37 protein-coding genes and 3 pseudogenes are annotated in these 49,271 nt (G+C 69.3%); 26 read left to right on the top strand and 14 right to left on the bottom strand.

Annotated elements, in window-relative coordinates; all coding sequences use genetic code 11:
* The 5 genes from ABT063_RS44645 to ABT063_RS44625 form a co-directional block, all read left to right on the top strand.
* On the top strand, positions 1-570 hold a 570-nt coding region (locus tag ABT063_RS44645; protein WP_351066777.1), incomplete at its 5' end, for an SGNH/GDSL hydrolase family protein.
* Between the two features lie 16 nt (positions 571-586).
* Positions 587-1,840: an acyltransferase family protein gene (locus tag ABT063_RS44640; protein WP_351066776.1), complete on the top strand. Its 1,254-nt coding sequence runs from the start codon at positions 587-589 to the stop codon at positions 1,838-1,840.
* 113 nt (positions 1,841-1,953) lie between these two features.
* A complete protein-coding gene (locus ABT063_RS44635) occupies positions 1,954-2,652 on the top strand; it encodes a response regulator (RefSeq protein WP_351066774.1) in 699 nt (232 codons plus the stop codon).
* A complete protein-coding gene (locus ABT063_RS44630; RefSeq protein WP_351066773.1) occupies positions 2,649-4,100 on the top strand; it encodes a sensor histidine kinase in 1,452 nt (483 codons plus the stop codon). The genes ABT063_RS44635 and ABT063_RS44630 overlap by 4 nt, the downstream gene beginning before the upstream one ends.
* Positions 4,097-4,648, top strand: coding sequence for a hypothetical protein (locus ABT063_RS44625; RefSeq protein ID WP_351066772.1), 552 nt, complete (start codon positions 4,097-4,099; stop codon positions 4,646-4,648). Before ABT063_RS44630 ends, ABT063_RS44625 begins: the two co-directional genes overlap by 4 nt.
* 728 nt (positions 4,649-5,376) lie before the next feature.
* Here the strand turns inward: ABT063_RS44625 and ABT063_RS44620 are convergent.
* Positions 5,377-6,432: an acyl-CoA dehydrogenase family protein gene (locus ABT063_RS44620; protein WP_351066771.1), complete on the bottom strand. Its 1,056-nt coding sequence runs from the start codon at positions 6,430-6,432 to the stop codon at positions 5,377-5,379.
* A gap of 429 nt (positions 6,433-6,861) precedes the next feature.
* Between ABT063_RS44620 and ABT063_RS44615 the strand changes: the two genes are divergently transcribed.
* Positions 6,862-7,278: a hypothetical protein gene (locus tag ABT063_RS44615; protein WP_351066769.1), complete on the top strand. Its 417-nt coding sequence runs from the start codon at positions 6,862-6,864 to the stop codon at positions 7,276-7,278.
* A gap of 46 nt (positions 7,279-7,324) precedes the next feature.
* On the opposite strand, the gene ABT063_RS44610 is transcribed toward ABT063_RS44615, so the two are convergent.
* Positions 7,325-8,083, bottom strand: a complete 759-nt coding sequence (locus tag ABT063_RS44610; RefSeq protein ID WP_351066768.1) for a hypothetical protein — start codon at positions 8,081-8,083, stop codon at positions 7,325-7,327.
* 677 nt (positions 8,084-8,760) lie between these two features.
* Here ABT063_RS44610 and ABT063_RS44605 point away from each other — a divergent pair.
* Complete coding sequence (locus ABT063_RS44605; protein WP_351066767.1) at positions 8,761-9,000, top strand: hypothetical protein; 240 nt, start codon at positions 8,761-8,763, stop codon at positions 8,998-9,000.
* A 962-nt stretch (positions 9,001-9,962) separates the two neighbouring features.
* Here the strand turns inward: ABT063_RS44605 and ABT063_RS44600 are convergent.
* From ABT063_RS44600 to ABT063_RS44580, 5 genes and pseudogenes are all read right to left on the bottom strand, one after another.
* Positions 9,963-10,604 (bottom strand): sarcosine oxidase subunit gamma, encoded by a 642-nt coding sequence (locus ABT063_RS44600; RefSeq protein ID WP_351066766.1) that lies wholly within the window; start codon positions 10,602-10,604, stop codon positions 9,963-9,965.
* A complete protein-coding gene (locus ABT063_RS44595) occupies positions 10,597-13,461 on the bottom strand; it encodes a sarcosine oxidase subunit alpha family protein (protein WP_351066764.1) in 2,865 nt (954 codons plus the stop codon). Before ABT063_RS44595 ends, ABT063_RS44600 begins: the two co-directional genes overlap by 8 nt.
* Positions 13,458-13,754 (bottom strand): sarcosine oxidase subunit delta, encoded by a 297-nt coding sequence (locus ABT063_RS44590; protein WP_351066763.1) that lies wholly within the window; start codon positions 13,752-13,754, stop codon positions 13,458-13,460. Before ABT063_RS44590 ends, ABT063_RS44595 begins: the two co-directional genes overlap by 4 nt.
* Before the next feature lie 34 nt (positions 13,755-13,788).
* Positions 13,789-15,008 (bottom strand): annotated as a pseudogene (locus ABT063_RS44585) (sarcosine oxidase subunit beta family protein).
* Positions 15,005-15,301: pseudogene (locus tag ABT063_RS44580) on the bottom strand (serine hydroxymethyltransferase); the annotation flags it as partial. The pseudogenes ABT063_RS44585 and ABT063_RS44580, both read right to left, overlap by 4 nt.
* 1 nt (position 15,302) lies before the next feature.
* Here ABT063_RS44580 and ABT063_RS44575 point away from each other — a divergent pair.
* Positions 15,303-15,845, top strand: a pseudogene (locus ABT063_RS44575) (GntR family transcriptional regulator); the annotation flags it as partial.
* A 424-nt stretch (positions 15,846-16,269) separates the two neighbouring features.
* Here the strand turns inward: ABT063_RS44575 and ABT063_RS44570 are convergent.
* The 4 genes from ABT063_RS44570 to ABT063_RS44555 all read right to left on the bottom strand — a co-directional run bounded on the left by ABT063_RS44570 (position 16,270) and on the right by ABT063_RS44555 (position 20,296).
* A complete protein-coding gene (locus ABT063_RS44570) occupies positions 16,270-17,076 on the bottom strand; it encodes an amino acid ABC transporter ATP-binding protein (protein ID WP_351066761.1) in 807 nt (268 codons plus the stop codon).
* 22 nt (positions 17,077-17,098) lie between these two features.
* Positions 17,099-18,070 carry an amino acid ABC transporter permease gene (locus tag ABT063_RS44565; protein WP_351066759.1) on the bottom strand — a complete coding sequence of 324 codons (972 nt, stop codon included), beginning with the start codon at positions 18,068-18,070 and terminating at the stop codon, positions 17,099-17,101.
* Positions 18,070-19,002: a transporter substrate-binding domain-containing protein gene (locus ABT063_RS44560; protein WP_351066757.1), complete on the bottom strand. Its 933-nt coding sequence runs from the start codon at positions 19,000-19,002 to the stop codon at positions 18,070-18,072. Before ABT063_RS44560 ends, ABT063_RS44565 begins: the two co-directional genes overlap by 1 nt.
* A 625-nt stretch (positions 19,003-19,627) precedes the next feature.
* On the bottom strand, positions 19,628-20,296 hold the full coding sequence (locus ABT063_RS44555) for a GntR family transcriptional regulator (RefSeq protein WP_351066778.1): 669 nt from the start codon (positions 20,294-20,296) through the stop codon (positions 19,628-19,630).
* Between the two features lie 350 nt (positions 20,297-20,646).
* Here ABT063_RS44555 and ABT063_RS44550 point away from each other — a divergent pair, with 350 nt between their 5' ends.
* From ABT063_RS44550 to ABT063_RS44515, 8 genes are all read left to right on the top strand, one after another.
* The gene (locus ABT063_RS44550) at positions 20,647-20,967 is read left to right on the top strand and encodes a hypothetical protein (protein ID WP_351066755.1); all 321 of its coding nucleotides are present in this window, start codon (positions 20,647-20,649) and stop codon (positions 20,965-20,967) included.
* A 151-nt stretch (positions 20,968-21,118) separates the two neighbouring features.
* Complete coding sequence (locus ABT063_RS44545) at positions 21,119-22,507, top strand: NAD(P)/FAD-dependent oxidoreductase (protein ID WP_351066753.1); 1,389 nt, start codon at positions 21,119-21,121, stop codon at positions 22,505-22,507.
* Between the two features lie 110 nt (positions 22,508-22,617).
* Positions 22,618-23,517 (top strand): 4-hydroxy-tetrahydrodipicolinate synthase, encoded by a 900-nt coding sequence (gene dapA, locus ABT063_RS44540; protein ID WP_351066752.1) that lies wholly within the window; start codon positions 22,618-22,620, stop codon positions 23,515-23,517.
* A 17-nt stretch (positions 23,518-23,534) separates the two neighbouring features.
* Entirely contained in the window at positions 23,535-24,581 is a 1,047-nt protein-coding gene (locus ABT063_RS44535) for an ornithine cyclodeaminase family protein (protein ID WP_351066751.1), read from the top strand.
* 2 nt (positions 24,582-24,583) lie between these two features.
* The gene (locus ABT063_RS44530) at positions 24,584-26,095 is read left to right on the top strand and encodes an aminobutyraldehyde dehydrogenase (protein WP_351066749.1); all 1,512 of its coding nucleotides are present in this window, start codon (positions 24,584-24,586) and stop codon (positions 26,093-26,095) included.
* Positions 26,096-26,129: 34 nt separating this feature from the next.
* The gene (locus ABT063_RS44525; RefSeq protein ID WP_351066748.1) at positions 26,130-28,163 is read left to right on the top strand and encodes an oxidoreductase; all 2,034 of its coding nucleotides are present in this window, start codon (positions 26,130-26,132) and stop codon (positions 28,161-28,163) included.
* 285 nt (positions 28,164-28,448) lie between these two features.
* Positions 28,449-29,501: a proline racemase family protein gene (locus ABT063_RS44520; RefSeq protein ID WP_351066747.1), complete on the top strand. Its 1,053-nt coding sequence runs from the start codon at positions 28,449-28,451 to the stop codon at positions 29,499-29,501.
* A gap of 162 nt (positions 29,502-29,663) precedes the next feature.
* The gene (locus ABT063_RS44515) at positions 29,664-30,047 is read left to right on the top strand and encodes a transposase (protein ID WP_351066746.1); all 384 of its coding nucleotides are present in this window, start codon (positions 29,664-29,666) and stop codon (positions 30,045-30,047) included.
* Positions 30,048-30,115: 68 nt separating this feature from the next.
* Here ABT063_RS44515 and ABT063_RS44510 read toward each other — a convergent pair whose 3' ends face one another.
* The 3 genes from ABT063_RS44510 to ABT063_RS44500 all read right to left on the bottom strand — a co-directional run bounded on the left by ABT063_RS44510 (position 30,116) and on the right by ABT063_RS44500 (position 35,430).
* A complete protein-coding gene (locus ABT063_RS44510) occupies positions 30,116-32,065 on the bottom strand; it encodes an oxidoreductase (protein WP_351066744.1) in 1,950 nt (649 codons plus the stop codon).
* Positions 32,066-32,936: 871 nt separating this feature from the next.
* Positions 32,937-33,905, bottom strand: coding sequence for a formylglycine-generating enzyme family protein (locus ABT063_RS44505; RefSeq protein ID WP_351066743.1), 969 nt, complete (start codon positions 33,903-33,905; stop codon positions 32,937-32,939).
* Positions 33,906-33,939: 34 nt separating this feature from the next.
* Entirely contained in the window at positions 33,940-35,430 is a 1,491-nt protein-coding gene (locus ABT063_RS44500; protein ID WP_351066742.1) for a sulfatase family protein, read from the bottom strand.
* A gap of 133 nt (positions 35,431-35,563) precedes the next feature.
* Between ABT063_RS44500 and ABT063_RS44495 the strand changes: the two genes are divergently transcribed.
* The 10 genes from ABT063_RS44495 (at position 35,564) to ABT063_RS44450 (ending at position 49,196) form a co-directional block, all read left to right on the top strand.
* Positions 35,564-36,169 (top strand): TetR/AcrR family transcriptional regulator, encoded by a 606-nt coding sequence (locus ABT063_RS44495; RefSeq protein WP_351066740.1) that lies wholly within the window; start codon positions 35,564-35,566, stop codon positions 36,167-36,169.
* Positions 36,166-38,643 carry a beta-glucosidase family protein gene (locus ABT063_RS44490; protein WP_351066739.1) on the top strand — a complete coding sequence of 826 codons (2,478 nt, stop codon included), beginning with the start codon at positions 36,166-36,168 and terminating at the stop codon, positions 38,641-38,643. The genes ABT063_RS44495 and ABT063_RS44490 overlap by 4 nt, the downstream gene beginning before the upstream one ends.
* A gap of 76 nt (positions 38,644-38,719) precedes the next feature.
* Complete coding sequence (locus tag ABT063_RS44485; protein ID WP_351066738.1) at positions 38,720-40,291, top strand: ABC transporter substrate-binding protein; 1,572 nt, start codon at positions 38,720-38,722, stop codon at positions 40,289-40,291.
* A 7-nt stretch (positions 40,292-40,298) separates the two neighbouring features.
* Complete coding sequence (locus ABT063_RS44480; protein WP_351066737.1) at positions 40,299-41,246, top strand: ABC transporter permease; 948 nt, start codon at positions 40,299-40,301, stop codon at positions 41,244-41,246.
* A 3-nt stretch (positions 41,247-41,249) separates the two neighbouring features.
* Entirely contained in the window at positions 41,250-42,131 is an 882-nt protein-coding gene (locus ABT063_RS44475; protein WP_351066735.1) for an ABC transporter permease, read from the top strand.
* A complete protein-coding gene (locus ABT063_RS44470; RefSeq protein ID WP_351066731.1) occupies positions 42,128-44,233 on the top strand; it encodes an ABC transporter ATP-binding protein in 2,106 nt (701 codons plus the stop codon). Before ABT063_RS44475 ends, ABT063_RS44470 begins: the two co-directional genes overlap by 4 nt.
* Positions 44,234-44,243: 10 nt before the next feature.
* Positions 44,244-44,939 carry an alpha/beta fold hydrolase gene (locus ABT063_RS44465; protein ID WP_351066730.1) on the top strand — a complete coding sequence of 232 codons (696 nt, stop codon included), beginning with the start codon at positions 44,244-44,246 and terminating at the stop codon, positions 44,937-44,939.
* Positions 44,939-46,501, top strand: coding sequence for a sulfatase family protein (locus ABT063_RS44460; protein ID WP_351066729.1), 1,563 nt, complete (start codon positions 44,939-44,941; stop codon positions 46,499-46,501). Before ABT063_RS44465 ends, ABT063_RS44460 begins: the two co-directional genes overlap by 1 nt.
* Entirely contained in the window at positions 46,498-48,297 is a 1,800-nt protein-coding gene (locus tag ABT063_RS44455; protein ID WP_351066727.1) for a sulfatase, read from the top strand. Before ABT063_RS44460 ends, ABT063_RS44455 begins: the two co-directional genes overlap by 4 nt.
* Positions 48,298-48,365: 68 nt before the next feature.
* Entirely contained in the window at positions 48,366-49,196 is an 831-nt protein-coding gene (locus ABT063_RS44450) for an ATP-grasp domain-containing protein (RefSeq protein WP_351066725.1), read from the top strand.
* The last annotated feature ends 75 nt before the right edge of the window (positions 49,197-49,271 follow it).

Below are 49,271 nucleotides of genomic sequence, written 5' to 3'. Positions count from 1 at the left end.
AAGGACTCCTCTTCGGACGGTGGGGGCACGGTCGTCAACAGCGGTGAGAAGATCACGCAGATGATCTCCGGCGACACGTGGAAGCAACTGGCCAAGGACATCGAGTCGTTCCGTCCCACCGTGGTCGCCTACCAAGTCACGACGTACGACTGGGGAAGCCAGGACCAGCAGCGGGCCGCCTACCAGAAGGTCGTCGACACGGCCAAGGACGCCGGGGCCAAGGTGGTGTTCGTCTCGTCCCCGCCCATCAAGATCGACGGGTTCTACAAGCAGCACGAGGCGCAGATGCGGACCGCTCCCGAGGTGGCCGCGGAAGTCGCCGGGAAGAGCGGTGGCACGGCGGTGTTCTTCGACGCTTCGCAGGTGTGGGGCACCGACGCCTCGGCGGAGCAGGCGCAGCGCGCCCCGGACGGGATCCACAACTGCCAGCAGGGGGCGGCCACCTTCGCCAAGTGGTTCACCGGGAAGCTCGGCAAGCAGGAGAACTTCAGGCCGGCGTCGGTGGACTCCTGGGCCCAGAACTCCTGGACCGGCGACGAGCGGTACAGCAAGCTTCGCTGTGCCGGCTGACGGAACGGCCGACTTCATGCCTTCGCATCTTCCGTTGCCCGCGCCCGCCCGCGGCCGCACGGTGCCGGGCGGGCATCGTGGGGCGCGCTCCAGCGGGGTGGGCCGTGCGCACATAGCCGCCCTCGATGGGCTGCGCGGGTTCGCGGTCGCGGCCGTGCTGCTCTTCCACGCGGGGCATCTACGCGGCGGGTTTCTCGGCGTCGACCTGTTCTTCGTGCTGTCCGGGTTCCTGATCACCGGGCTGCTGCTCGGCGAGATGACGGGGCGCGGCCGGATCGCCCTGGCCGCGTTCTGGGGCCGCCGTGCCCGTCGCCTGCTGCCCGCTCTCGTCTGTGTGGTGGTCGTGACCGTATTGGCCACGTGGGCGTGGGGGAGCACGCAGCAACTGCGCTTCGCGCTCGACGACATGCCCTGGGTCGGGGCCCAGGCGGTCAACTGGCATTACATCAGGGAGCAGATCGGCTACTGGAACGCCTCCGACACCCGTGTCTTCGCCCATCTGTGGAGCATCGGCGTGGAGTGGCAGTTCTACTTGGCCTGGCCGGTGGTGGTAGCGGTGGCCGCCCGGGGACGGCGCGGTGAGCCGATCGTGGCCTGGCTCGCCGGGATTGGTGCCCTGGTCTCCCTCGCTCTGACCGTCTCACTCAGTGCCGCGATGGACACAACCCGTGCCTACGAGGGCACCGACACCCGCGGCGCCGCCCTGCTGCTCGGGGCGCTCGCGGCCACCGCGCCGGTGCGGAACCTCGTGCGCCGGGTGCCGCGCCGCTCGGCCGACCTTGTGTGCCTGATCCTGGGATGCGGGCTGGCGGTGGCGTGGGCGGTGACCGAGGGCGAGAGGGCGCCCCTGCTCTTTCAGGGCGGGCTCTTCGTTCACTCTCTGACCGCGGCCGTGCTGATCGTCCTGATGGCCCAGGTGCCGGGCACCTGGGCGGCACGGATCGCTGGCAGCCGCCTGCCGCGTGGCCTGGGAAAGGTGTCGTACAGCCTGTATCTGTGGCACTGGCCGGTGTACCTGCTGCTGTTGCCGGGGCTGTCGGCGCTCGGGGACTGGGGCGGGACCGTCGTCGCGATCGGGATCTCACTGGTGGCCGCTGCGGTGACGAAGCGGTTCGTCGAGGATCCGGTGCGGTTCCGGGTGGGCTGGGCGCGCGGCAGCCGCGGTTTGATCGCGGTGGTAGCGGTGGCCCTGGCGGGAGCCGTCGTTTGGGCGGGGGTGCCCGAACCGGTGCCGGGGGCGGGCACGGTCGACGTCGACCAGTTGAGGTGACGCCCAGGAAAAGCAGCGCACACCCACGCCTCCTGATTGCCCGTACAGTGGACGGTCAACCCGATGGCTCATGTAATGCGGAATGACATGCTCGCTGCGGAAAGGATCCGTAGATGCCCCGCGTCCTGCTGATCGAGGACGATCCGGCCGTACGCCGCGGTGTCGTCCTGGGCCTGTCCCGCAACGGGCACGAGACCGAGGCGGTCGGCACCGGCGAGGACGGCATCGAGGCCCTGGTTGCCATCAAGCCCGACCTCGTGCTCCTTGATCTGATGCTCCCTGGCATGAGCGGCCTGGAAGTATGCCGCCGCATCCGCGAGACCAGCCGGGTTCCCATCGTGATCCTGTCCGCGCGCGGCGACGACATCGACGTCGTGATCGGCCTCGAGGCGGGCGCCGACGACTACGTCGTCAAACCCGCCAGCGGCGCGGTCATCGAGGCCCGGATGCGCGCGGTGCTGCGCCGCGTCGCCCCCGCCCAGGCCGACACCGACACAGGCGCCGGGCCGACCCAGATGGGCGATCTTGAGATCGACCGCGACGCGCTGATCGTCGGCAAGCACGGCGAAGAACTGCCACTGGCTCCTTCCGAGTTGAAGCTGCTGCTCTTTCTCAGTGCCGCCCCAGGGCGGACCTTCAGCCGCCAGCAGCTGCTCGAGGACATCTGGGAGCACAGCTACTACGGGGACGCCCGCCTGGTCGACGCCTGCGTGATGCGGCTGCGCGCCAAGATCGAAGAGGACCCGCGCCGCCCGGTGTACGTCCAGACGGTGCGCGGCTTCGGTTACCGCTTCGGCCCGCTGCCGGCATGAAGCTCGCATTGCCCCGCGGCCTGCGCCCGCGCCTGGTCGTCGCCTTTGTCCTCGTCGCCGCGCTCAGCTCGCTGGTCACGGCCACGCTCACCTTCCGGCAGGCCCGCAGCGCGATCCTGGACCGCATCCAGAACAGCGCCGTCCACGATCTGCGCCTCCAGATCGACTCGCTCGCCCCCAACCTTCCGGATGATCCCACCGACTCGGACCTGCGCATCTTCGCGCGCCAGCTGGACCGCGCCTCGGGCGCGCGCGACTGGCACACGGCCGTCTCCCGCGATGGCGGGCCACGCATCGGCACCGCGGGCGACGTCAGCAGCGCCCTGCGCGACGCGACAAAGAGCGGCGACACCACCTTCTACGAGCGCGTGGAGCATGCCGACGGGCCCCGACTGCTCATCGGCATGCCGGTCAGCTACACCGACCGGGGCAAGGGAGCGGGGAAACCCTCGGGGCTGGTCGTATTCGCCGTTCTGTCGCTGGACGGTGAACGGGCCGACATCTCCGCTCTGATCACCGCGGCCTGGGCGGGCGCCGTCCCGGCGCTCGCCTTCGCTGTCGTGCCCGCCTTGTTCGCGGCCCGCCGGGTGCTGCGTCCCGTACGGCAACTGCGTACAGCCGCCGAGAAGATCACCTCGGGCGTCCTGGACACGCGCCTGGACGTCGTCGGCAAGGACGAACTCGCCGCGCTGACCGGCACGTTCAACACCATGGCGGCTGCGCTGGAGCGGGACGGCGCCGAACTGCGGCGCATGGAGGCCACCGCCCGTCGGTTCGCCGCAGACGTCTCGCACGAACTGCGGACCCCGCTCGCCGCGATGGCCGCCGTCACCGACGCCCTCGACGAGGACGCCCGCTCCGGCACGCTGCCTGCGGACACCGCCGAGGCAGTCCTCCTCATCAGCGACGAGACCCGCAAGCTGGCCGGCATGGTCGAGGATCTGATGGAAATCTCCCGCTTCGACGCGGGTGCGGCGGTGTTGCACCTGGACAACGTGAGTCTGCGGACCGTCGTCCACAAGACGCTTCACCTGCGCGGCTGGCGCGAGCCGGACGAGGTGATCACCGAGCTTCCCGAGGACGATCTGCCCATCCGGGTCGACGCGCGGCGCATCGACGTCGTCCTCGCCAACCTGATCGGCAACGCGCTGCGCCACGGCGCCGCCCCCGTCACTGTCCGGGCGACTGCCACGCAGGAGTCCCTTGTGATCGACGTCGCCGACGACGGCCCCGGCATCCCCGACGAGGTCCTGCCGCATGTCTTCGACCGCTTCTACAAGGCGGACGCCGCGCGGACCCGCTCCGAGGGCAGCGGCCTCGGACTCGCCATCGCGATGGAGAACGTACGACTGCACCACGGCACCCTCACCGCCGCCAACCTCCCGGACAGCGGCGCGGTGTTCACCATCACACTCCCGCGCACCCTCCGGCACAAGGACCAGCCATGAAGCGCCAACTCACCTGTCTCGTAGCCGTGTTGAGTGTGTTGTCGGCAGGCTGCGGCATAGGCTCCACCGGCCCGGTCCCAGCCGGCGTCCCGGCGTCCGGCCTTCGCGAACCCGGATCCGCGACCCACTATGCCCAGCTCTACTTCGTCAGCCCGTACGGCGTCCAGGCCGTCACCCGCGAGGTCGACGCCCCCGCCACCCCGCAACAGGCACTCGACCTGCTCCTCAAAGGCCCCGACGCCGCCGAACGCGCCCGCGGCCTGATCACCGAGGTACCCCCGATCCACGGGCGGCTGGTCGCCAAGGACGCCGACAGCGCCGTGGATCTGCACCTCCCAGTGCCCGTGGCGAACATGACCCGCGGTGGCGGCCTCGGGCTCAGCCAGATCATCTGCACCGCGGCCAACGCCCAGGCGGCCGACGACAAGCAGCCCCCCGACGTGAACGTACGGGTCTACGAGGAGGGCTACGGGACACCCTGGACCATCCGCTGCAACGCGGCGGGCAACGTCGTTCCCGTGCCCGACCCGTCGGTCACCGTGCGGTGACCCTTCCACTGGCCGCCCTTGCCAACGGACGACAGCAAGGGCGCCCGAGGTCCTGACCTGGGGTTCCCACTGCCCGGGTGACGAGGCTCGAACTCGCGCTCTCAGCTTGGACCGGGCCGTAAGGAGCTGACGTGCCGCCGTTGTGGAGGAAACGTCCGTTTCGATCCGCCACGTTGGTACGGGTTCTCCCGGGAACTCGCGGGACACTTCGCCGGCCATCGCCGTGTCGGATCATCGTTCGGGATCTCTGCGGGAGGGCTTCGTGGTCCCGCGCCAGGCGACGGTGTGAGCTGAACCGGATTCTGTAGAGGCCCTGAAGCCAGGCATCATCGTGCTGGCAGATGGGAGAACACAGGGCCATGCCCGTCGTGCAATGGGTCGGCTGGTACAACTCCGAGCGGCTTCACTCCGCATCGACGGCCACTCTCACCCGGGGCTTTCCGTTCCCAACCCTCCGCCAGCAGAGCTCCAGGTCGACTACGGCACCAAGGGAGCCCACTACAGCCGCACACTCCCTCCCGTGGAATGGACCCCCGAGCCCTGAGCGGAACTATCGAACGTGCGGGGAAGCTGACGCCGCTGGTGGGGATTACGTGACGTTCCACAGCAGGAGATCGCGGGCGTGTCCTCCCTGCGGCTGCGGAGGTCATACCCGGCCCTTCGGCGAGTTTGGCTGTTCGGTCTCCGCGTTGTCGCCGGATACAGGGGTCCGCGAACCGGATGGACGCTCAGGGAACCAGAGCAGTGCCGAGGTTCTCCGTCGCGAGATAGGGGTTGAGCAGGGGATGCCGGCTGCTCACCGTGACGTCCCGCCAGTAGCGCTGCAATGCATTCGTCATCCGGAAACCACTGGCGCCGTGCAGATCAAGCATATGATCAATGGCCTCCCGGCAGTCCCGCGCCGCACTCGTCAGGCTCATCTGCAGCCGCGTACAGTCGAGGTCCGTGAGGTCCTCCCGCTCACTGCCATGGGCGACGGCTGACATGGTCTGCCCGGCCCGGTCTACGAGGTGCGCGGCCCGGGCCAGCCAGTGCCGCGCACCGGGAGACTCGCCCATGCTTGCGTAGCTGGTCATATAGGGCTTGCGATCAGATGCGAACATTTCTTCGATCACGGTCAACGCGCCCTGCGTCGCGCCCAGCACCGGTGCCAACGTGCACAACCCGAAGAACAACCGGTCCCGGAGCGGGGGCGGAGCGGCGGGCGCGGTCTGGTGTGTCGGCACCAGAAGGCGGTCCGCGACGAGCCGCTGGCTCGCCGTGCCGCGCATGCCGGCCATGTGCCAGTTACGCTCCACGGTCAGGTCCGCCACGGCAACCACAACGACGTGGTACGCACCGTCGATGAACAACGCGAGCTGGGCCCAGTCGGCATCCTCGCATCCGGAGATGGTCTCCCACCCTCCGCTGACCCGCACACCATTCGCCACGCGCTCTCCACGGCCACCGGGCACTCCAGAACCGCAGGCGAGAGCATCAGGGTCGGCGAAGTACTCGTTGTGCACCCGGTCGTCGAAGTTCTGGGCGAAGAAGGTCTTGGCGGTGGCGCACGTGCCTGCGACCCACGCGGCCGACGGGCAGAAACGGCCGAGCTCCGTCAGGCGGCGGGCAACCGCCGACGCATCGGTCCAGAGCCCACCGTACTGAGCGGGGGTGCGCAGGGCTAATGCCCGGCCGTGACGCAATGCTCCGACGCTTTCCGGGGTCAGGCGGTCGCGGCGCTCGGCCTCCTCCGCGTTGGCGAGCAGGACCTGATCATGCGCGTTATCCGTTGAATCGATCATCACCTCATCGAGCCAACCAGCGCTTCCGCCTTGTGGCCATACGTCTATGAGACCCTCGGCTTCTCATGTGGTGAGAAATGAAACCGCATTCTCACTGCATGAGATGGGTTCAAAAGGCCCGTTTCTCACCACGTGAGAAACGCAGCGCTGTAGGCGACTCTCTGTGTTTCGTCGTTGACGTGGGCATATTTGCAAGGGTAGGAATCAAGACGCGGGGAGGGCGATCCTCCGTATCGGCCGGGACACCGCGCGCCGGATGGCTCGACGCTGCCGTGCCTGGGATCCTGTGCCGGGATGGGCTGCTGACCTCCTGACCGAGTGAGGTTTCCACCCGCAATGGCAGGGAGAAAAAGCGCGTGTACTTATCGGGGAAAGAGCCGCAGTCGCGCAATCACAGAAAGCGAAAAATAGACCGCGAGGGCGATAGCGATGACGGTGCCGGACGGGAGCCGGCGGGAAAACCGGAACGGAGTACTGGACAGGGATCCGCAAGGCGCGGAATCCTCCCTGGGTAGTTCCCACGAATTCGCAGATCTTGCCGGAAATGGTGAGGTCCGTCGTATTGGCGAACAGGGAGAGGACCTCGTTCACGACAGCGGGGAGAGCGAGCACGGTGCACCGAGCGGGGTATGGCTCTCCGCCAAGGACGGAACCGTACTCTTCCATCCGGTCTCCGCAGGTAGGGAAGGGCGTCAACGCTGGTCGGCGCCGGAGGCCAGCTCTGCGGAAGAAGCGGACGAGATGACACTCGATGCAGCATGCCGGCTGATGCCCCTGCTTCCGCGTGAACTGATCGCGGAATACCTTCAGTTGGGCCCGTACCGGGATGACGGCGACGCTTCTTAGTTCGATGTCGGAGTGCGGGGCCGTCCCTCCGGGAACGGCCCAACTCCTACGCTTTACCGCTTTCGAGGCGCCCGAGCTGCGCGATCATCGACAGGACGGTTTCCCTGCTCGACGGCAGCAATTCGCGGCACTGCCGCGCGATCTCGCACGCGCCCTCGTCCTGGAGCGCTTGGAGAACATCAGGCTGGCCAAGAGCGCGGGTGGCTGAAGCGATCTGCTCGTCATTGAGCCCAGCTGCCGCTTCGAGAAGGCCAACCGTACGGGGGAGAGCGTCGAGCAGTGAGGGGTTGCCGAAGAGGCTGCTGAGGGCCTCACGCTGCTCGGCCGTCAAGTCGGTCACCTGCAGGGCGATGTCCCGGACGTCTGCGTCTCGCAGAATGTCGAGCGTCTGTAGCCGCCCGAGAAGGTCCGTGACCGTCTCCTGGCTGGCGTCGCCTTCTATGTTCTGCAGCCGGATCTCCGTGATGCCCAGGCGGCGCAGCTCCTTCAGGAGAGCCAGCTGTGCCTGCTCGTCGTCCTCAAAGGCCACCTTGTCGTCGATGAAGTAAGAGATGCGACGGCCGAAGAACGCTTCGAAGGCCTTCAGGTGCTTCAGGGTTACGTTGGTTCCCGGCTTGCCGGTTCCCAGCTCCCAGAGGTACGCGCCCGAGACTGCAACCCCGGTCTCGTCGGAGATCTGCTTCGCCAGCGCCCCCCAGGACGGCGGCTTCCCGCCTTCAGGCGCGCGAGCTTCGCGGAGCCTTGACAGTTTCTCCGCGAGCGTGCGCGGCGGCTTGTCGGCACCATCACTGCCGGTTCCCGGCATCGTCGGCCCCTCCCCCTTTCCTGTGTGGCTTGATCCTTATGCGGGAGATGCGCGAACCCTGTCGCCATCCACGCACGTGAATATCACTTCGCATGCAGGTCGCGTCAAGCACCCTTGCGGTGCAGCTCTGCGCCCACAGATAGGTCCAGTCCACTGGTACTGATCCAGCTTCCTGTGAGCCTCGCACGAGGTGAGAAGCCCTGGGCTGACCTTGTCTTTTTCTCTACAGGTGTTTATTTGAATCTAGCACATATCGGGCTAATGGGTAGCTCGCCCCTCCGGTGCTGAGGGTTCTGAGTGGCGGGGCCTCCTCGCGCCCCGTGCACCCGGTCGCCGGGCGCCCCCACGTCCCGCTCCTGCGAATCTCGTCATGTGTTTACAGAAGGGGGTCGACCTGTCAGGGATCGACGGCTATGGTCGTGACCTGTCATCTACAGGTGTTTATGGATGCGGGCTGGGGTGCCCGCGTGCCGTCAACCGCCATGCGAGCGGGGTTGTGGCGTGCTCTGAGGACTCCTCATCCATGAATGCCGTCCGAGCAGCAGTGAGGAGACCACCTTGATAGTCCTGAACCGCCGCAGGATCGCGGCAGGAGCACTCGGCCTCGCGCTCGCCGGTGGGGCCCTGGCCGCTGCGCCGACAGCGCAGGCCTACGACACCGGGACCATGAAGGTGTCGTGCAACGCCGTGAGTTCCACAAGAACCCCAGCAAGGGCAGCACGGTCGTCGGCATCGGATACAAGGGCGACAAGGTCCGGGTCGACCAGTTCGCATACAAGGTCAAGGAGAAGACCTGGTACTCGCGTGGGACCGTGACGCGTCGCTCGGACGGCAAGCGCGTGCGCGGGTACGCGATCTACTACTGCGTCAATCCCTACGAGGTCTCCCCGCCCCCGGCTTACCCGAAGCGCCCGTAGACCACCCGCGGCGCCGCCCGCTCAGACCGGTGCACCGCTGGGCGTGGACTGAAGACCCGCCGGCCGCACAGACCAGTCGAGGACCCCACCCCCCCGTAAGGGCCTCGACTCCATAGAGGGGTGCCACCGCAGGCTGCGGTGGCGCCCCTCCGCCGTCCGGCTCATTGCCTGGCTTCGACCTTTCACTGTGCACGGCGCCCGGGATGCGCCCGCCGAGCCGAGCCGCGGACGACCCCACCAGACCAGTAGCAGCCGCCGAGCAGCTTCGTTCCCCTTTCGGAGAGATCCGTGGACATCCATCGACACCGGCGCACCACTCGCTTGAAGGCCTTCGCACGACTCCGGCAGCGGCGGCCCCAGCTCTTTCGCGAACTACCCGGCGTCCCCCCGCAGACGCTGTCCGATCAACGAGAGCAGGTGCCGTCGGCGAGTGGAGCGTCGGGATCCACGAGGTTCGACTGTGCAGTGCCCGGCTGCGGGGACCGCCCCGGACCTGTAGTCGGGATTCCCGGCAGTCAGTCGCCTGTGCGCGACCTGGCCGCAGCCGAGCACCGAGGTGAGCTGGCGGTCTCCGCCCCAACCCCCTTGTTCCTGAGGGAGATCAACCGCGTGTGAGTTCCGTTTGCGACGACGGGAGCTGACCGGCCGCCCCATTCCGGTTCCCGCCCGGTGCCGAGAGGCACCGCAGCCCTTCGGCTCCAGGAGTTTCCGTGCCCGCCACAGCCTCATCCCCCCAGACATTGAACGCCCCACCCCTGTCCCCGGCTCCGAAGCGGTGGCCTCCGGTCATCTGGGCGCTGTGCACCCGCATGAAGAAGTGGCCGTCGCGGCGGTCGCCGAACTGATGGTTGTCGATGATGTCGCTGCCGTGTTCGAGAAGGAAGCGCGAGACGGCGTGGACGATGCCGGGGGCCTCGGGGCAGTCGAGGGCGAGGTGTGCTCGACGGCCGGTGACGTGCCTATCAGTGCACCTCGGGGCCGTGGTACTCGTTCATCGCGTCGATGAGCCAGCGGGCCAGGTAGTCGGCAAACGAGGACCGTGGGAAGAGCCGGTACGTCGGTGTGCTGTCGACCTGCCAGAGCAGCACCGCGACAGGTCCCACCGTGGTCGACACTGCCTGACCGGGGCCGAAGGCCCGCGGATGGAGGTCCAGTGGGCATCCCTTCTCCAGCACCTGCCGAGCCGCCGGGCCGCTCAGCTCCAGCGTGGTGCGGTTCGCCGAGACGTCCACGACCGAGCCCGGGTCTGCGCCGAGCGACTCCCTCAACTCGGCGGCCACAGCGGGGGCTTCGGCCTGGGACAGCACGAGCCATTCGTCGGGGCCGAGCCAGACGACCGTGTGGGGACCGGACGCGGTGATGTGCCCGCACAGCCGCGGGAGCGGCGTCCCCAGGGTCTTCTCGATGCGGTCGGCCGCTTCGGACGCGGGGTCGACACGCAGGTTCACCATGGTGATGAACGGCCACTCGGTCAGCGTGACGCCACGGGCGCCGGCGACGGCGGCGGCGCGCGTCCGCTCCTCCAGGTGGGCCAGAGGGCTCCTGCGCAGGGCGACCGGGCCGACGTCGGCGGCTGCCCCTGTATGGATCGTCGGCTCAGCCATCTCGCTTGGTCCCTTCAGGGTCGTAGAAGACGAAGTCGGCCACCTCGACGGACACCAGGTCCTCGCCCACCGGGGCGAGCAGGGTCTCGCCGATCCTTGCCCGCCCGTCGGTGACGAGGGCGAGGGCGAAGGGGCGGCCGAGGGCCGGGCTGTGGTAGCTGGAGGTGACGTGGCCGAGCATCTGCACCGGCCCGGCCTCGGGGGTGATCGGCACACCGGACGCGACGAGCTGGGTGCCCTCGGGCAGCCGGGTCGTGCGGTCGCTCGGCAGCAGGCCGACCAGCTGCTTGCGGTCGGTGCGGGCGGTGTCGGCGCGGGAGAAGGACCGCTTTCCGATGAAGTCCTTCTGCTTGGAAACCACCCAGGACATGCCCGCGTCCTGCGGGGTGACGGTGCCGTCGGTGTCCTGGCCGACGATGATGTAGCCCTTCTCGGCCCGCAGGACGTGCATGGTCTCGGTGCCGTACGGGGTGATGCCGTACGGCCGGCCGATCGCGTACACCTCCTCCCAGACGGCCAGCCCGTACCAGGCGGAGACGTTGATCTCATAGGCGAGTTCGCCGGAGAAGGAGATCCGGCAGATACGGGCCGGGACGCCGGAGGCCAGGGTGGTCTCGCGGAAGGCCATGAAGGGGAACGCCTCGGCGGACAGGTCGACGTCGGGGGCGAGGTGGGCGACGACCTCGCGCGACCGGGGACCGACGACGGCGATCGTCGACCACTGCTCGGTCACCGAGGTGCAGTGGACGTCGAGCTCGGGCCACTCGGTCTGCAGCCACTCCTCCAGCCAGTCCAGGACGCCTGCGGCGCCGCCGGTCGTGGTGGTCATGAAGTAGCGGTTGTCGTCGAGGCGGAGCGTCACGCCGTCGTCGAAGATCATGCCGTCGGGCTTGCACATGACGCCGTAGCGGGCCATGCCGGGCTTGAGCTTCTTGAAGGCGTTGGTGTAGACGCGGTTGAGGAACTCGCCCGCGTCCGCGCCCCAGATCTCGATCTTGCCGAGGGTAGAGGCGTCCATGAACGCCACCCCCTCGCGGGCCGCGCGGCACTCGCGGGCCACAGCGGTGTCCATGTCCTCACCGGGCTGCGGGTAGTACCAGGGGCGCTTCCACTGCCCGACGTCCTCGAACTCCGCGCCCATCGCCACATGCCAGCTGTGGATGGATGTGGTGCGCTCCGGGTCGAACAGTTCCCCGCGCTCACGACCGGCCAGGGCGGCGAAGGCCACCGGCGTGTACGGCGCCCGGTAGGCCGTGGTGCCGATCTCGCCGGGGGACGCGCCCGCGCCGAGGGCCTCGGCGATCACGCCGATCGCGTTGACGCCGGACGTCTTGCCCTGGTCGTTGGCCGTGCCGAGCGAGGTGTAGCGCTTGACGTGCTCGACACCGCGCATGCCGGCGCCGGTGGACCGCCAGACGTCGGCGACGGTGACATCGCGTTGGAGGTCGACGAAGTGGGTGTCCCAGCCGGCGGGTTCGCCGTCGGGTGCGGGGACCAGCCACAGGGCACGCGTCGGGCTCACGGCGAGCCGCGCGACATCCGACGGTACGGCGACCGGGAACCCGGCGTCCGTCGCGGCGCGTGCACCGGCGCGGGCTCCTTCGGCCCGACAGCCGTCGAGGTCGTACGTCCCGCGCGCCGCACCGACGACCTGCTGGTCCCGTACCGTGCCGTCGGGGACGAAAGCGACCAGGTCCTCGTCCCAGCGCAGCCGTCCCTGGCGCTGGCTGTGCAGGTGCACCACCGGGCTCCACCCGCCCGACACGGCGAGCAGGTCGCAGTCGAACGACTGCGGCGCACCTGTGAGTTGACCGCTGTCGTCGAGGGCCTGGACTGTGACGCCGGTGAGCCGGTGGGCGCCCGCGGTGTCGACCACCGCGCTGCCCGTCAGCACCCGCGCTCCGGTCGCCGCGGCCACCTCGGCGGCCCGGTCGGACAGTTCGGGGCGCGCGTCCACGACGGCGGCGATGTCGACCCCGGCGGCACGCAGGTCGGCGACCGTGTCGTAGGCGCTGTCGTTGGTGGTGCTCACCACGGCCCGCGAACCCGGGACCACGGCATACCGGTTGAGGTACGTGCGTACGGCCGCGGCGAGCATCACCCCGGGCCGGTCGTTGCCTGCGAAGGTCAGCGGCCGCTCGTGCGCCCCCGTCGCGAGGATCACCTGGCGGGCCCGTATGTGCCACAACCGCTGGCGCGAGACTCCTTCGGGCGCGTCGGTTCCCAGATGGTCGGTGCGCCGCTGGAGGGCCAGTACGTAGTTGTCGTCGTACGACCCGAAGGCGGTGGTGCGTTGCAGTACGACGACCTCGGGGGCCGCATCGAGCGCCGCGCGGATGTCGGCGACCCACGTGAGGTCGCTCTGGGCGCCGGAGAGCAGCGAACCGCCGGGCTCGGGCCGGTCGTCGACGAGGATCACGCGGGCGCCGGAACCGGCGGCAGCGGCGGCGGCCGCGAGCCCGGCGGGTCCGGCGCCGACGATCAGGACGTCGGTGTGGACGTACTTCTTGTCGTAGACGGCGGGGTCGGGCGCCGGGTCGAGCCTGCCCATCCCGGACAGAGTGGTGGCGGACAGGCCGTCGTGGAGCTCCACCGTCGTGGCGGGCAGCATGCCCTCCGAGCACGGGCCGTCGAGCCGCACCAGGGCGTTGGGCTCCTCGACACCCGCGGCGACGATGCCGCGCGGGCGGCCGCGGTACAGCGACGGGGCGACCTCGACGACGCCGTTCGCCAGCATCGCCGAGGCGACGGTGTCTCCGGGGTGCCCGGTCAGTTCCCGGCCGTCGACGGTGAACCGGAGCACGGCGTTGCGGTCGATGCGGCCGCCTTGCCGGAGCCGGAATTGCTGGTCGGTCATCGGATCCCTCCGGCCTGGGGCAGTTCGGGGCGGGGCTCGTCGAGCCGGTAGGAGGTCAGCACCTCGTTGGTCGCGGTGTCACGCAGGACGTTGAACCAGCGGCGGCAGCCGGTGCTGTGCACCCAGCGCTCGGCGAAGGGGCCCTTGGGGTTGTCGCGGTAGAAGACGTACTCGGCCCACTGCTCGTCGGTGAGGTCCGCGGGGGTCTCGGGGTAGGGGACGTGGGCCTGTCCGCCGTAGTGGTACTCGGTCTCGTCACGGGGACCGCACCAGGGGCAGCTGATCAACAGCACGGTGTCCTTCTCTCCACAGGCTTTCAGCGGGCTGTCAGTGGGCCACGGCGGCGGCGCCGTGTTCGTCGATCAACGCGCCCGTCCTGAAACGGTCGAGGGCGAAGGGGGCGTTCAGCGGATGCGGCTCGCCCGTGGCGATGGTGTGCGCGAAGGTCCAGCCGGCGGCCGGAGTGGCCTTGAAACCGCCCGTTCCCCAGCCGCAGTTGACGTAGAGGTTCTCGACGGGGTGGCCCCGATGATCGGGGAGGCGTCCGGGGAGACATCGACGATGCCCCCCCAGGTGCGCAGCACATGCGCCCGCGTGAAGATCGGGAACAGCTCGACGGCGGCGGCCATCTGCTGCTCGATCACGTGGAAGGAACCGCGCTGCCCGTAGCCGTTGTAGGAGTCGACGCCCGCGCCCATCACCAGCTCGCCCTTGTGGGCCTGGGAGACGTAGACGTGCACGTGGTTCGACATGACGACCGTCGGGTGCACCGGCTCGTGCAACTCGGAGACCAGCGCCTGCAGCGGATGCGACTGCACCGGCAGCCGTACGCCCGCCCGCTCGGCCAGCACACTGCTGTGCCCGGCCGCCGCGAGGCCGACCCGGCCGGCGAGGATGCGGCCGCGGTCGGTCTCCACGCCCACGACCCGGTCGCCGTCCTTCAGGAAGCCGGTGACCTCGCAGCCCTGGATCAGGTCCACGCCCAGCTCGTCGGCCCGGCGGGCCAGCGCCCAGGCCACGTGGTCGTGCTTGGCTATGCCGGCCCGCGGCTGGAAGGTGCCGCCGAGGACCGGAAAGCGGGTGCGGGGCGAGACGTTGAGGATGGGGCAGACCTTGGCGACCTCGTCCGGTTCGAGCCACTCGGCGTCGACTCCGTTGAGGCGGTTGGCGTTGACGCGGCGCACGCCCTCGCGGACGTCCTGCAGGGTGTGCGCGAGATTGAGCACGCCGCGCTGGCTGAACAGGAAGTCGTAGTCCAGCTCCTCCGGGAGCCCCTCCCACAGCTTGAGCGCGTGTTCGTAGATCGCCGCGCTCTCGTCCCAGAGGTAGTTGGAGCGGATGATCGTGGTGTTGCGGGCCATGTTGCCGCCGGCCAGCCAGCCCTTCTCCAGGACGGCGACGTTGGTGATGCCGTGGTTCTTGGCGAGGTAGTAGGCGGTGGCCAGGCCGTGGCCGCCCGCGCCGACGATGACGACGTCGTACGAGGAGCGCGGCTCGGGGTTGCGCCAGAGGAAGTCCGGGTGCTCCGGCAGCGGCTCGGCGGTCATGCCTCGTCTCCGTTCAGGTGGGACAGGTGGGGATAGAGGGGGAAGGCGGAGGCGAGCTTCTCCACCCGGTCGCGCAGCAGGCCGGCGCGCTCGTCGCCGAGCTGCTCCTCCTTCAGGGCCTGGGCGATGATGTCGGCGACCTCCCGGAACTCCGCCTCGCCGAAGCCGCGGGTGGCCAGGGCGGGGGTGCCGATCCGCAGCCCCGAGGAGACCATCGGCGGGCGCGGGTCGAACGGCACCGCGTTGCGGTTGACGGTGATGTCGATACGGTGCAGCCGGTCCTCGGCCTGCTGCCGGCTGGCACAGTCCCTCGGCGTCGGACGGACGCCGGTGCGCGAGGCGCTCAAGCGGCTCCAGTACGAGCGCCTGATCACGACCTACCCCCGACGCGGCACCTTCGCCACCGAGGTCAACATCACCGACCTGGCCCACATCTCCGAGGTGCGCCAGGAGTTGGAGCCCCTCGCCGCCGCCCAGGCCGCACGGCGTGCCACGGCCGCGGACCGGGCGACCCTCACGGCCCTACGGCGGGAGTTGGAAAGCGCGGATTCCGGTCGGCACGACGCCGCCGAGCTGATGCACCTCGACCTTCAGGTCCACCGCGCCATCTACGCCGCCACGCACAACCCGTACCTGGAGGACACCCTCGTCCGCCATGACAACCTGGCCACCCGCATCTGGTGCCTGTTCGTCGACCGTCTCTCCGACATGGCCGGCCACGTCGACGAGCACGGACCGTTGATCGAGGCGATCGTCATGGGTGCCCCCGAGAAGGCGGCACAGCTCGCCCGCAGCCATGTCGAGAGCTTCGAACAGGCTATCCGTGACGCCATCTGAGACGGCCCAGTGAGGCTGTGCGGCCGACAACTCGCTTTCAAGACCAGCGAGTTGCAGATACACCGGCCCGACTGGGCCGAAGGCTCTCCGCATCAGTGCGCGGCGCCCCGTGGTTCCCCTGGGCACAGACGGGCCCGCCCGCCAAGGTGGTCCACAGGTGTGGGGCGACGTCGTTCTCGGGGAGCTGGGCGATCAGCGTTCAATCGTGGCCCGCCACAGGCGGGCCGCATCGTTTCCGTCGGCGTTGCGCAGCGCGTCCCGGAGGCGGGGCGGGGCATGCCGGGTGCGGCCTCGCGGGGGAGCCGAGCATCGGCGGCGCGGAGCATGCCTTGTTTTCCCCTGATTCCTGCATCCGGCGGCGCGGGCCATGGCTCGAGATTCCGTTCGTGGTGCCGGCTTGCCTCGGAACAGACCGGCGCGGCTGTCACAGGATGCTGTCGATGAAGGTGCGCGTGGACTCGTGGACGGGTGCATCGATTACCTGGGACGGCGGGCCCTTCTCGACGAGCCGGCCCTCGGACATGAAGACGACTTCGTCGGCGACGCCGCGGGCGAAACCGATCTCATGGGTGACCACCATCATCGTCATACCGCTCGTCGCCAGCCGCTTCATGACATTCAGTACCTCACCGACCAGTTCTGGATCCAGGGCTGAGGTCGGCTCGTCGAAAAGCATGACGCTGGGCTTCATGACCAGGGCACGCGCGATCGCCACGCGCTGCTGCTGGCCGCCGGACAGGGTGCTGGGGTAGACGTCGGCCTTGTGGGCCATACCCACCTCCTCCAGCGCCTGCATCGCGTCTGCCACGGCCTCGGCCTTGTTCACGCCCTTGACGCGGCGCGGCGCTTCGATGAGGTTCTCCAACACCGTCATGTGCGGAAAGAGGTTGTAGGCCTGGAAGACCATGCCGGTCTTGGTGCGCTGCTTCGCGACGGCCGATGGCGACAGTTCGTGCAGCTTGTCACCCTTGATGCGGTAACCGATCACCTCGCCGTCCACGACGACGGTGCCTCTGGACGGACGCTCCAGGTGATTGACACACCGCAGCATGGTGCTCTTGCCCGAGCCGGACCGCCCGAGGATGACGACCACGTGGCCGCGGTGCACCTCCAGATCGACGCCCTTGAGGACCTCGACCGGTCCGAAGCTCTTGTGGAGGTCGATGATCCGGACAATGGGATCGGCCATCGAGGTGTCAGTGCCGCCGGGCGCGGATGTCGTTGCGCTCATCGGATCTTCACCGGTCCTTTCGTTACGCCGGATTGGGGCTGCCGTTGGACTGAGACCGCTGCGAGAGCCGGGAGGCGAGCGAGCGGAGCTTCGCAAGTCCGCCGGGCCGGTTCGCGCCGACGTGGACGCCGCGCCCGTAGTGGCGCTCGATGTGACTCTGGGCGTAGGACAGGACCGTGGTGCACACCAGGTACCAGATCGAGATCACGACGAGCAGCGGGATCGTGCGGAAGTTCTGCGAGTAGATCAGTTGCGCCGAGTACAGCAGATCGGCCAGAGCGATGATGCTCACGAGCGAGGAGTGCTTCAGCATGCCGATGACCTGGTTGCCGGTGGGCGGGACGATCACCCGCAGGGCCTGGGGCAGGACCACCCTGCGGAAGGTCAGCCACCGGTTCATCCCGAGCGCAATGGCCGCCTCGCTCTGGTGCTTGGGTACCGAGAGAAGGCCACCACGCACGATCTCGGCCATGTAGGCCGATTCGTTCAGGGTCAGACCGATGATGGCGACGGCCCACAGGTTCAGCACCCCGTTGGTGGCTGCGCCGACGATTTCAGGACCACCGAACGGCACGCTGAGCGACAACCGGGGGTAGAGGGCCGACAGGTTGAACCAGAAGATCAGCTGGACCAGGAGCGGCGTACCTCGGAAGAACCACAGATAGGCGCCCGAAAGCGAGGAGAGCACCCGGTTCTCCGACATCCGGCAGGCAGCGAGAACGATGCCGAGGATGATGCCCAGAGTCATGGACAGCCCGGTGAGGACCAGTGTGGTGCGAAGGCCCGCCATGATCTCGGGGTCGAACAGGTACTGCCAGACAACCGGCCACTCGAAGTTGTCGTTGGTCGTCACGGAGTAGCCCAGACTCGCCGCGACGAGCAGAACGAGCAGGGCGGCGAGGTGCCGACCGCCGTGCCGCATCGGCACGAGTTCCGTGGGTGGCGTGGCTGACGGGTCCACGCGTGTGGAGTCCGTGACGGTGGCTGCCTTCATCAGTTGCTCCCCGTGGACGGAAGGATCTCGGCCTTCTTGATCAGCCCCTGGCCGGCGTTGAACTTGTCGAGGATCTTCTGTAGCTCACCGTTCTCGATCAGATGATCGGTGGCCGCCTGAACCGCCTTGGCGAACTTCTCGGTGTCACTGTTGCGCGCCAGCACTAGGCCGGTCTTGTACTTGGGAGCCCAGGGCAGCTCGACCAGCTTGAACTGGCCCTTGGTCTGGCTCATCACATAGGCCACCTGGCTCGTGCTGCTCACCGCCGCATCGACCCGGCCTCCGCGCAGGGCGAGGTTGACGTTGGCCTGTGAGTCGAAGGTCTTGACGGTGGTCGCGCTCTTGCCCGCGCTCTTGCACTTGTCCGCGACCTTCACGGCCAGTGCCGCCTCGGCGGAGCCGAGCGCCGCGGCCAGCGTGTGACCGCAGAGATCCGTTTCGGTGGCGGCGCTGGTGATCTTGCTGCCGACGGGCACCATGAGGGAGTCGGTCGACGAGTGATTGGTCACGAACGTGACGGTCGCCGTGCGCTCGGGCGTCGCGTAGATCTCCCCGGCCGCGGCGTCGTAACGGCCTGCCTGCAGTCCGGCGATGATGCCGTTGAACGGGGCGATCTTGATGTTGACCTTCAGGCCCAGGACCGCGGCGATCTGACGCACGTTCTCGATGTCCCAGCCGGTGGGTGTCGCTCCGTTGGCCGGCTCGATCACCGCGGGCGGGTAGGTGGCAGCGGCGATCGTCAAGGTCCCCTTCTCGGCGATCGACTTGGGAACCATGGCGGCGATCGAGTCGACCTTCTTCGCCCCGCTGTCCGCCGCGGTGGTGGACGAACCGGTGGTGGACGATCCGCACGCGGCCGTCGACCCCATCAGGGCAATGGATCCGAAGATCGCCCCGAAGCGAACCAGACGTGAATCGCGAAGACGCTCCATGACTCTCCCTGTGGCTGAAATGCCTGAGCGGATTAATCCTGAAAATGGCCCATGTTTCGGATGTCTCAGGGCTGGGTGATGGCAGGTAACTTCGCACCTTCACCGAGGCCTGACAAGATGTGATCACAGATCTTTTTTGACTCGCGATCCGTGACACCCGCTCTGACCTGGGAAAAGTGCCCGTCAGGAATTTTGATGAGCGAGCGCGAGGGCGATCATGGCGCTCCCGACGACGGTGCACGGGCGAGCGGGTGATGGTGACCTGCCTCGGTCGCATCCCGCTCATCCGGCTCGCGTGAATCAGTGTGATTCGTAGCAAATCGGTAACCCATCGGTAATCGATGGGGCTGAATATGGCCAGTTATATGTCGATACCGACCTCGGCAGGGCGTGCCTGGTGCCGCAGGCGGACCGGGGTATCGGCGTGACGCCGCTGATCGCGGCTGCGGCCACGGTCGTCGGCACAGTGGCTGTCGTCGCCCGGGTGACGAAGCCCGGAAGTCTGCTCTTGAGGGAGAGCGCGCCCCTCAGGGGCAGCAGGGAAAGGAGGGCGGATGCCGCCGAGGTGAGCCCGGTCTGACGCGCGGCTCGGTGACCGAGGGCGATACTCGGCCCGCCGAGCCGCCTACCGCGAAACCAGCTGCGCCTTGATCCGGTCGGTGGCGTTCGCCAGCGACTCGTTGGTGATCACGGCTGCCGCCTCGGCGTCGTGCGCGCGGGCGGCCTTGAGCAGCTGTTCCTGGTAGCGCCACAGCGTGTCGTCGCCGGGTGTGTCGAGGGTCGCCCGGGCGCCGACGATCTTGTAGGCGCGACAGTGCTGCCACAGGGTGCGGATGGTGTTCAGGAGCACGGGGTTGCCGGCTGCCTCGTAGAGGATGGTGAGCAGGGCCTCGTCGTGGTCGAGGTACGGGGCGACGGCGCCCTCTGTGATCGCGCGCCGCATCAGCTCGAACTCCTCACGCATACGGGCGACGTCCGCCTCGCCGATCTGTGCGGCACCGCGGCGCGCAGCCTCGACCTCCAGGATCTGTCGCGTGTCGTAGATCTGAAGCAGCTCGGCGAGGTGCTGTCCCTTCACCACCGCGCCCTTGTGCGGCACGCGTTCGGCGAAGCCGGCCTCCTCAAGCCGTCGGATGGCCTCTCGTACCGGCATCACGCTGGTTCCGACTTCGGCTGCGAGATCGCGGATACGCAAGCGGTAGCCGGCTGGATACTCGCCGCTCGTGATCGCCTCGTGCAGCACCGCGTACACCTGGTCGGCCAGAGAGGGCGACGGCTCGACACGTTTGGACATACGCACGACTGAATCATAAAGGGCCTGGTCGGTGGCAGGGGTTCGACGAATGCTCACGTCCGCCATGCCCTCGGCTGCGCCGCCCCCAGGGGAAACCGCCTTCGAAAACTCCACCTGAACTCCACCCAACCCATTGTGTGATCTGTGATCACATCTTAGGGTGGCGGACAGCCCAGGTGAGACCGGAGCTCCCTCGGGCATCGCGTGACGACGTCCCCCGCCCGGCCGACACGCCGGCACGTGCGTCGTGTCAGGACCAGGCGTCCGGCACCGACGACAAGACATCAACCCCGACCTGGACCGGACTGCCCTTGCGTGGGCAAGTCCGGGAACCGCTCCCGGAGGCTGTGATGACCGTGAACGCAGCAAGCAGGCTGGATGACGCGCCCCTGTCGCGCTTCCACAAGAAGCTGGCCCTGTACTCCTCCGGAGGCCCGTTCCTCGACGGATACGTCCTGAGCATCATTGGCGTCGCCGTGACGCAGATCACTCCGCAACTGGACCTGTCCGACTCCGCGCAAGGCCTGATCGGCGCGTCCGCGCTCATCGGGATCTTCCTCGGCGCGTTCGTGGGCGGCTGGCTGACCGAAACCAGCGGCATGGCCCTGCACGAAGCCGCCGCACTGACACCCCGGAGTGACAAACCCGTCGGCCGCCCCGCCAACGTCTGACCAACCGGGCTGGGCCCCACCATTCGGAGGGGGCCCGGGCAGATCCAACAGCACCCTGGTTGCCGTATCGGTCGGCACATCCACGGGATATCGCACGGCGAGGCTCTTCGAGCAGCCGAATCTTCACCCGCAACTGTGCAGGAGGGCACCGATGAAAGACGTAGTGATCGTGGGAGGCGGCCTCGCCGGACTCGCCGCCGGCTGGCGTCTACGGCACTGGGACACGCTCCTGCTCGAATCCGAGGGCCGGGTCGGCGGGCGCATCCGATCGGAGCGCCGCGGACCGTACTGGCTCAACTGGGGCGGACACGCCTACGCCGGTGGGAACTCGGCGACGTCGTGGCTGCTGAACAGCACCGGCGTCGACTCGGTACCGGTCCCCGGCTCGCTGACCGGGCTGTCGATGAACGGCAAACTGCTGCTCAAGGGCCGCGTGGAGAGCTACCCGTTCCGCATTCCGATGCCGATGTCGGCGCGGGTCGGCATGGTCAAGGCGGGTGCCAAGGTCGCCCTGTCGGTGGCCCGCTACGCCCGTATCGTGCAGCGACGCAGGGGCGAGACCGAAGCCCAACGCCAGCAGCGGGTCTACAACTTCATGAACGACCGTTCCTTCAAGGACTTCATCGGCGACCTTCCCGAGGACGCCGAAGCCCTGTTCAAACCAACGGTGACCCGCTCCGCCGCCGACATCGACCAACTCTCGGCCGGCGCGGGCGTCGGCTACTTCAGCCTGGTGTGGAACATCGGTGCGGGCCTTTCCCAGAGCATCCTCGGCGGCCCGTCCACCCTCACCGAGAGCATCGCCGCGGCCCTGTCGGACCGCGTGCGGCTGAACGCGGCCGTCGACGAGGTGGTCCAGAAGAACGGGTCCGTAGTGGTCCGTTACCGGGAGGACGGCGTGGAGAAGGAGGTCGAGGCCTGCTGCGTGGTCCTGGCCACTCCCGCGACCGTCAGCCACCGGGTCGCCGTCGATCTCGACGGTGACGTCCGCGAGGCCCTGTCGAAGATCGTCTACGGCCCCTACGTGAGCGCGGCGTTCCTCAGCAACGAGACGGGGCGTCAAGTGTGGGACGACGCCTACGGCATCGCGACGCCGAAACGGTCCTTCAACGTTGCGCTGAACATGTCGAACGTCGTGCACGGTTACGAAGCGGAACGCCGGCCCGGCAGCAGCCTGATGACCTTCTCGCCGGGCAGTCTGGCGCGGGAACTGCTGGAGCACGATGACGACAAGATCCGTCGGATCTACCTCGACGACCTGGACCAGGTCCTGCCCGGCTTCGCCGACAAGGTCGTCGAAGCCGAGGTCCAGCGCTGGCCCACGGGCGCCCCTTACTGCTTCCCCGGCCGCGGGAAGCTGCAGCAGACGCTGACCCGCCGCACCGGAAGGGTGCTCCTGGCCGGTGACTACCTCGGCACCCTCTACACCGAGACGGCGATCCAGACCGGCCTGTCGGCCGCCCAGGAGGCCCAGAGCCTGCTGGCCACCGACCGGCGGACCGACCCGCACGGCCTGGCGCCGGTGGGCGCCGCGTCGTGAGCCAATCGTCCTGTCCTGAGCCCGACAAGCTCCGGCGCGCCACATCCACGAGCCCGGCATCCACGCCCCGGCAGATGCCTGCCCACAGCTGCACCTGAGGAGACCCAAGAATGTCGTCAGAGCTGAGCGGAGTCCTCACCGCACTCGCCTCACCGTTCACACCGGACGGGCAGATCGACGAGAAGACACTGCGCCGCCTGGTCGACCGCAGCATCGACGGCGGGGTCGACGGCGTCGTCGCCTGCGGATCCACCGGTGAGTTCGCGGCGATGAGCGCGGCGGAACGGCGCCAGGTGGTCGAGACCGTCATCGACCAGGTGGCCGGACGCGTGCCGGTCATCGCCCAGACCGGTGCGGTGAGCACCAGGGAAGCGGTCGAACTCTCCCGCCACGCACAGGCCGCCGGAGCTTCGGTCCTGATGGTGGTCACCCCGTACTACGAGCCGCTCACGCTCGACGAGACGTTGCACTACCTGCGCACCGTCGCCGACGCCGTGGACATTCCGATCATGCTCTACAACCTGCCTGTGGCCACGGGTGTGAATCTCTCGCCGGAGACCGTCGGACAGCTCGCCCGTGAGATCGAGAACATCCAGTACATCAAGGACACCAGTGCCGACATGGCTCAGGCCGGGCAGCTGATCCACCGCCACGGCGACGTCATCTCCACCTTCATCGGCTGGGACAGCCTCCTTCTTCAGGCGATCTCCGAGGGCGCCGCCGGTGTCATGGCCGGGACCGCGAACGTGATGCCGGCCGAACTCGTCTCGATCCACCGTGCGTTGCGCGACGGCGACCTCGAACGTGCGCGAGCCGAATGGGCGCGGATTTATCCGCTGATGGACGCGATCATGTCCGCTCCGTTCATTCCGGCGGTCAAGGCCGCCCTGAACGCGGCCGGATTCCCCGTCGGAGAGCCCCGTGAGCCGCTGCTCGGCCTCGACGCCGCCACAACCGCCAGGATCTCCTCCTTGATCGAGACGCTGCCGCAGCTCTCGACATCACGCTGAAGAAGGGTGCCGCAGTCATGAGATTCCTCGACGAGCACGACGTCCGTTCCGTGTTCGACCTCGACACCGCGATCGCCTCCCAACGGGCGGCGTTCATCGCTCTCGCGCGGGAAGAGGCGTGGCAGCCGGAGAAGATCCTGGGCGGCTACGCCGACGACACCGACAGCGTCTTCTGCTACGCCTCCCGCCTCGACCGCACGAGCGGCCCTGTCTGCAAGTTCGGGAGCATCAACCCCGGGAACGCGGAAACCGGCCGGCCGACCATCCATGCCGTGGTCACCGTGCTCGATCCCCACACCGGCGTCCCTCTGGCCTTCATGGACGGCACAGCGATCACCACGTGGCGCACCGCCGCCGCGAGTGCGGTCGCGGTCCAGGCCCTGGCCAGGAAGGACGCGGCCCGCCTCCTCGTACTGGGGTCCGGCGTACAGGGGCAGGCGCACGTCGCCGCTCTGCACCGCGACAGGGACTACGCCTGGACCGGAATGTGGTCACCGCCCGGGTCACCGCTCGACGTCTCCGTCGGCCGTCTGCGCGAGCAGGGCTTCGACGTCGAACCGGTGGAGTCCCTGAGCGACGCGATCGCCGAGGCCGACGTCATCGTCTGCGCCACGCTGGCCACCGAGCCACTGTTCACCGCGGGTCAGCTCCGACCCGGTGCCACGGTCGTCGCGGTCGGATCCTTCGACCGGCACCGTTGCGAGATCGGCCCCGACGTCCTGCGCGCCAGCCACCACGTCGTCGTCGACCACGAACCGACGGCGCGACAGAACTGCGGTCCGCTCGTCGCCGACCGGGCACAGGGCGACACGGCGGAGCTGGAAGTCCTCGAACTCGGCCATGTCCTGACCGGTGCCGCGGCTGGTCGCAGCAGCGACGGCGACATCATGACGTATCTCAGCGCCGGCCTCGGCGTGCAGGACGCGGCAGCGGCCTGGAGCGTCTACCAGCAGGCCGAACTGCACGGCGTCGGCCGGAGTGTCGACTGGCCGGCGCCCACGCCACCCGACTTCGGCACACCCTCACCCGGCCGTTCCACACGACGCGACTCGAGGAGTCACTGAGCATGACCACTGCCGCCAGCCCCACGACAGCCACGGTTCGCCGCGCGGCGGACGCGCCGCCGCTGATCACCGAGGCGGACCTTCCTCCGGCCCGCCATTTCGTCGACGGGAAGTTCCTCGACGGATCGACCGAGCGCGTCATCGACGTCATCGATCCGAGCACGGAGAGCGTCATCGCCCGGATTCCCGAGGCGACCCCCGACGACATCGACCGAGCGGTGGCCGCCGCGGTTGCGGCCAAGGAGCAGTGGGCGCGGCGGGTCCCCAAGGACCGCTCGGAAGTGCTGCACGCCATCGCCGACCGGCTGGCCGAGAACACCGACCTCCTCGTCCGGCTGGAGTCGGCCAACACCGGTAAGCCGCTTGCGGTGTCGAGGGACGACGTCGACATGACCATCGACACCTTCCGCTTCATGGCCGGCGCGCTGCGTGCGACCACCTCCATGGCCGCCGGTGACTACGCCGAGAACCACCTCTCGGTCATCCTGCGCGAACCACTCGGCGTGATCGGCGTGATCACCCCCTGGAACTACCCCCTGCTCATGGCGGCCTGGAAAATCGCGCCCATTCTCGCCGCCGGCAACACCCTGGTCATCAAGCCGTCCGAGCAGACTCCGCTGACCACCGTGAAGTTCGCCGAACTCGTCGCCGATCTCCTGCCGCCCGGAGTGGTGAACGTCGTCGCCGGATACGGCGCGGTCGCCGGCGCCCGGCTCGCCGAGCACCCGGACGTGGACATGATCGCCTTGACCGGTTCGGTCTCCAGCGGTCGCGCCGTCGCCCGGGCCGCTGCCGACACCCTCAAGCGCGTGCACCTCGAACTGGGCGGCAAGGCCCCGGTCGTGGTCTTCCCGGACGCCGATCTCGCGGCTGCCGCATCGTCACTGCGCGTCGCCGGCTTCTGGAACTCGGGCCAGGAATGCGGGGCCGCCTGCCGCGTACTCGTCCACGAATCGATCGCCGAGCGGTTCGTCGAGCAGCTCGTCGGCGAGGTCCGGTCCCTGGTCGTCGGTGTGCCGACCTCCGGCGAGGACGTCGAGGTCGGCCCCATGGTCTCGAAGGCACACTTCGACCGTGTCACGGGCTACTTGGAGCGTGCGAAGACCGAAGGCGTCCGAGTGGCGACAGGAGGCGGGGCCATCGAGGGACCCGGCTATTTCGTGGCCCCGACCGTGCTGGTCGACGTCCCCGAAGGCGCCGAAGTCGCCCGCGAGGAGATCTTCGGCCCTGTGGTCACGGTCGAGACCTTCGCCGACGAGGAGGAAGCAGTACGGCGAGCCAACGACGTCCCTCTCGGTCTGTCGGCATCGGTGTGGACCGAGAACGCCCGCCGCAGCCACGACATCGCCGCGCGCCTCGACTTCGGAACCGTCTGGGTCAACTCACATCTCGTGCTGGCCGGCGAAGTCCCCTGGGGTGGATTCAAGGGATCCGGCTACGGACGGGACCTGTCGATCTACGCCCTGGACGACTACTCGCGCACCAAACACGTCATGCACAACCACGGGCGCTGATCCCGTACGTCCAGAGAATCCGTGGAGGTGTGAGGTGACCGTCACCGACCCCCTGATGAGTCCGTTCGTCCTCAAGAACGTGACGCTGCGCAACCGCATCGTCAGCACGTCCCATGAGCCGGCCTACAGCGAGGACGGCCTGCCCAAGGACCGCTACCGCGCCTACCACGTCGAGAAGGCCCGTGGCGGCGTCGGGTTGACCATGATCGGCGGCAGCGCCCTGGTCAGCCGGGACAGCGCACCCGCGTTCGGCAATCTGCAGCTCTGGAAGGACGAGGCAGAGCCTTGGCTGCGGCGGCTCGCCGACGAGGTCCACGAGCAGGGCGCAGCCGTGATGACCCAGCTCACACACCTCGGTCATCGCACCAGCAACTACACCGACAACTGGCTTCCGGCGATCTCGGCGAGCAATGTCCGCGAGCCCGCACACCGCGCGTTCGCCAAGGCGGCCGAGCAATGGGACCTCGACCGGGTGCTTCAGGACTTCGTCGATGTCGCACAGCGCTGCCGGTCCGCGGGGCTCGACGGCATCGAACTCATGACCTGGGGCCACTTCCTGGACTCGTTCTGGACGCCCTTCTGGAACCACCGTGACGACGAGTACGGCGGCTCCTACGAAAACCGGATGCGCTACCCGCTCCAGGTCATCCGCGCCGTTCGCGAAGCGGTCGGTCCGGATTTCGTCATCGGCGCGCGCATGAGCTTCGACGAAGAGCGCGAGGGCGGCCTCGAAACCCACGAGGCGCTGCGTATCGCCGAAGACATCACCGAGGCCGGGATCGACTTCATCAGTCTGATCAGGGGGTCGATCGGCACCGACGCCGACCTGGCCCGCGCCATTCCACCGATGTCCACCCCGGCCTCTCCCCACCTCGAGTTCGCCGGGCGGATCAAGCAGAAGCTCACCGTCCCGGTCATGCACGCCGCCCGGATCAGCGACGTCGCCACCGCACGGTACGCAGTCGCCGAGGGTCTGCTCGATCTGGTCGGTATGACCAGGGCGTTGATGGCCGACCCCGAGCTGCCCAACAAGGTCCGTGACGGGTACACGGACCGGATCCGTCCGTGCGTCGGCGCCAACATGTGCATCGACGGCATCTACAGCTCAGGCGCGGCGTTCTGCATGCACAACCCGTCCACCGGCCGCGAACTCGAGGTACCCCAGCGCATCGACCGTGCGAGCACGACGAGACGCGTGGCCGTGGTCGGAGCCGGGCCCGCCGGTCTCGAAGCGTCCCGGGTCCTCGCCGAGCGCGGTCACGACGTGCACCTCTTCGAGGCCGGCGACAGGGTGGGCGGACAACTCCTGCTGGCCTCGAAGTCCCCTCGCCGCCGCGATCTTCGCGGAATCATCGACTGGAGAACCGACGAACTCGCCCGCCTGGGCGTTCCGATCTCGCTGAACACCTACGTCGACGGCCCGACGCTCCTGTCGCAGTCATGGGACGTCGTGATCGTCGCGACCGGCGGCGCTCCTGCAACACCCCACATTCCGGGCGCCGGCCTGGTCCATGACACCTGGGACGTACTCTCCGGGGCCAGGCGGCTGCGGGGGCGCGTGATGGTTTACGACGACCACGGCGGCAACCAGGCACTCGACGCGGTGGAGGCCCTCGTCCGAGGAGGCGCCACCGTCGAGATCGTCACGCCCGAGCGAACCCTCTCACCCGACATCGGCTCGCTCACGGCGTCCTCCTACTTCAACACACTGGCGGAGAATGGCGTCGCGGTCACTGTCCTTCGACGGCTGCACGGGGTCACCAGGACTCCGGATGGTTTGCAGGTGGAACTCGGAGTGGACGGCTTCGAGTTCCGTGAGTACCGCACCTTCGATGCCGTCGTGGCGGAGATGGGTACCGATCCGGTCCAGGAGCTCTACGACGAGCTGCTTGTTTCCTCGACCAACCTGGGGGCCGTCGACCTGACGGAACTGCTGGCTCGCAAGCCCCAGTCGGTGGTGCGTAATCAGGACGGTTCGTTCCAGCTGTTCCGCATAGGGGACGCGGTGGCCAGCAGGAACGTCCATGCCGCGATGCTGGACGCAGCCCGCCTCTGCCGAGCGATCTGAGAGCAGTACCCGAGCTGATGCCCATGTCAGCAGGGAACGCGAACTTGCCGACCAGATCGGTCGGCTGAGGGCCTCGGTCGACCGGCTCACCGCCCTCCTGACCGACATCGAGCGGCACCTTGAGCTGCCGTCCTACCGAAGCCCACCGTGAAAGACGGCATCAAGGTCCCGTAGCAGCAGGGGACTTGGCCACTCCGAAGCCACCCAGGACACCCACGCACGCTGAAACCAAGCCCTCGCCCCGCTGCGCGGCCCAGCGAGAGACAGCAAAGGAAATCAGTCACCATGTCTTTCAAGCGAATGATCCACGCAGTGGAGACGCACTCGGGCGAGCCGATGCGCGTCATCACCGGAGGAGTCCCGAACATCCCTGGTGGGTCTGTCTACGAGCAGATGAAGTGGCTTGAGCAGAATGACGACCAGCTCCGGTCGCTCATGCTGCGTGAGCCCCGTGGCTACCCGCCTCTGTGCTGCAACCTGATCGTTCCGCCCAAGCACCCGGACGCCGCGGCCGGCTACATCATCATGGAGCAGGTCGAGTACCCCGTGATGAGTGGTGGCAACACCATCGCCGTCGCGACCGTCCTGCTCGAAACCGGCATGATCCCCATGCGGGAGCCCTTCACCGAGTTCAAGCTCGAGGCCCCGGCCGGCCTCATCGGCATCAGGGCCGAGTGCCGCGACGGCAAGGTCAAGCAAGTGACCTTCGAAAACGTCCCCGCCTTCGCCGCTCACCTCGACGCCGTGATCGACGTCCCCGAGCTCGGCCAGGTGACCGTCGACGTCGGGTGGGGCGGCATGTTCTACGTGATCGCGGACGTGCGGCAGTTCGACGGGCTGGAGCTGGTCCCGTCCCACGGACGGGAGATCACCCGTGTCTCCTCCCTCATCCTCCGGGCCGCCCAGGACCAGCTGCCGGTCGAGCACCCCGACTACCCGGGGATCGGAATCACGATCTCTCAGCTGTCCGGCCCCACCGACAATCCGGCCGCCGACATGAAGAACGCGGTGACGGTGGCGAGCGGCCCCGTGGACTTCTCCAACCCCGCGACGTGGACCGGCTCGGTCGACCGTTGCCCGTGCGGCACCGGTACATGCGCGCGGATGGCCACCCTGCACGCCAAGGGCGCACTCAAGCTCAACGAACCCTTCCGCCACGAGGGGGTCCTCGGCACCGTCTACACCGGCGAACTCATCCGGGAGGTGCAGGTCGGGCCCTACACGGCGGTAGTCCCGACCGTCGGCGGCCAGGCGTGGATCTCCGGTTACAGCACCCACGTACTCGACCCCGACGACCCGTTCGTCCACGGCTTCACCGTCGGGGACATCTGGGCCTGAGTAACGCACGGAACGCCCCAGTGCCACCGATTCCCTGGCCAGTGGTCCTCTGACAGCCGCCTAGGGTCTGTCTTCACGATCATCGGATGGTGGATCATGGCGGGGTGATACGTCGCCATGAACTCACCGGTCAGGAGTGGGAGTTACTCGCTTCGCTGATACTTGCGGGCCGTCACGGACCGGCCACGCGTAGGGGACCGGCGGGTCATCAACGGGATGGTCTACAAGATCCGCACGGGGATCTCCTGGCGTGACCTGCCGGAACGCTACGGGCCGTGGCAGACGGTCTACACCCGCTTCCGCCGGTACGCCCTGGACGGCATGTTCACCCGGGCGCTGCAGCAGATCCAAGCCCACGCCGATGCCGCCGGCGACATCGACTGGCTGGTGCACCGTTCTTGGCCGGGGTCAGCTACCCGGGTCCGGCCGGCTTCTACCCGGGTTGGTGATGATCAGCCAGGTTCAGCGATCCGCCACCTCGGGAGTACAAGTCTTCGGCGTCGTCCAGCCGAGGGTCTGCTTCAGCGCCGGTCTTCGAGGACATAGCCACACCGGCGGGGCCTCCCGGTCTGTGGACAGGTGCTCAACCTTCAATCGGGCCAACGTGCCCTCGATCAGGGGCAGTTCGCGGTGTGGCGGGTGAGGGCATCGGTTACCCGCTTGGCATCGGCCGTGGCGTCGGTGACGCGGCGCGGTCGAAGCGCGTCCCCGATGACCAGCGGCTCCATTCCCCGTTCCCGCAGGCCGCTGTCGAGATCGCGGACCGGGTCCCCTCCGGACCAGCCGACCAGGCTGTCGGCCTGCACGGTCACGCTCGGGCCGCCGAAAACCCCTTCGAGTACGACGGCGCGGTTCGCGATCCGGGTCGGCCGCATGCGTTCGACAATGTCGATCCCGCGCTCGGCCAGCGTGCGCAGCATCGTGAACAGCGTATTGATCCCCTCGCCTTCGCCCACATGAATGCGCGAGGTCACCAGCGTCACCGGAACGCCGGCATCGTGGAGGTACTCGGCGATCAGCGCGCCGTCAAGCTCGCCCATCTCGTCGAACACCATGACGCGCCCGTCGGCGGGGCTTCGGAACACCTCGGCGGGCGTGAGAAGTCGGACCGATCCGTCGTTCTCGGGTACGTCCGTCGGCACCTGTACCGAGCCCGTGGCGAGCACGACGGTGTCGGGCTGATCTGTGACGACGTCGGACACCGTCGCTGCGGTTCCGACGCGGATGTCGACCTCGAGGGAGCGCAGCTGGCGTTCCTGCCAGGCCAGGTAACGCCGCAGCTCACGTCGGCTCGGGGCGGCGGACCACTGGGCGAGCTGGCCGCCGAGCGTGGTGCCGGCCTCGAACAGCGTGACCCGGCTACCGCGGTGTGCGAGCCGTCGGGCCGCCTCCAGCCCGGCTGGGCCGGCGCCCACCACCACGGCCCGGTGCCCGGCGAGCGACGGGGCGTCGCCGAGATCCGCCGAGGTGCGCGCGTCAGGGTTGACCAGGCAGGTCAGCGGCCTGTCCCGGAGGAGCTCGTTGACGCACACGTTGGCCCCGACGCAGGGCCGTACGTCCGCGACCCGGCCCTGGCGGGACTTGGCGATGAGATCGCCGTCGGCGATCTGGGCACGGACCATGCCGACCAGGTCGCAGTCGCCGGCGGCGACCAGTTCGTTTGCCAGAGCGAGGGTGGTGATCCGACCGACCGCGGCGACCGGTTTGGCGACCGCCTCCCGCACCGTTCGCGCGACGTGCCGGAACAGTCCGGGCGCGGCGGGTGTCGGCGGCCAGTGCTGGACGCGCGCCTCGAGGCGGTTGTTGTTGCCCACCATCACGCTCACGTAGTCCACACGCGACTCCAGCGCCTGGGCGATCATCGCGGCGTCGGCCGGCGTCAGCCCGCCCTGCACCATGTCGTCGGCGCCGAGCCTGATGCCGAGGATCATGTCGTCGCCGATGGCGACACGGACCGCGTCGAGGACCTCCATCGGGAGCCGAAGTCGCCGGTCGAGGTCGCCGCCGTACTCGTCGTCGCGGTGGTTGGTCAACGGCGACAGGAAGGAAGCCAGGAGCATCCCGTGGGCCATGCTGATCTCGACCCCGTCGAGCTCGCCACGTCGGCAGCGGTCCGCGGCGGCGGCATACTGCTCGATGACCGCGGCGATCTGTGCGCGGCTCGCGGGCAGGGCCACCTGGCGGGTCGGCTCGGAGAGATCGCGTGAAGCACCGAACACGTCCGGCCCGGTGTACTCGGTCGGTCCGGGGTGCGCGAGTTGGGCCAGCATCCGGCCGCCCTCGGCTCGCACGGCCTCAGCGAGTCTGCGGTAGCCGGGGACGATGGACTCGTCGATGTTCCGCAGGCAGATGTGCGACCACTGCGAGGAGGGCACGATCGGGGTCGCGCCGGTGATCTGCATGGCTGCTCCGGCGCGGGCCCGCTGCCGGTGGTAGGCGACGTAGCGGTCGCCGGGGGTGCCGTTCTCGGCCAGCCCCGGCTGGTGCGCCGGAAGGAAGACGCGGCGCGGGAGCGTGACCGGCCCGACCTGGATGGGGTTCTCGACGTTCCAGTCTTCAGCCATGGGTTGTCCTCCGCTTCCGCTCGCCGGCGTGTTTTGCGCTCGCAAGCGCATGCGGCAGCCGTAATCGCTGACAGGGCGAAAGGTCAGTGTCGCTGCTGTTTGCGATGGCGAGGGAACTCGCCGCGGTGACTCCTGTTCGTGCCTGAGCTCTTCCAGCGGGTGTAATGTGTAACACCTCACTCCTCGCTGTCAAGGTCCCTGGACAACGCCTTCGAGGACCCCACACCCCCACCGGACTCGCTCTCACCGTTGCCTGCCTCACCACGAGGCGCCCCTGGGCAAGGAAGCCGGCCCGGGGGCCAGATGGGGCAGGCCGAGCTTCGCGGCCGTGGTGCGGATGCGGTTGCCGGTCACCGTTCACACAGCTCCGCGACGAGAACCCGGCGGGCGGCGGCTGTGGCGGCCGCTGCGCAGCAGCATGCGTGACCGTATGACGACGGTTCCCCTACCGCGTGCGGGATGGTTTCATCCCGGGCCGGCCGTCTGGGCGGGTGCCGGGGCTGAGACGTCTCGCAGTGCGACGGGGGTGCGCAGTCCCGCGATGGTCCCGGTCGCCACCACCGGGCGGCTCGCTGTGCACGCCGAGCCAGCGACGCGTTTCTACCCGCGCCCGGACGTGTGTTGCGTAGCGCTCGACGGGTCGCCCTGCGAGATCGCCGTCGCCACCCGGGAGTCTGACCACCGACCTTGATCGCTGGACAAGGGAGGCACTGTCCACACAAGGGAGGCACTGTCCGCAGATGAGAGATGGACTTTGACCCGGCGGCTAGCCAATGGCACGTCCATCAGCTACGCGGCGCCGAAGAAGGGCACCGTTGTGCCGACACGCCAGGTGGAGCGGTCTCGGGCCGACCGGGGTGCCACGCTGAGCTCAGGCGTCGCGAGCGACGCGGAACCCGGTGTTGCCGCTGGTGCTGTCCGGGGTGTTACTGGTCCGTGCGGCCACCCGGTAGCGGTTGCAGTAGCTGTGGTGGCACAGATAGGAGCCGCCGCGTACGACTCGGGAGCCGCCCCGTTCGGTGTCCCGCTCCGGGCCCCGCGGATTCACGGTGCATCCGGCGCCGGGGTGCTCGGTGCTCCACCAGTCGGCGCACCACTCCCAGACGTTTCCGGCCATGTTGTACAGGCCGAAGCCGTTGGGCTGATAGGCATCCACCGGTGCCGTCCCGCGGTAGCCGTCCTCGGCGGTGTTCTTCACCGGGAACCGGCCCTGCCAGATGTTGCAGCGGTGCTCGCCGCCCGGGGTGAGCTCGTCACCCCACGGATAGACCCGCTGTTCCAGGCCGCCACGCGCGGCGAACTCCCACTCGGCCTCCGTGGGGAGCCGGGTGCCCGCCCACTGGCAGTAGGCGTGCGCGTCGTGCCAGGACACGTGGACCACCGGGTGGTTCTCACGGCCTTCCACGGAACTGCCCGGCCCCTCCGGTGCGGCCCACAACGCGCCTTGGACGCCACACCACCAGGGCGTGATCTCCGGTCGCGGGGAGATGCGGCGCAGTTCGGCGGGCAGGAAGCCGGCGAACACGTACGACCACCCGAACCGCTCGGCGTCGGTGCGGTAGCCGGTGTCGGTGACGAAGGCGGCGAAGTCGGCGTTGGTGACCGCGTGGGCCGACAGCCGGAAGGGATCCACCCGCACCGGGCGGACCGGGCCCTCACCGTCGGTGGGAAACGCGTCGGGGTTGTCGGTGCCCATGAGGAACTCCCCGCTGGGAATCGGCACCAGGACCGCACCCGGGTGGTCCCGCACGGCCCGAGTCGGTGCCGGGCGCGGCTGGTCCGTCGTGGCCTCGTCGCGAGGAGGGGCGCAGCATCGGGCCGGCTTCACTTCACGTGCCATCTGCGCTTCCCTTCGGTTGCCGGACAACGGAGGATCAGCCGGCCTGCTCGGACCGTACGGGCTCGCCCGGTGCGGGCAGGTCGACCCCGGGGATCCGGGGGTCATCGCGTTCCGGCAGGGTATCCGCCGTTTCGACGAACCACCGCAGCAGGACCTGCGACATCCTGGTCTCGACCTCGGCCAGCTCCGGACGGCCGGCGAGGTTGTGCGCCTCGTCCGGATCGGCTGCCCGGTCGTAGAGTTCGGCCGGCTCGTACAGCCGCCAGACGTAGGTCCAGCGCTGGTCCCGGACCGCGACGGCCTTGCCGGCGGCGGCCGGCCGGTCGTGTTGCAGGGCGCACTTGAGGTCGTAGGGGAACGGCGAGCGCTCGAACTTCGGCTCCTCCTCCGCGAGGAAACCGCCCTCGGTGAACGCGTACTCGCGGTGGCCTGCGGTTGGGTCGTGCAGTACGGGCAGCAGGCTCCTGCCGAAGTGCTGGTAGCCGGGGTCGATCCCGGCGATGTCGAGCAGGGTGGGGAAGACGTCGATCATCTCGGCCATCGCGTCGACCGTTCCGGCCGCGGGCAGGCCGCCGCCGCTGAGGATCAACGGGTCGCGCGTGATGCAGCTCTCCAGCCCGGACGGCCACTTCTCGATCACGCCGAAGTCGCCGAGATACTCGCCGTGGTCGGAGAAGAACACGATCACGGTGTCGTCGAGGGCACCCGCCTGGCGCACCGCGTCGAGCAGCCGCCCGACGTGGTGGTCCAGCCGCGAGACCATGCCGTAGTAGGTGGCGGTGACCTCGCGCCACATTTGTGGGGTCACGCGGTCGGTGCCGTAGTAGTCGCGGATCCCCTGCAGATAGGCGGGCTCGGGCCCGGTGCCGGACACCGGCTCGGGCATCGCGCCCCGGTCGTGCAGGGAGAACCACGGCTCGGGTGCCTGGAACGGGCAGTGCGGAGCGACCAGGGGGGCGAACAGCACCCACGGCTGCTCGGGCGGCTCGGCCAGCCAGTGCTCGGCGGTGCGCACGGCCGCCTCGTCGAAGTCGATGTCGTCCGGGTCGAGGACCTCTCCCCGGTAGAACAGCCGCTTCCACACCTCGTCCTCGGCGCCGGGCAGCTCGGGCAGCCGGGCCGCCGGAGGGCCGCCCGCCCAGCGCCCGCTGGTGGGCCTCGTCGTGAACCCGTGCTCGTGCACGGCCAGTTCGGTGGCACCCGGGCCGAACGTGTCCCCGCGGTCGCCCGCCCACGTCACGTGGTAGCCGTTCTCGCGGAACGCGCGCAGGAAGTTCGGCTCGTCGGCCCGCAGGGGTGTGCCGAACGAGCGGTGGCCCGCCGTGTGCGGGTACCAGCCGGAGAGGAACGACGCACGGCTGGGCGCACACACCGGGTGCTGCGCGAACGCGTTGGTGAACGCCGTGCCCTGCTCGGCGAGCCGGTCGAGGTGCGGCGTGCGGGCCAGGGTGTTACCGAAGGCGCCGAGCGCGTCGGCCCGTAGCTGGTCGGCCACGACGACCAGGAAGTTCGGCCGAGACCTCATCGTTGTCTCCTCGTCTATCCGCCACTGACCAGGTGATTTGCCACTGGACCAGATCGTTTGCGTCCAACCTCTTGCACCTTACCGAACACTCGGTAAGGTAACCGCCATCACAGGGAGTGGCAAGGAGGAGCTCGTGTCAGAAGCGCCGTCGGTGCGTAACCGCCGACCCCCCGGAGTGCGGCGAGAGCAGATCCTCGCCGTCGCCACCGAGATGTTCGGCGACAGCGGTTTCCGGGGCGTGGCTCTCGCCGACATCGCGGCGCGCGTGGGTATCTCGCAGCCCGGCCTGCTCCACCACTTCAAGAGCAAGGAGGAGCTGTTGATCGCCGCGCTGGAGCGGCGTGACGCCGACAGCAGCCAGTACGTCGCGGAGATGTTCCGCACCTCCTCGGTGCTGGACGCGGTGCTGTCGCTGTGCCACCACAACATGGAGAACCCTCAGTCCATGCGGCTGTTCGCGGTGGAGTCCGCCGAGAGCATGGAGCCCGGCCACCCGGCCCACGAGTTCTTCCGGCGCCGGTACGACCGGCTCCGTCAGGCCACGGCCGACCGCGTCCGCCGCGACCAGGCTCTGGGCCGGCTGCCGGCGGAACTCGATCCGGCGACGTTCGCGGCCGAACTGTACGCGGTCATGGACGGGTTGCAGATCCAGTGGCTGCTGGACCCTTCCTTCGACATGGCCGGGGTGCTGGCCGCCTACCTCGATCGGTTCCGACGTCCGGAGGGGGAGTCGCGTTGAGCCTTCACCTCGAAGAGCACCTCGACGTACTGGTCTGCAAACTCGACCTGTCGCGGAAGGTCCGGCTGCTGACCGGTGCCACGCACTCGCACACCTACGCGGAGCCGGCGGTGGGACTGCGGGCGATGACGTTCTCGGACGGCCCGGCAGGCGTCCGCGGACCCTCGTGGGACGACGAGGCGCCGTCGGCGTGCCTGCCCTGCCCGACAGCCCTCGCGGCGAGCTGGGACACCGGTCGCGCCGCGGAGGCGGGCCGGCTGCTCGCGGCCGAGGCCGTGCGGAAGGAGGTCGACGTGGTCCTCGCGCCCACGATCAACCTGCACCGCAGCCCGGTAGGGGGGAGGCACTTCGAATGCTTCTCCGAGGATCCGCTGCTGACCGGCCGGATCGGCGCCGCGCTCGTCGGCGCCCTTCAGGAGCACGGCGTGGCGGCGACCGTCAAGCACTACGTCGCCAACGACTCGGAGACCGACCGGTTCTCCGTCGACGTGCGGCTCGATGAGCGTGCGCTGCGGGAGCTGTACCTCGCGCCGTTCGAGGACATCGTCCTGACCGCGCGGCCGTGGCTGCTCATGGCGGCGTACAACGGCGTCAACGGCACCACGATGACCGAGCACGAGCTGCTCGACGACCCGCTGCGCACCAGGTGGGGCTTCGACGGTCCGGTCGTCTCGGACTGGCGCGCCACGCGTTCGCTCGCCGCCGCCTCGGCCGGGCTCGACCTGGCCATGCCGGGGCCGGACGGACCGTGGGGCGACGCGCTGCGAAAGGCCGTCGAGGACGGGGCGATCCCCGAGTCCACCCTGGACGTCAAGGTCAAGAACCTGCTGCGGCTGGCGGCGCGCGTCGGCGCCCTGGAGTCCGTGCCCGTCGAGCGCCCGGCGCCTGTGCGCACAGGGGGCGGCGACGTGCGCGCACAACTGCGCGCCGCCGCGGCCGACGGGACCGTACTCCTGCACAACGCGCGTGCCGCCCTGCCCCTGCCACTGGACCGCGTCCGGCGCATCGCGGTGATCGGCGAGCTGGCCGAGCACCCCCGCATCCAGGGCGGCGGCAGCGCCGAGGTGTGCCCCGCCCAGGTGGTGTCCCCGCTCCAGGGGCTGAGGGCCGCGCTGCCCCCGGACGTCGAGGTCACCTACACCGCGGGCAGCTACCTCGACGGCGACCCCGGTCCGCTGCCCGCGGCATGCCTGTGCAGGGACAGCGGGGAGAACGGTGACCGGGCCGTGCTGGTCCGGTGGCTCACCGACACCGGTGAGGAGGTGCGGACCGAGAGCCGGGACACCGGCGAGCTGGTCCGGTTCGGCAGCGACGTGCCGCAGGGCGCGGCCGCCGTCGAGCTGACCACCACGGTGTGTCCGGACCTCACCGGCTCCTGGCAGCTCGGCTTCCGCGGCGCGGGCCGGATCACGTTCGAGGCCGGCGGGCGGACTCTCCATGACGAGGACGTCCCGTCCGCGCACGACGGGCCGGGCGCGGACATCCTCACTCCGCCCGTGCGGACGTTCGAGGTCGAACTCATCGCGGGCCGTCCCGTGGAGCTGCGCCTGCGGCAACGCATCCCGGCCGGGGGCTTCGCCCTGTCCTTCCGGGCCAGGCGTCCCCGCCGGTCACCAGCCGACGACCTCGCCCGCGCGCGGCAGGACGCCAGGGCCGCCGATGTCGCGATCGTGGTCGTGGGCACGAGCTCACAGATCGAGAGTGAGGGCTTCGACCGCGCACACCTCTGTCTGCCCGCGGGCCAGGACGACCTGGTACGGGCCGTGGCCGAGGAGAACCCGAACACCGTGGCCGTGGTCAACGCCGGTGCACCCGTGCTGCTGCCGTGGCGCGACGACGTCGCCGCCGTGCTCGTCACGTGGTTCGCCGGCCAGGAGGCCGGCGCCGCGCTCGCCGACATCCTCACCGGCACGGCCGAGCCGGGCGGGCGGCTGCCGATGACGTGGCCTGCGCGCACCGAGGACGTGCCCGTGCTCGACACCCGGCCCGTCGACGGTCGCCTTCTGTACCGTGAGGGCATCCACGTCGGCTACCGCGCGTGGCTTCGCGAGGGCGTCGAGCCCGCGTACCCGTTCGGGCACGGCCTCGGCTACACGACCTGGGAGCTGGTGGACCTGTGCCCGCCCGCGGCCGTCCGGCACACGGACGACCCGGGCAAGCCCGCGACGGTGATCACCGCCCGCGTGCGCAACACCGGCGACCGGCCGGGAAAGCAGGTCATCCAGATCTACCTGGCACGCCCCGGATCGGGCATCGAGCGACCCGTCCGCTGGCTCGCCGGGTTCGCGACCGCAGACGCCGCTCCCGGCGAGACGGTCGAGCTGGACATCCCGGTGCCGTGGCGCGCGCTGTGGCACTGGGACTCGCAGGCGGGCGAGTGGGCGGTCGAGCCGGGGGCCTTCGACGCCCTCGTCGGCTTCTCCTCGGCCGACCTCCACAAGACGACCACGGTCGACGTGCCCGCCGGCACGTAGGCCACCCCTGGGGGAACAACCACATCCCAGCACGCGGGGTCAACCCGCGATCGGTAAGTAATGAGGTGGTCCAACGATGTACCCCACAAGAAAATCCCTCCTCGACTCGGCACTGTCGCGTCGGACGCTCCTGGGCGGACTCTCGGCCCTCGGGCTGGTCACCGTGGTCGGCTGCCGCTCGGCGGCCGAGGAGGCCGACAAGGGGAGCGGAGCGGCGAAGCCGGTCCGCGGCGGCACCCTCGTGACGACGGTCAACGCGGCGCCTGTGCCCGGGGCCTACTTCACCGGTCGGCCCGGCAACATCTTCTGGTGCCGCAACGTCCTCGAAACCCTTCTGCTGATCGACACCGACGGCAAGGCCCAGCCGCTGCTGGCCACTGAGTGGTCGCTGTCCAACGGCAACAAGACGTTCACCGCCAAGCTGCGCGAGGGCGTGACGTTCCACTCGGGACGGGCGTTCACGGCCGACGACGTCGTGTTCTCCCTCGAACGGAACATCGCGGGTGATGGCCTCGCCACCCTGAACGGCGCGATGAAGGGCTGGCAGATCAAGGCGACGGGCCGCCACGAGGTGACGATCACCTCGCCACGGCCCCTTCAGGAAACAGTGCACTCCATCCTCGACGCGACACCGATCATCGACCAGGAGACCCAGAAGGGACTCGCGGACGGGTCGAAGGTCGTCGGCACGGGCCCGTTCGTGTGGTCCGGCTACCAGGCCGGCACCAAGCTCACGATGAAGCGCAACGACTCCTACTGGGCGGACGGCCTGCCCTACCTGGACGGCATCGAGATCACGGTGATCGCCGACTCGACCGCGCAGCTGGCGGCGCTGCGCTCGGACCGGGTCCAGATAGCGAACGGTCTCAGTGTCCAGGACTCGCAGACCATCGTCGACGACAAAACGTTCCACCTGGACCTCAACAAGGGGCTCGTCTACGGGCTGGGCCTCACCGTCGACGAGGCACCGTTCGACAACGTCGACGTGCGCCGCGCGGTGGGCTACGCGATCGACCGCGAGCGGATCAACAAGCAGGTCATGGGTGGCCTGGCGACGACGGCAAGCCTGCCGTGGGGCAAGGACGCGACCGGCTACCCGGCGGATCTGGCAGGCACCTACACCTACGACCCCGACCGGGCCCGGAAGCTCATCAAGGCCGCCGGGGCCACGGGTGCGCAGTTCAAGCTGGCGCTCCACAACCTGCCGGTTCCGCGCCAGATCTACGAGATCATCGCGCGCAACCTGTCCGACGTGGGCCTGAAGCCGTCACCACTGGAGCTGTCGATCGCGGACTTCGAGCCGCGCCGGGCCGCGGGCAAGCTCGGTCCCGCGTTCCTTACCTGGACCGCGGTGGGCGACATGCCTCCCGCGCTCATGCTCGACGCCCTTCCCGAACTGCGCCCGGCCAAGAACGCGGAGCACTACACGGACAAGGAGTACCAGCGCCTCGCGCAGGCGCTGATCGACAGCCCGGACGAGAGCGCCACGAAGTCGCGGTTGCGATCCCTGTCGCAGAAGCTGCTCGACGACGCGTTCTTCCTCCCCTACACCGTCTCGCCCTCGACCTCGGTCAGCGTCGACTCCGTGCGCGGCGTCGTCACCGGCCGCTACGGCCGCACGATGCGTGCGGCCTACCTCGCAAAGTGAGCCGTCGATGACCCGCTTCCTCCTGCGACGTCTGCCGTCCGTCACGCTCGTGCTGCTGGCGACCACGGCCATCGCGTTCCTGCTGCCGCGACTGGCGCCCGGAGACCCGGCGGCCGTCGTAGCGGGGCCCGGGGCCACGACCCGGCAGATCGACGCGATCCGGGTCGAGATGGGGCTGGACCGGCCACTGGTCGAGCAGTACCTCCACTGGCTGGGCGGCTTCGTCACCGGCGATCTCGGCGAGTCGTACCAGTTCCACCGCCCGGTCTCCGAGCTGATCGGAGACCGGCTGGAGAGCACGGTCGAGCTGACGATCGCGGCCACGATCGTCATGATCGTCGTCGGGATCGGTCTCGGCATCTTTGCCGGCTCGGCGCGCTCGCGGCTGTCGAGGTTCACCGCGGACGCGACGAACACGGTCCTGCTGGCGATGCCGCCGTTCCTGGCCGGGCTGCTGCTGGTGATCCTCCTGGGCGTCACCTTCCGGGTGCTGCCGATCAGCGGCGAGACGTCGGTGCTGGACGACCCCGTGATCGGGCTGCAGTACCTGATCCTGCCCGCTGTGGCACTCGCGGTGCCGATGTCCGGCGGTATCGCCATGCTGGTGCAGTCCTCGATGGACCACGCGTGGCGACAGGACTATGTCGACCTCGCGGTCGCCAAGGGCGTGGGGAGGCGGCGCATCACCCTGCGGCACGTGGTCCGCAACAGCCTCGGCCCCGCGATGGTGGCGATCGGCATCCGCTTCGGCGACATGCTGGCCGGCGCCGTCGTCATCGAGATGATCTTCGCGAGGAACGGGCTGGGGCAGCTGGCCGTGTCCGGCGTGCAGGACTCCGACTACAACGTCGTGCAGGTGCTCATCGTCGGCGCGGTGGTGATCGCGGTGGTCGTGCAGCTGCTCACCGAGATCGCGATGGCAACCCTGGACCCGCGCGTCCGGCTGGGAGTGTGACTCATGACAACCGACATCGACACCGCGAGCGCCCCGGCTCCCGGCACGGCGCGCCCGGGCGGCGGGGTCGCGCTGCGGCGCTACCTCACAGCGCTGCGCACACCGCGGGGCGCGATCGGGGCCGGCCTGCTGGGTCTGCTGGCGCTGCTGTCCGTACTGGCGCCCGTGCTGTTCCCCGGCGGGTACGACGCGCAGAGCGGCAACGCGCTGGCCGGCGCGTCGGGCAGCCACTGGATGGGCACCGACGAGCTGGGCCGCGACGTTCTCGTCCGCACGGTCTACGGCCTGCGAACCGACCTCAGCCTGCTGTTGACCGCCGTCCCGGCGAGCGCGGTCATCGGGACCCTGATGGGGCTCGCCGGGGTGATCTCGCGGTGGCTGGGCTCCGGCGTGCAGCGGTTGCTCGACGTCATCCTCGGGTTCCCCGGGATGGTGCTCGGCATGTGCGTCGTGCTGGTCATCGGAACCGGCTGGCAGGCGCTGTTCACGGCCATCCTGATCATCGGGCTGCCCCTGTTCGGGCGCCAGGCCAGGGCCGGCCTGCAGGTCGAGCAGGAACGCGAGTACGTGCTCGCCGCCCAGGTGCTCGGGGTCAAGCGCCGGACCGTGCTGATCCGGCACGTGCTGCCGAACATCGTCGACCCGGTCCTGGTCAACGCCGCCGTCTACATGGTGGTGGCGATCTTCATCGAGGCCGGCCTGAGCATCGTCGGGCTCGGCATCCAGCCACCGATTCCGTCCCTGGGCGCGATGCTCAACACCGGCGCCCGCTACATCGAGGTCCATCCCGCGTACGTCATGGGACCCGGCCTCGTCCTGCTGCTCCTCACACTGTCCTTCACCCTCCTGTCCAACGCACTGAACAAGGCGGTGCTTCACCGGTGAACACCGTTCCACAGAACATCACGACCCAGACGCGGCACGACCGAACGGCCGCCCTGCTCGAAGTGCGCGGGCTGCGCACCGAGTTCGCCACCTCCACCGGCACCGTGCGCGCGGTGAACGACGTCAGCCTGACCGTGCGGCGCGGCCAGATCCTCGGCGTGGTCGGGGAGTCCGGCTCCGGCAAGTCCGTGACCGCCCGCTCGATCCTGCGCATGGTCCCCGAGCCCGGCCGCATCGTCGGCGGCGAGATCCTGTTCGACGGGCGGGACGTGCTCGGGCTGTCCGAACCGGACATGCGCGCGATCCGGGGCAGCGAGATCGCGATGGTCTTCCAGGACCCGCAGTCCGCGCTGAACCCGGTACTGAGCGTCGGCTACCAAATCGCCGAGGCTCTCATCGTGCACGGCATGGACCGCAAAACGGCCCGTCGCCGGGCGGCGGAGCTGCTCGATCAGGTGGGTATCCCGGACGCCGAGCGACGCCTCGACGACTACCCCCACCAGTTCTCCGGCGGCATGCGGCAGCGCGTCGTGATCGCCATCGCGCTCGCCGGCTCGCCGTCGCTGCTGATCGCCGACGAGCCGACCACCGCGCTCGACGTCACCATCCAGGCGCAGATCCTGCGGCTGCTCGGCCGCCTGCGCGATGAGCTGGACATCGCCGTGCTCATGATCACCCATGACATGGGGGTGGTCGCCGAGATGTGCGACGACGTCGTGGTGATGTACGGCGGCCGGGTCGTCGAGCAGGGCCCCGTCGAGGTGATCTTCACCAGGCAGGAGCACCCCTACACGGCGGACCTGCTCGAGGCGATGCCGCGGTTGGACGGGAACGGCGGGAATCGGCTGCCCGCCATCCCCGGGGCGCCACCCGACCCGGCGGCGCTGCCGTCCGGGTGCGCGTTCCATCCGCGCTGCCGCCTGGCCGAGGACGAGTGCGCCACCACCGTGCCCGAGCTGCTGTCCCGGGCGGTCCAGGGGCAGTCCGCGGCGTGCTGGGTCACCGCGCGCGGGACGGCGATTCCGCAACTGGACCGGGTGGCCGCCGGTGTCCGCGACCGGGCGGAGGCCGGCCGTACGCCGCCGCTGTCGGTGGAGAACCTGCGCGTGAACGTCGCCTCGGGCGGCCGGAGCCTGTTCGGCCGGCCCGACCCGGTGTACGCGGTGGACGGGGTGAGCCTGTCCGTCGCGGGAGGCGAGACGCTCGGCCTCGTCGGCGAGTCGGGCTGCGGCAAGTCGACGCTCGCGCGCACGATCGTCGGGATCAACCGGCCCACGGAGGGCACCGTCCGGGTCGGCCCGGAGGGCGTGGACGCGTTCACCGGCGCGGGCACCCGAGAGCTCCGGTCGACCGTGCAGTACGTGTTCCAGGACCCGTACGCGTCGCTCAACCCGCGCCGCACCGTCCGCCAGTCGCTCGACGAGGCTCTGGAGATGCGCGGGATGCCGCGCGGCGAGCGGGCCGCCGCGGCCTGCGAGCTGATGCGCCGGGTCGGCCTGAACGAAGGGCACCTCGACCGGTACCCGCACGCGTTCTCGGGCGGCCAGCGGCAGCGCGTCGGGATCGCCAGGGCGCTCGCCGTCCAGCCGAAGGTACTGATCTGCGACGAGCCCGTGTCCGCGCTCGACGTGTCCATCCAGGCGCAGATCATCAACCTGCTGGAGTCACTGCGCGACGACCTCGGCCTCGGCTACCTGTTCATCGCCCACGACCTCTCGGTGGTCCGGCATCTCTCCGACCGGGTCGCGGTGATGTACCTCGGCAAGATCGTCGAGACGGGGCCCGTCGAGGCGGTGTACTCCTCGCCGCAGCACCCGTACACCGTGGCGCTGATGTCGTCGTCGCCCGTGCCCGAGACCGCGGCCCGCGACCGCGAGCGGATCGTACTCACCGGAGACCTGCCCAGCCCGAAGAACCCGCCGTCGGGCTGCCGGTTCCGCACACGGTGCCCCGTCGGGCCGCTGGCCCATCCCGAGCGGAGCATCTGCGTGGAGAAGGAACCGGTGCTGACCGAGACCCCGACCGGCCAGCTGGCGGCATGCCACTTCGCCGGCGAGATGGCGACGGTGTCGCCGGCGGCGACCTACGAGCAGCACCGATAGGGAGTTGCGCATGCGACTGCATACCCGTACCTGGGGGGACGGTGAGCGGACCGCTGTCCTGATCCACGGGATGATGTCGGACTCGCGCACCTGGCACCGGGTCGCTCCGGCGATCGCCGGGCGCGGCTACCGGGTGATCGGTGTCGACCTGCGCGGGCACGGAGCGAGTGGCCGCGGCGACTACTCACCTCAGGGCTGGGCCGACGACCTGGTGCAGACACTGCCGACCGATGCCGACATCGCGATCGGGCACTCGTTCGGCGCGGTGGCGCTCGCGCTGGCCGTCGACCGGCTGCGCCCCGGCCGCGCGGTCTATGCCGATCCCGCCTGGTTGCCCGACGGCCGCAGGGCCGGGATGGATCCCGGCCGGTTCAAGCGGTGCAAGCAGGCGACGCGGGAGCAGATCGCCGAACTCAACCCCCGGTGGACCCCCGAGGACGTCGACGTGGAGCTGGCGACTCTGCGCGACTGGGATCCGGACACGGCGGACGGCGCGGCACTGCTCTGCGGAGCCGAGATCGCTCCGCGCCGTCCGAGCGTGCCCTCGCTGGTGCTGTTCGCGGACGAGGGCCCCTTCTCCTCCGCGGAAACGGTCACGGCGATGCGGCAGCGCGGCCTCGATGTGCGGGTCGTGCCCGGCGTCGGGCACACCATCCACCGCGACGACTTCGCCGCGTTCCTCGGTTCCCTGGAGGGCTGGATCTGATGCGGATCATCTACGTCGACGTCGACACGCTGCGTGCCGACCACACCGAGCCCTACGGCTACCAGCGGCCGACCACGCCGAACTTGCGAGCCCTGGCCGAGAAGTCCGTGGTCTTCAACCGCTACTACGCCTCCGACTCGCCGTGCCTGCCGTCGCGGACGGCGCTGACCAGCGGCCAGTTCGGCATCACCAACGGCGTCATCGGCCACTTCGGCGAGGCCGCCCGGTTCCGGCTCGACGCCGGGCACGGGCCCGACCCGCACCGGCCGCTGCTCGGCCAGCAGCTCCAAGGCCACGGCTACTACACGGCGGCGGTGTCGATGTTCGCCGAGCGGCACCGCGCGTACCACTTCTGCGGCAACTTCCGCGAGATGATCCGCGCGACCGGCGAGGTCAACGACGAGCAGGCCCACGACATCAACCGTGTGGCGATCGACTGGCTGCGCACCCACGCCGACCAGGACGACTGGTACCTGCACCTGACTTACTGGGAGCCCCACACCGACTACCTCACCGGTCCGGAGTGGACCCAGCGGGCCGCGGAGTCCGGTCCCGCGCCGGCCTGGCCGGACCAGGACGCCATCGACGCGCACGCGGAGATCTACGGGCCGCGCAGCGCGCTCGACCTGCACTACTTCGCGGGGCCGAGGAAGTCGCCCGTGCCGGACACCATGCCCGACGCCATCCGGACCCGCGCGGACTTCGAGCACCTGATCAACGGCTTCGACGGCGCCATCATGTACTGGGACCACTACTTCGGACAGCTGCTCGCGACGCTGGAGGAGCTGGGCATCGCCGACGAGACGGCGATCATCGTCAGCGCCGACCACGGCGAGTCGTTCGGGGAGAACGGCTCCTACGCCGAGCACGGGCTGGCCAACGAGCCCACGCACCGGCTGCCGCTCGTCGTCTACTGGCCGGGCGTCACCGACGCGCTGCCCGCCGACGCCCGCCGGTGCGACTCCCTGCTGTACAACATCGACCTGGCGCCGACCCTGTGCGAGCTGCTCGGTATGCCGGTGCCCGCCGGCTGGCAGGGTGAGTCGTTCGCCCCGGCGGTCCGCGGGGAGCACATCGACTCGCGCGAGTACCTGGTGTTCGGGCACGGCGCCCACACCTACCAGAGGGCCGTGCGGACCCGCGATCACCTCTACATCCGCACCTACCATCCCGGCGCGTTCCGGGCGGAGTGGGAGCAGCTGTTCGACGTCACGGCCGACCCGCACCTGACCCGCGACCTGCTGCCCGACGAGCCGGACCTGGCCGCGCGGATGCGCAGCCACCTGGCCGAGTGGTGGGACTACTACGCGGGACGGCCGGGCGCCCTGCCCGACCCGATGCTCACCACCCTCCAGACCGGACCGACGTACTACAACGACCCGGTGCGCTATGCGGGTCACCTGCGCGAGACCGGGCGCGGGCACCTGGCCGACGATCTCGAACAGGGTCTCGCCGCCACCACGCCGGTCACCCCCGTGTCCTGGCACGCGCCCGACGTCGCGTGGCCACCGGGCCGTCACGAGCGTCTCGCCGCAAGGTTCGCCTCGAAGGAGAGCCGATGAAGGCCGTCGTCGTCATGTTCGACAGCCTCAACCGACGGCACCTGCCCCCCTACGGGGCGGACTGGGTGGAGGCCCCGAACTTCCGGCGGCTGGCCGACCGCACGGCGACGTTCGACACCTGCTACGCCGGCAGCATGCCCTGCATCCCGGCCCGGCGGGAGATGCACACCGGCCGGTACAACTTCCTGCACCGCGGCTGGGGGCCACTGGAGCCGTTCGACGACTCCGCCCCGGAGCTGCTGAAGGACCACGGCGTCTACACGCACCTCGCCACCGATCACCCGCACTACTGGGAGGACGGCGGGGCGACCTACCACGGCCGGTTCAACAGCTTCGAGTTCTTCCGCGGCCAGGAAGGCGACCCCTGGAAGGGGCAGGTGGCCGACCCCGACGTCCCCGAGACCATCGACGGACCGCGGGTCGCCCAGCGGCCCTCGTACCGGCAGGACCGGGTGAACCGGGCCCATATGCAGGACGAGCTGGACCACCCCCAGACGCTGACTTTCGACGCGGGCTTGGAGTTCCTGCACACCAACCACGCCGACGACCGGTGGCTTCTTCAGATCGAGACCTTCGACCCGCACGAGCCGTTCTTCACCTACGAGCGCTACCACAAGCTGTACCCCCACGACTACGACGGCCCGCACTTCGACTGGCCCGACTACCGGCAGGTCCTCGAAACGCCCGGGCAGATGGAGCACCTCCGGCTGCAGTACACCGCGCTGCTGTCGATGTGCGACCGGTCGCTGGGCCGGGTGCTCGACGCGATGGACGAGCTGGACCTGTGGGACGACACGCTGCTGATGGTCGTCACCGACCATGGCTACCTGCTCGGCGAGCACGGGTGGTGGGGCAAGGCGGTCCCGCCCTGGTACGACGAGACGATCCACACGCCGCTGTTCGTCTGGGACCCGCGCAGCGGTGTGCGGGGCGAGCGGCGCACCAGCCTGGTTCAGACCATCGACTTCGCCCCGACCCTGCTGGACTGGTTCGGGGTGGACATCCCGCCGGACATGCAGGGCGAACCGCTGCGCGACGTCGTCGCCGACGACACCCCGGTCCGCGAGGCCGGGCTGTTCGGGGCGTTCGGCGGGCACGTCAGCGTGACCGACGGCCGCTACGTCTACATGCGCGCCCCCGCCACACCGGGGAACCGGCCGCTGCTCGAGCACACGCTGATGCCGACCCACATGCGCGGCCGGTTCACCCCGGAGGAACTGCGCGGCGCCGAGCTCGCCGAGCCGTTCTCGTTCACGAAAGGCGTCCCCACGCTCCGCGTCGACGGGTGGACCTTCATGGATCCCCACGCATTCGGCACGCTGCTCTTCGACCTCCAGGCCGACCCGGACCAGCAGCATCCGCTGGCCGACGACAACCTCGAACGGCGCATGGCCACGCTGCTCGTCCAGCTCATGCGGGCAAACGACGCCCCGCCCTCACAGTACGACCGGCTCGGCCTGCCGGACACCGGCGATGTCGGCGACGAGCACCTGCAGGTCCGGCGCCAGTGGGCCCAGGTGGAGGCATCGCTCGATCCGCTGCACCCCGACGACTACCCGCGGGCCGAACCGAGCGTGCATGACACGCTGCGGACCCTGGTCGACGATCCCGAGACCCGGGAGATCCTGCGGCACCATGCTCCCGCCGTCGTCGACGGGGGGATGCCGGCAACGGTGGGCGACCTCGCCCTGGTCGACATCGCCGCGTACGCCGTCGGCAAGCTTCCGGTGCACGCCCTCAGGTCCATCTCGCACGACCTCGCGGCGCTGGCGGCCGAGCGGAGCGGCAAGGAGTAGCCGTGGCCGGCACCGAGGAAAGATCGGTAACCTCGGTCCACCTCGACGCACGACCCAGGAGATACCCCTTGCCCGTCCGCCCCCGCGTTCTGTATGTCACCGATCTCGCCTATCAGGCCCGAGGGCGGCGCTACTGCGACGAGGACATCTTCCTGTCGTCCCAGCTGCGGAAGGACTTCGACATAGCCCTGTGCCACCCGCTCGATGCCGCCGCACTGGCAGACGACTTCGAGGCGGTAGTGGTACGCAACACCGGCCCCGTACTGCATTACCAGGAGGAGTACGACGCCTTCCGGGACCAGGCAGCAGCGCGCGGGACACGGATCTACAACCCGCACACCGGCCGGGCCGACATGGCAGGCAAGCAGTACCTGCTGGATCTGACCGCAGCCGGGTATCCCGTCATCCCCACCGTCGACCGGCCGCAGGATCTCGGACTGCTCCCGGAAAGCGACCAGTACGCGGTCAAGCCGAAGGCCGGAGCGGACTCCATCGGCCTCGACTTCGTGTCCCGGGACAGGCTGGACGGCCTTGCCTACGGCGGCGTCCTGGTTCAGCCCCGCATCGACTTCCGTTACGAAGTGTCGTTCTACTACGTCGACGACGCCGTCCAGTACGCCCTTTATGCCCCCGACCCCGACCGCCGCTGGGCTCTCGAGCCTTACCGGCCCACCGAAGGCGACCTCGCCTTCACCCGGCGCTTCATCGACTGGAACACCCTCGAGCACGGCATCCAGCGCGTGGACGCCTGCCGCACGCAAGACGGAGACCTCCTCCTGGTCGAGCTGGAAGACCTCAACCCCTACCTGTCGCTGGACCACGTCGACGCATCCACGCGCGACGCCTTCGTCACCAGCATGACGAGCTCCCTCCACCGGTTCCTGGAATCCTCCCCGTAGTGCCACGGCGGGGGTGGAAGCGGGCGCGGCGGGGTGGGCGGCGGCGCCCACCCGGGGGGAACGGGAGTGGGTGGG

Origin of the sequence: Streptomyces sp. NPDC002838, from assembly GCF_040295365.1 — a bacterium.
In the GTDB taxonomy this organism is placed as follows: domain Bacteria; phylum Actinomycetota; class Actinomycetes; order Streptomycetales; family Streptomycetaceae; genus Streptomyces.
This window is presented reverse-complemented; position numbering and strand designations above follow the sequence as displayed.

What these genes read in the sequence shown, in the direction of transcription:
- ABT063_RS44640 (WP_351066776.1), top strand. Translation starts at nt 587, where the DNA reads ATGCCTTCGCATCTTCCGTTGCCCGCGCCCGCCCGCGGCCGCACGGTG.
- ABT063_RS44635 (WP_351066774.1), top strand. Translation starts at nt 1,954, where the DNA reads ATGCCCCGCGTCCTGCTGATCGAGGACGATCCGGCCGTACGCCGCGGT.
- ABT063_RS44630 (WP_351066773.1), top strand. Translation starts at nt 2,649, where the DNA reads ATGAAGCTCGCATTGCCCCGCGGCCTGCGCCCGCGCCTGGTCGTCGCC.
- ABT063_RS44625 (WP_351066772.1), top strand. Translation starts at nt 4,097, where the DNA reads ATGAAGCGCCAACTCACCTGTCTCGTAGCCGTGTTGAGTGTGTTGTCG.
- ABT063_RS44620 (WP_351066771.1), bottom strand. Translation starts at nt 6,432, where the DNA reads ATGATCGATTCAACGGATAACGCGCATGATCAGGTCCTGCTCGCCAAC.
- ABT063_RS44615 (WP_351066769.1), top strand. Translation starts at nt 6,862, where the DNA reads ATGACGGTGCCGGACGGGAGCCGGCGGGAAAACCGGAACGGAGTACTG.
- ABT063_RS44610 (WP_351066768.1), bottom strand. Translation starts at nt 8,083, where the DNA reads ATGCCGGGAACCGGCAGTGATGGTGCCGACAAGCCGCCGCGCACGCTC.
- ABT063_RS44600 (WP_351066766.1), bottom strand. Translation starts at nt 10,604, where the DNA reads ATGGCTGAGCCGACGATCCATACAGGGGCAGCCGCCGACGTCGGCCCG.
- ABT063_RS44595 (WP_351066764.1), bottom strand. Translation starts at nt 13,461, where the DNA reads ATGACCGACCAGCAATTCCGGCTCCGGCAAGGCGGCCGCATCGACCGC.
- ABT063_RS44570 (WP_351066761.1), bottom strand. Translation starts at nt 17,076, where the DNA reads ATGAGCGCAACGACATCCGCGCCCGGCGGCACTGACACCTCGATGGCC.
- ABT063_RS44565 (WP_351066759.1), bottom strand. Translation starts at nt 18,070, where the DNA reads ATGAAGGCAGCCACCGTCACGGACTCCACACGCGTGGACCCGTCAGCC.
- ABT063_RS44560 (WP_351066757.1), bottom strand. Translation starts at nt 19,002, where the DNA reads ATGGAGCGTCTTCGCGATTCACGTCTGGTTCGCTTCGGGGCGATCTTC.
- ABT063_RS44555 (WP_351066778.1), bottom strand. Translation starts at nt 20,296, where the DNA reads ATGTCCAAACGTGTCGAGCCGTCGCCCTCTCTGGCCGACCAGGTGTAC.
- ABT063_RS44550 (WP_351066755.1), top strand. Translation starts at nt 20,647, where the DNA reads ATGACCGTGAACGCAGCAAGCAGGCTGGATGACGCGCCCCTGTCGCGC.
- ABT063_RS44545 (WP_351066753.1), top strand. Translation starts at nt 21,119, where the DNA reads ATGAAAGACGTAGTGATCGTGGGAGGCGGCCTCGCCGGACTCGCCGCC.
- dapA (WP_351066752.1), top strand. Translation starts at nt 22,618, where the DNA reads ATGTCGTCAGAGCTGAGCGGAGTCCTCACCGCACTCGCCTCACCGTTC.
- ABT063_RS44535 (WP_351066751.1), top strand. Translation starts at nt 23,535, where the DNA reads ATGAGATTCCTCGACGAGCACGACGTCCGTTCCGTGTTCGACCTCGAC.
- ABT063_RS44530 (WP_351066749.1), top strand. Translation starts at nt 24,584, where the DNA reads ATGACCACTGCCGCCAGCCCCACGACAGCCACGGTTCGCCGCGCGGCG.
- ABT063_RS44520 (WP_351066747.1), top strand. Translation starts at nt 28,449, where the DNA reads ATGTCTTTCAAGCGAATGATCCACGCAGTGGAGACGCACTCGGGCGAG.
- ABT063_RS44510 (WP_351066744.1), bottom strand. Translation starts at nt 32,065, where the DNA reads ATGGCTGAAGACTGGAACGTCGAGAACCCCATCCAGGTCGGGCCGGTC.
- ABT063_RS44505 (WP_351066743.1), bottom strand. Translation starts at nt 33,905, where the DNA reads ATGGCACGTGAAGTGAAGCCGGCCCGATGCTGCGCCCCTCCTCGCGAC.
- ABT063_RS44500 (WP_351066742.1), bottom strand. Translation starts at nt 35,430, where the DNA reads ATGAGGTCTCGGCCGAACTTCCTGGTCGTCGTGGCCGACCAGCTACGG.
- ABT063_RS44485 (WP_351066738.1), top strand. Translation starts at nt 38,720, where the DNA reads ATGTACCCCACAAGAAAATCCCTCCTCGACTCGGCACTGTCGCGTCGG.
- ABT063_RS44480 (WP_351066737.1), top strand. Translation starts at nt 40,299, where the DNA reads ATGACCCGCTTCCTCCTGCGACGTCTGCCGTCCGTCACGCTCGTGCTG.
- ABT063_RS44475 (WP_351066735.1), top strand. Translation starts at nt 41,250, where the DNA reads ATGACAACCGACATCGACACCGCGAGCGCCCCGGCTCCCGGCACGGCG.
- ABT063_RS44465 (WP_351066730.1), top strand. Translation starts at nt 44,244, where the DNA reads ATGCGACTGCATACCCGTACCTGGGGGGACGGTGAGCGGACCGCTGTC.
- ABT063_RS44460 (WP_351066729.1), top strand. Translation starts at nt 44,939, where the DNA reads ATGCGGATCATCTACGTCGACGTCGACACGCTGCGTGCCGACCACACC.
- ABT063_RS44455 (WP_351066727.1), top strand. Translation starts at nt 46,498, where the DNA reads ATGAAGGCCGTCGTCGTCATGTTCGACAGCCTCAACCGACGGCACCTG.